This is a genomic window from Brevundimonas sp. EYE_349 (genome assembly GCF_023147505.1).
GTDB lineage: Bacteria > Pseudomonadota > Alphaproteobacteria > Caulobacterales > Caulobacteraceae > Brevundimonas.
The window spans coordinates 1-55292 of record NZ_JAHXPB010000003.1 but is presented as its reverse complement, the minus strand read 5'-3'; the positions used below and the strand labels follow the sequence as shown (position 1 = coordinate 55292).

57 protein-coding genes and 5 pseudogenes (1 of these 62 running past the window's edge) are annotated in these 55292 nt (G+C 64.9%); 32 read left to right on the top strand and 30 right to left on the bottom strand.

Annotated features, from left to right (window positions below; genetic code table 11):
* The 4 genes from KZX42_RS06510 to KZX42_RS06495 form a co-directional block, all read right to left on the bottom strand.
* Positions 1-402: the start of an ATP-binding protein gene (locus KZX42_RS06510; RefSeq protein WP_248118178.1), read on the bottom strand. It extends 1977 nt beyond the left edge of the window; only the first 402 of its 2379 coding nucleotides appear in the window; it begins with the start codon at positions 400-402; its stop codon lies off the left edge, out of view.
* Positions 403-492: 90 nt separating this feature from the next.
* A complete protein-coding gene (locus tag KZX42_RS06505) occupies positions 493-1062 on the bottom strand; it encodes a hypothetical protein (protein WP_248118176.1) in 570 nt (189 codons plus the stop codon).
* A 75-nt stretch (positions 1063-1137) separates the two neighbouring features.
* Complete coding sequence (locus KZX42_RS06500) at positions 1138-1545, bottom strand: CBS domain-containing protein (protein WP_248118175.1); 408 nt, start codon at positions 1543-1545, stop codon at positions 1138-1140.
* A gap of 59 nt (positions 1546-1604) precedes the next feature.
* Complete coding sequence (locus KZX42_RS06495; RefSeq protein ID WP_248118173.1) at positions 1605-3443, bottom strand: von Willebrand factor type A domain-containing protein; 1839 nt, start codon at positions 3441-3443, stop codon at positions 1605-1607.
* Positions 3444-3609: 166 nt separating this feature from the next.
* On the opposite strand from KZX42_RS06495, the gene KZX42_RS06490 reads away from it, so the two are divergent.
* The 4 genes from KZX42_RS06490 to KZX42_RS06475 all read left to right on the top strand — a co-directional run bounded on the left by KZX42_RS06490 (position 3610) and on the right by KZX42_RS06475 (position 7931).
* Positions 3610-5463 (top strand): monovalent cation:proton antiporter-2 (CPA2) family protein, encoded by a 1854-nt coding sequence (locus KZX42_RS06490; protein ID WP_248118171.1) that lies wholly within the window; start codon positions 3610-3612, stop codon positions 5461-5463.
* 66 nt (positions 5464-5529) lie between these two features.
* The gene (locus KZX42_RS06485; RefSeq protein WP_248118169.1) at positions 5530-6549 is read left to right on the top strand and encodes a S1/P1 Nuclease; all 1020 of its coding nucleotides are present in this window, start codon (positions 5530-5532) and stop codon (positions 6547-6549) included.
* Positions 6550-6659: 110 nt separating this feature from the next.
* The gene (locus tag KZX42_RS06480) at positions 6660-7442 is read left to right on the top strand and encodes an RNA methyltransferase (protein WP_248118166.1); all 783 of its coding nucleotides are present in this window, start codon (positions 6660-6662) and stop codon (positions 7440-7442) included.
* Between the two features lie 162 nt (positions 7443-7604).
* On the top strand, positions 7605-7931 hold the full coding sequence (locus KZX42_RS06475) for a YnfA family protein (protein WP_248118164.1): 327 nt from the start codon (positions 7605-7607) through the stop codon (positions 7929-7931).
* Here the strand turns inward: KZX42_RS06475 and KZX42_RS06470 are convergent.
* Positions 7928-8779, bottom strand: a complete 852-nt coding sequence (locus KZX42_RS06470) for a hypothetical protein (RefSeq protein ID WP_248118163.1) — start codon at positions 8777-8779, stop codon at positions 7928-7930. The two genes, KZX42_RS06475 and KZX42_RS06470, sit on opposite strands and share 4 nt — an antisense overlap.
* A gap of 375 nt (positions 8780-9154) precedes the next feature.
* Here KZX42_RS06470 and KZX42_RS06465 point away from each other — a divergent pair, with 375 nt between their 5' ends.
* Positions 9155-9706: an OmpA family protein gene (locus KZX42_RS06465; protein WP_248118162.1), complete on the top strand. Its 552-nt coding sequence runs from the start codon at positions 9155-9157 to the stop codon at positions 9704-9706.
* 60 nt (positions 9707-9766) lie between these two features.
* On the opposite strand, the gene KZX42_RS06460 is transcribed toward KZX42_RS06465, so the two are convergent.
* Complete coding sequence (locus tag KZX42_RS06460; RefSeq protein WP_248118161.1) at positions 9767-10468, bottom strand: NAD-dependent deacylase; 702 nt, start codon at positions 10466-10468, stop codon at positions 9767-9769.
* A gap of 69 nt (positions 10469-10537) precedes the next feature.
* On the opposite strand from KZX42_RS06460, the gene KZX42_RS06455 reads away from it, so the two are divergent.
* The gene (locus KZX42_RS06455) at positions 10538-11992 is read left to right on the top strand and encodes an amidohydrolase family protein (RefSeq protein ID WP_248118160.1); all 1455 of its coding nucleotides are present in this window, start codon (positions 10538-10540) and stop codon (positions 11990-11992) included.
* A 4-nt stretch (positions 11993-11996) separates the two neighbouring features.
* On the opposite strand, the gene KZX42_RS06450 is transcribed toward KZX42_RS06455, so the two are convergent.
* Entirely contained in the window at positions 11997-12878 is an 882-nt protein-coding gene (locus KZX42_RS06450) for a LysR family transcriptional regulator (RefSeq protein WP_248118159.1), read from the bottom strand.
* Positions 12879-13034: 156 nt separating this feature from the next.
* Between KZX42_RS06450 and KZX42_RS06445 the strand changes: the two genes are divergently transcribed.
* The 10 genes from KZX42_RS06445 (at position 13035) to KZX42_RS06400 (ending at position 19770) form a co-directional block, all read left to right on the top strand.
* On the top strand, positions 13035-14141 hold the full coding sequence (locus KZX42_RS06445; protein ID WP_248118158.1) for an S-(hydroxymethyl)glutathione dehydrogenase/class III alcohol dehydrogenase: 1107 nt from the start codon (positions 13035-13037) through the stop codon (positions 14139-14141).
* A 2-nt stretch (positions 14142-14143) separates the two neighbouring features.
* Positions 14144-14836: an SDR family NAD(P)-dependent oxidoreductase gene (locus tag KZX42_RS06440; RefSeq protein WP_248118157.1), complete on the top strand. Its 693-nt coding sequence runs from the start codon at positions 14144-14146 to the stop codon at positions 14834-14836.
* Between the two features lie 67 nt (positions 14837-14903).
* On the top strand, positions 14904-15287 hold the full coding sequence (locus KZX42_RS06435) for a VOC family protein (RefSeq protein WP_248118156.1): 384 nt from the start codon (positions 14904-14906) through the stop codon (positions 15285-15287).
* A 55-nt stretch (positions 15288-15342) separates the two neighbouring features.
* Entirely contained in the window at positions 15343-15555 is a 213-nt protein-coding gene (locus KZX42_RS06430; RefSeq protein WP_248118154.1) for a hypothetical protein, read from the top strand.
* Positions 15552-15974 (top strand): type II toxin-antitoxin system VapC family toxin, encoded by a 423-nt coding sequence (locus tag KZX42_RS06425; protein ID WP_248118152.1) that lies wholly within the window; start codon positions 15552-15554, stop codon positions 15972-15974. Before KZX42_RS06430 ends, KZX42_RS06425 begins: the two co-directional genes overlap by 4 nt.
* The gene (gene fghA / locus KZX42_RS06420) at positions 15971-16810 is read left to right on the top strand and encodes an S-formylglutathione hydrolase (protein ID WP_248118150.1); all 840 of its coding nucleotides are present in this window, start codon (positions 15971-15973) and stop codon (positions 16808-16810) included. The genes KZX42_RS06425 and fghA overlap by 4 nt, the downstream gene beginning before the upstream one ends.
* Positions 16811-16813: 3 nt before the next feature.
* Complete coding sequence (locus KZX42_RS06415) at positions 16814-17776, top strand: DUF4350 domain-containing protein (protein ID WP_248118148.1); 963 nt, start codon at positions 16814-16816, stop codon at positions 17774-17776.
* Positions 17777-17791: 15 nt separating this feature from the next.
* The gene (locus KZX42_RS06410; protein WP_248118146.1) at positions 17792-18016 is read left to right on the top strand and encodes a hypothetical protein; all 225 of its coding nucleotides are present in this window, start codon (positions 17792-17794) and stop codon (positions 18014-18016) included.
* 106 nt (positions 18017-18122) lie between these two features.
* Complete coding sequence (locus KZX42_RS06405) at positions 18123-18734, top strand: superoxide dismutase (RefSeq protein ID WP_248118144.1); 612 nt, start codon at positions 18123-18125, stop codon at positions 18732-18734.
* An 88-nt stretch (positions 18735-18822) separates the two neighbouring features.
* Positions 18823-19770 carry an MBL fold metallo-hydrolase gene (locus tag KZX42_RS06400; RefSeq protein WP_248118142.1) on the top strand — a complete coding sequence of 316 codons (948 nt, stop codon included), beginning with the start codon at positions 18823-18825 and terminating at the stop codon, positions 19768-19770.
* Positions 19771-19773: 3 nt separating this feature from the next.
* Here the strand turns inward: KZX42_RS06400 and KZX42_RS06395 are convergent, their stop codons facing one another.
* Entirely contained in the window at positions 19774-19995 is a 222-nt protein-coding gene (locus KZX42_RS06395) for a hypothetical protein (RefSeq protein WP_248118141.1), read from the bottom strand.
* A gap of 255 nt (positions 19996-20250) precedes the next feature.
* Between KZX42_RS06395 and rpsD the strand changes: the two genes are divergently transcribed.
* The 3 genes from rpsD (at position 20251) to KZX42_RS06380 (ending at position 23848) form a co-directional block, all read left to right on the top strand.
* Positions 20251-20868: a 30S ribosomal protein S4 gene (rpsD, locus tag KZX42_RS06390; RefSeq protein ID WP_017504690.1), complete on the top strand. Its 618-nt coding sequence runs from the start codon at positions 20251-20253 to the stop codon at positions 20866-20868.
* 132 nt (positions 20869-21000) lie between these two features.
* Positions 21001-21384 (top strand): hypothetical protein, encoded by a 384-nt coding sequence (locus KZX42_RS06385; protein WP_248118139.1) that lies wholly within the window; start codon positions 21001-21003, stop codon positions 21382-21384.
* A gap of 100 nt (positions 21385-21484) precedes the next feature.
* Positions 21485-23848 (top strand): bifunctional diguanylate cyclase/phosphodiesterase, encoded by a 2364-nt coding sequence (locus tag KZX42_RS06380; protein ID WP_248118138.1) that lies wholly within the window; start codon positions 21485-21487, stop codon positions 23846-23848.
* Positions 23849-23864: 16 nt separating this feature from the next.
* Here KZX42_RS06380 and KZX42_RS06375 read toward each other — a convergent pair whose 3' ends face one another.
* Positions 23865-24968, bottom strand: a complete 1104-nt coding sequence (locus tag KZX42_RS06375; RefSeq protein ID WP_248118136.1) for an oxidoreductase — start codon at positions 24966-24968, stop codon at positions 23865-23867.
* A 276-nt stretch (positions 24969-25244) separates the two neighbouring features.
* Here KZX42_RS06375 and KZX42_RS06370 point away from each other — a divergent pair, with 276 nt between their 5' ends.
* Positions 25245-25625: a hypothetical protein gene (locus KZX42_RS06370; protein WP_248118133.1), complete on the top strand. Its 381-nt coding sequence runs from the start codon at positions 25245-25247 to the stop codon at positions 25623-25625.
* A gap of 247 nt (positions 25626-25872) precedes the next feature.
* On the opposite strand, the gene KZX42_RS06365 is transcribed toward KZX42_RS06370, so the two are convergent.
* The 8 genes and pseudogenes from KZX42_RS06365 to KZX42_RS06330 form a co-directional block, all read right to left on the bottom strand.
* A complete protein-coding gene (locus KZX42_RS06365) occupies positions 25873-26307 on the bottom strand; it encodes a thioesterase family protein (RefSeq protein ID WP_248118131.1) in 435 nt (144 codons plus the stop codon).
* On the bottom strand, positions 26307-26660 hold the full coding sequence (gene grxD, locus KZX42_RS06360) for a Grx4 family monothiol glutaredoxin (protein WP_248118129.1): 354 nt from the start codon (positions 26658-26660) through the stop codon (positions 26307-26309). Before grxD ends, KZX42_RS06365 begins: the two co-directional genes overlap by 1 nt.
* 81 nt (positions 26661-26741) lie before the next feature.
* Complete coding sequence (locus tag KZX42_RS06355) at positions 26742-27647, bottom strand: oxidoreductase (protein ID WP_248118128.1); 906 nt, start codon at positions 27645-27647, stop codon at positions 26742-26744.
* Between the two features lie 4 nt (positions 27648-27651).
* On the bottom strand, positions 27652-27894 hold the full coding sequence (locus KZX42_RS06350; protein WP_248118125.1) for a BolA family transcriptional regulator: 243 nt from the start codon (positions 27892-27894) through the stop codon (positions 27652-27654).
* A 45-nt stretch (positions 27895-27939) separates the two neighbouring features.
* Positions 27940-28470 (bottom strand): GNAT family N-acetyltransferase, encoded by a 531-nt coding sequence (locus KZX42_RS06345; protein ID WP_248118123.1) that lies wholly within the window; start codon positions 28468-28470, stop codon positions 27940-27942.
* Positions 28467-28631: pseudogene (locus KZX42_RS06340) on the bottom strand (JAB domain-containing protein); the annotation flags it as partial. The pseudogene KZX42_RS06340 and the gene KZX42_RS06345, both read right to left, overlap by 4 nt.
* Before the next feature lie 103 nt (positions 28632-28734).
* Positions 28735-29022, bottom strand: coding sequence for a helix-turn-helix domain-containing protein (locus KZX42_RS06335; RefSeq protein WP_248118122.1), 288 nt, complete (start codon positions 29020-29022; stop codon positions 28735-28737).
* A 473-nt stretch (positions 29023-29495) separates the two neighbouring features.
* Complete coding sequence (locus tag KZX42_RS06330) at positions 29496-30188, bottom strand: WYL domain-containing protein (RefSeq protein WP_248118120.1); 693 nt, start codon at positions 30186-30188, stop codon at positions 29496-29498.
* An 86-nt stretch (positions 30189-30274) separates the two neighbouring features.
* Here KZX42_RS06330 and KZX42_RS06325 point away from each other — a divergent pair, with 86 nt between their 5' ends.
* The 3 genes from KZX42_RS06325 (at position 30275) to KZX42_RS06315 (ending at position 34532) form a co-directional block, all read left to right on the top strand.
* Complete coding sequence (locus KZX42_RS06325; protein ID WP_248118118.1) at positions 30275-31027, top strand: SDR family oxidoreductase; 753 nt, start codon at positions 30275-30277, stop codon at positions 31025-31027.
* A gap of 38 nt (positions 31028-31065) precedes the next feature.
* Complete coding sequence (locus tag KZX42_RS06320; protein ID WP_248118116.1) at positions 31066-33360, top strand: excinuclease ABC subunit UvrA; 2295 nt, start codon at positions 31066-31068, stop codon at positions 33358-33360.
* A gap of 242 nt (positions 33361-33602) precedes the next feature.
* On the top strand, positions 33603-34532 hold the full coding sequence (locus tag KZX42_RS06315) for a LysR family transcriptional regulator (RefSeq protein ID WP_248118114.1): 930 nt from the start codon (positions 33603-33605) through the stop codon (positions 34530-34532).
* Positions 34533-34572: 40 nt separating this feature from the next.
* On the opposite strand, the gene KZX42_RS06310 is transcribed toward KZX42_RS06315, so the two are convergent.
* The 11 genes and pseudogenes from KZX42_RS06310 to KZX42_RS06260 form a co-directional block, all read right to left on the bottom strand.
* Complete coding sequence (locus KZX42_RS06310; RefSeq protein ID WP_248118111.1) at positions 34573-34803, bottom strand: DUF2274 domain-containing protein; 231 nt, start codon at positions 34801-34803, stop codon at positions 34573-34575.
* A gap of 2 nt (positions 34804-34805) precedes the next feature.
* A complete protein-coding gene (locus KZX42_RS06305; RefSeq protein ID WP_248118109.1) occupies positions 34806-36029 on the bottom strand; it encodes a TrbI/VirB10 family protein in 1224 nt (407 codons plus the stop codon).
* A complete protein-coding gene (trbG, locus tag KZX42_RS06300) occupies positions 36026-37075 on the bottom strand; it encodes a P-type conjugative transfer protein TrbG (protein ID WP_248118108.1) in 1050 nt (349 codons plus the stop codon). The genes KZX42_RS06305 and trbG overlap by 4 nt, the downstream gene beginning before the upstream one ends.
* Positions 37072-37755: a conjugal transfer protein TrbF gene (gene trbF / locus KZX42_RS06295; protein WP_248118106.1), complete on the bottom strand. Its 684-nt coding sequence runs from the start codon at positions 37753-37755 to the stop codon at positions 37072-37074. Before trbF ends, trbG begins: the two co-directional genes overlap by 4 nt.
* Positions 37755-39119 (bottom strand): P-type conjugative transfer protein TrbL, encoded by a 1365-nt coding sequence (trbL, locus tag KZX42_RS06290; RefSeq protein ID WP_248118104.1) that lies wholly within the window; start codon positions 39117-39119, stop codon positions 37755-37757. The genes trbF and trbL overlap by 1 nt, the downstream gene beginning before the upstream one ends.
* A 4-nt stretch (positions 39120-39123) precedes the next feature.
* On the bottom strand, positions 39124-39513 hold the full coding sequence (gene trbK-alt / locus KZX42_RS06285; RefSeq protein ID WP_248118102.1) for a putative entry exclusion protein TrbK-alt: 390 nt from the start codon (positions 39511-39513) through the stop codon (positions 39124-39126).
* Between the two features lie 10 nt (positions 39514-39523).
* Positions 39524-40246 carry a P-type conjugative transfer protein TrbJ gene (trbJ, locus tag KZX42_RS06280; protein ID WP_282438852.1) on the bottom strand — a complete coding sequence of 241 codons (723 nt, stop codon included), beginning with the start codon at positions 40244-40246 and terminating at the stop codon, positions 39524-39526.
* Positions 40247-40314: 68 nt separating this feature from the next.
* Positions 40315-41322 (bottom strand): annotated as a pseudogene (locus KZX42_RS06275) (conjugal transfer protein TrbE); the annotation flags it as partial.
* An 84-nt stretch (positions 41323-41406) separates the two neighbouring features.
* A pseudogene (locus tag KZX42_RS06270) lies at positions 41407-41889 on the bottom strand (ATPase, T2SS/T4P/T4SS family); the annotation flags it as partial.
* 217 nt (positions 41890-42106) lie between these two features.
* Complete coding sequence (locus KZX42_RS06265) at positions 42107-42541, bottom strand: CopG family transcriptional regulator (RefSeq protein WP_248118101.1); 435 nt, start codon at positions 42539-42541, stop codon at positions 42107-42109.
* A gap of 8 nt (positions 42542-42549) precedes the next feature.
* Positions 42550-44358, bottom strand: coding sequence for a type IV secretory system conjugative DNA transfer family protein (locus KZX42_RS06260; protein WP_248118100.1), 1809 nt, complete (start codon positions 44356-44358; stop codon positions 42550-42552).
* Positions 44359-44801: 443 nt separating this feature from the next.
* Between KZX42_RS06260 and KZX42_RS06255 the strand changes: the two genes are divergently transcribed.
* The 7 genes from KZX42_RS06255 (at position 44802) to KZX42_RS06225 (ending at position 52913) form a co-directional block, all read left to right on the top strand.
* Complete coding sequence (locus KZX42_RS06255) at positions 44802-45638, top strand: DUF5694 domain-containing protein (RefSeq protein WP_248118099.1); 837 nt, start codon at positions 44802-44804, stop codon at positions 45636-45638.
* Positions 45639-45832: 194 nt separating this feature from the next.
* The gene (locus KZX42_RS06250) at positions 45833-46528 is read left to right on the top strand and encodes a hypothetical protein (protein ID WP_248118098.1); all 696 of its coding nucleotides are present in this window, start codon (positions 45833-45835) and stop codon (positions 46526-46528) included.
* Between the two features lie 161 nt (positions 46529-46689).
* Positions 46690-47388, top strand: a complete 699-nt coding sequence (locus tag KZX42_RS06245; protein ID WP_248118097.1) for an IS6 family transposase — start codon at positions 46690-46692, stop codon at positions 47386-47388.
* A 295-nt stretch (positions 47389-47683) separates the two neighbouring features.
* On the top strand, positions 47684-50221 hold the full coding sequence (locus tag KZX42_RS06240) for a TonB-dependent receptor (protein WP_248118096.1): 2538 nt from the start codon (positions 47684-47686) through the stop codon (positions 50219-50221).
* Between the two features lie 75 nt (positions 50222-50296).
* The gene (locus KZX42_RS06235) at positions 50297-51193 is read left to right on the top strand and encodes a phosphodiester glycosidase family protein (RefSeq protein WP_248118094.1); all 897 of its coding nucleotides are present in this window, start codon (positions 50297-50299) and stop codon (positions 51191-51193) included.
* Positions 51190-52089 (top strand): glycerophosphodiester phosphodiesterase family protein, encoded by a 900-nt coding sequence (locus KZX42_RS06230; RefSeq protein ID WP_248118092.1) that lies wholly within the window; start codon positions 51190-51192, stop codon positions 52087-52089. The genes KZX42_RS06235 and KZX42_RS06230 overlap by 4 nt, the downstream gene beginning before the upstream one ends.
* Positions 52086-52913 carry a rhamnogalacturonan acetylesterase gene (locus KZX42_RS06225; RefSeq protein ID WP_248118090.1) on the top strand — a complete coding sequence of 276 codons (828 nt, stop codon included), beginning with the start codon at positions 52086-52088 and terminating at the stop codon, positions 52911-52913. The genes KZX42_RS06230 and KZX42_RS06225 overlap by 4 nt, the downstream gene beginning before the upstream one ends.
* Positions 52914-52945: 32 nt before the next feature.
* On the opposite strand, the pseudogene KZX42_RS06220 reads toward KZX42_RS06225, so the two are convergent.
* Positions 52946-53524, bottom strand: a pseudogene (locus KZX42_RS06220) (IS6 family transposase); the annotation flags it as partial.
* Positions 53525-53589: 65 nt separating this feature from the next.
* On the opposite strand from KZX42_RS06220, the gene KZX42_RS06215 reads away from it, so the two are divergent.
* A protein-coding gene (locus KZX42_RS06215; RefSeq protein ID WP_248118088.1) for an IS3 family transposase occupies positions 53590-54779 on the top strand; the annotation gives its coding sequence in 2 pieces (ribosomal slippage) (positions 53590-53842 and positions 53842-54779; 1191 coding nt in all).
* Between the two features lie 3 nt (positions 54780-54782).
* Positions 54783-55208 (top strand): hypothetical protein, encoded by a 426-nt coding sequence (locus KZX42_RS06210; protein ID WP_248118086.1) that lies wholly within the window; start codon positions 54783-54785, stop codon positions 55206-55208.
* On the opposite strand, the pseudogene KZX42_RS06205 reads toward KZX42_RS06210, so the two are convergent.
* A pseudogene (locus tag KZX42_RS06205) lies at positions 55167-55292 on the bottom strand (IS5/IS1182 family transposase); the annotation flags it as partial. The gene KZX42_RS06210 and the pseudogene KZX42_RS06205 overlap by 42 nt on opposite strands.

The window sequence follows — 55292 nt, the reverse complement described above, 5'->3', positions numbered from 1 at the left end:
CGAGGCGGCGGGCAGGGCGCCGTCGCCCGCCTGGGCTAGCACCGTTTCGTCCGGCCCGATCAGGGTGAAGCCGACATCCGGCGCCGCGCGACGTGCGGCATCGATCATTTCCACGGCGGGGCGGCCTGCGGCGGCGGCGGCTGCGGTCAGGCCCGCGTCGGCCGCGCGCGTCAGGACCTCGATGCGGCTGGCGGCCAGGCCGGCGTTCAGCATCAGGTTCTCGGCCGTCAGTCGATCCGCCTCGCGCGCTGGCCGACTGATTTCACGAGACGCCAGAAGCCCAAAGCCCGTGGACAGAAGGGCGGCGACCAGCACGCCGATGCGCAGCCAGGCGGGCGCGCCAGGGGCGCGGTCGGACGCGCGCCGCCCTCGCCCATGTTCCCGCCGCTCCGCGTCGCGCAAGCCACCCCTCCCGACCAATACCGGCTGAGACGGGAATCTAGGCTGCGTCGCGGATTCGTGTCGACCCTTCGCGGGGTCTTTTCGGCCGATTTAGGCCAGGACGGCCGGGGCTGGCAGGCGCTCGGGCGCGGCTTCCAGCACCCGGTTCACGCCCTGCAGCAGGCCGCGGGCCTGCCGCGCCAGGCCCAGTACGGCGGGCGGGGCGTCGTCGGGGTTTTCCGACACCAGGTCCACCAGACCCTGCGCCACCTGCATCAGTTGGGGCGCGCACGCGATCAGACGCGCCTGACGCTCGATCTGCTGGGGGTCGCGGTCGTATTCGGCGCCCGGCACGCGCCAGCCGCCCCAGTCGGCGCGGTCCGTCACGACCACCGGATAGGTGCCGGGCTGGGGGTGATGCAGGCAATCCTCAGGCTGTTGCCACTTGTTGCGGGCGCGCAGCACGCGCCAGTCGCCGCCGCCCTGGTCCGCGCCGGGATCGTCGGCGGCCAGCATCAGTTCGTTGGCCGTGAACTCGCGCCCCAGACCGACGTCGTAGGTGACGCGCACGGGCTCGTCGAACCCCTTGGCCCAGACAGGCTGAACCTGTTCGACGAACGCCCAGGCGCCGACGCACTCGACCCAGACCTTTTGACCCTTCTGGAACTGCGCGCGCGCCATGCCATTCTCCGAAACCAACGGCCAGGATGGATGACGATCGTTGACGCGCGGTGTCAGGGCGCGGTTACGCAGACCTTAACGCGAGATGCTTTCCAGCGTCTCGCCGGCGTATTTCTCCTTCACCCGCGTCGACAGGTCGCCGAGCGACACCACGCCTACCACGCGGCCGTGCTTGTCCACCACGGGCGCACGGCGGATCTGCTTCGATCCCATCAGATCCAGCACGACCTTCAGGTCGTCGGTGTCCAGCACGGTCTGGGCGTCGCGGGTGATGAACTCCACCACCGTCGCCGACGGCGCGGCGCCGGTCGCCAGGGCGCGCACCACGATGTCGCGGTCGGTGATCGTGCCGATCAACTGATCGCCGTCCGCCACGGGCACGAAGCCGAAGCCGCCCTTGGCCATGCGGCTGGCGACGTCCTGAAGGGTGTCGCCGGGGCGGGCCAGGTGAACGTCCTTGGTCATCACGTCGCGAATTTTCATGGCGGGTTTCCTGAGCTGAAGGTTGCGCTGAAAACCCGCCGCGAGCGTGGCGGTTCCGATCAGGGCGTTCGCCGCGGGGGCAGGGTCTCGGCCGCCCGCACCAGTTGGACGAATTCGGCACGGTCGCCATAGGGATCGTCGCCCCTGGCCCCTTGCGCCTGATCCAATATCCGGTCCCAGCCATAATCGCCGGCCATCCACGGATCGCCCCGCAGCTTCTGCCCGAAGGCGGCGACGGCCAGCGCCCACCGCGTGGCCTCGGGCGGCTGGGCGCTGACGGGGCCGGTCGTGCGATTGGTCAGGGGCTGCTGGATCAAGTCCGACCGGCTCTGGCCCGGCTGTTTGTAACGCACCTGGATGAAGCCGATCTCGCCGTTCGGATCGCCGCCGCCCACGCCGATCCGATTGTCGGGATAGCGGCGCTCGCCGATCTGGGCCGGCCCGCCGACCGGGGTGATCTCGTACAGGGCCGTGACGCTGGCGCCCGATCCGACCTCGCCTGCGTCGACCTGGTCGTTGTTGAAGTCCTGCTCGTTCAGCAGCCGGGTCTCATAGCCGATCAGACGCCATTCGGCGACGCGGGCGGGGTTGAACTCGACCTGTATCTTGACGTCGTCGGCGATGGGGAAGGCGCCCTTGTCGAACGCCGGGCCGAACAGGCGACGCGCATCCCTCAGGTCCCCGACATAGGCCGCGACCCCATTGCCGGCCTGGGCGATGGCCTGCATCCGCGCATCCTGATAGTTGCCGCGTCCGAAGCCATAGACCGACAGATAGACGCCGGTCCCGCGCTTGTCGGCGACATAGTCCTCCAGCCGCTTGTCGTCGGTGACGCCGACGTTGAAGTCGCCGTCGGTGAACATCAGGATGCGGTTGACCTTGTCGCGGGCGAAGCTGGCCTGGGCCTGGTCATAGGCGTTGGTCATGCCGGTCGCCCCGGCCGTGCCGCCGGATGCGCGCAGGCTGGCCACCGCGCAGCGCATCTTCAGCTTCTGGTCGCCGGGCGTCGGCTGCAGCGTCGTGCCCGCCCCCTCGGCGTAGTAGGTGACGGCCAGGGTGTCCTGGGGCCGCAGCCGGTCGATGGCCAGGTTCATCGCCTTCTTGGCCAGGTCCAGCTTGTCGGGCGACCGCATCGACCCCGACACATCGACCAGGAAGGTCAGGTTCAGCGGCCGCTGCTGGTCCGTCGGCAGTTCATATCCTTGAAGGCCGATGTGCACGATCTGCCGGCCCGTCGCCCAGGGCGAGGCCGCGACGGCCGTCGTGACGGCGAACGGCTGGCTCTGCGACGTGGGCCGGGCGTAGTCGTAGTCGAAGGCGTTGATCAGCTCCTCGACCCGCACCGCGTCCTTGGGCGGCGTCCGGCCTTCGCTGATGAAGCGGCGCACATTGGAATAGGACGCGGTGTCCACGTCGATGGAGAAGGTCGAGACCGGCTGGTCGCTGGTCCGTTTCACCGGATTGGGCGTGGCGTCGGGATAGCGTTCGGTGTCGGCCGGCGGCGGCGTCATGCCCGGCGACGCCATGACCCGAGAACCGGATACGACGATGTCGTTCACCGCGCCTGACCCTGACGATGAACCTTGAATGACGTTCGGCCGCATAGGCGCCGGCGGCGGAGGCGGAGGCGGCGGAGGCGGTGCGCCGTAGGGAACGCGGTCCTCCCTGCGGGTCGGCGCAATGTTCATGGGCGGTGTCGGCGGCCCGACCCGCCGCACCACCGGAGGGGCAACCACGGGCGCAGGCTGTCCCAGGTCGAAGCCCAGCGGGCCGCAGGCCGCCGGCGTCGCCTCCCCATCCAGGGGTTTGGCCAAAGCCACGGAGGGCAGGGCGACCGGCGGTGCGGCGAACGAGATGCTGAGCAGCGACAGGGCGGCGATCCTGGCCAGACGGGGCATGACGTCCTCCGGTTGTTGATTGAACAACACTGATCTTCGGTCCTGGGGCGAAACTGTGGCGCCCGCGACGCGCGCCGACATCGGATCGCGCGCCGTGTCTTTCGCGTCCTCTCGCAATCGCGCGCGGCCTTCCCCACAATAGACGCCAAGCTTGATGGGACACGCGATGGCCGAAGCGACGGCGGGACTGGATCTGGGCGCGGCGGCGGCCCTGCTGGCGGCAGGCGTGCTCGCCGTGCCGGTGTTCAAACGCATCGGCCTGGGGTCGGTGCTGGGCTATCTGGCGGCGGGCCTCGCCATCGGCCCCTTCGGCCTGAAACTGTTCCGCGAGCCCCAGACCATCCTGCATGTCGCCGAGTTCGGCGTGGTCATCTTCCTGTTCATCATTGGGCTGGAGATGCGGCCCAAACGGCTGTGGGGGCTGCGGAAGGAGATTTTCGGCCTGGGCGCGGCGCAGGTCCTGTTCTGCGGTCTGATCCTGACGGGCACGGCCATGCTGGCCGGCTTTTCGCCCTCGGTCGCCTTCGTGGGGGCCATGGGCTTCGTCCTGTCCTCCACGGCCGTCATCATGCAGATGTTGGAGGAGCGGGGCGAGATCGCTGGCGGGCCGGGCCAGCGCGCGGTGTCCATCCTGCTGCTGGAAGACCTGGCCATCGTGCCCTTGCTGGCCATCGTCGCCGTCCTGGCCTCGCTGACCGGCCGCGCCGCCGAACACGCACCGCCCCTGTGGCAGACCATCGGCTTCGCCCTCGCGGCGGTCGGCGGGGTGCTGCTGGCGGGCCGGTATGCGGTCAATCCGATCTTCCGCCTTCTGGCGCGGTACGGCGGACGCGAGGTGATGACGGCCGCCGCCCTGCTGGTGGTGGTGGGCGCCGCCTGGGCCATGTCGCTGGGCGGCCTGTCCATGGCGATGGGCGCCTTCCTGGCCGGGGTGCTGCTCTCGGAATCCACCTTCCGCCATCAGCTGGAAGCGGATGTGGAGCCGTTCCGCGCCATCCTTCTGGGGTTGTTCTTCCTGTCGGTCGGCATGTCGCTGGACGTGTCGGTGGTGGTCGCCGACTGGCGGCTGGTGATCGGCGGCGTCGTGGCCTTCATGCTGGTCAAGGGCGTGGGCATCTATGCGATCGCGCGCCTGTTCAGAGCCCCGCATCATGAGGCGGTCGAGCGTGCCGGCCTGTTCGCGCAAGGCGGCGAGTTCGCCTTCGTCCTTTACGGCGCCGCCGTCGCCGCCGGCCTGTTCGACGCCCGGATCGGGGCGATGATGTCGGCGGTGGTCATCCTGTCGATGGCCCTGACGCCCCTGACCTCGCTCTTGATCGCACGGCTGTCGCCCCATCCGGTCCAGGACGCCGAAAGCGCCGAGGGCGTCGATTTCGCCAAGGACCTGCGCGGCCAGGTGCTGATCATTGGCTTCGGCCGTTTCGCCCAGGTGGTGTCCCAACCTCTGCTGGCCCGCGACGTGGACGTCTCCATCATCGAAAACGACGTGGAGATGATCCAGGCCGCCTCTCAGTTCGGGTTCAAGGTCTATTATGGCGACGGCACCCAGCTTCACACTCTACGGGCGTCCGGCGCGGAAGAGGCCGAGATCGTCCTGGTCTGCGTCGACAAGCCCGAGGCCGCCGACCGCATCGTCGAATTGGTCAAGTCCGAGTTCCCGACCACCAGGATCATGGCTCGCGCCTTCGACCGGGGCCATTCGATACGGCTGATCCAGGCGGGGGTTGATTACCAGATTCGCGAGACCTTCGAATCCGCCCTGAAGTTCGGCGAACGCGCCCTGGTCGAACTGGGCCTGGACGAGCGTGAGGCGGCCGAGACTATCGGCGACGTGCGCCGCCGCGACGACGCCCGTCTGGACTTGCAGCTGACCGGCGGCGTCACCGCCGGTCGCCAACTGATGCGCGGCAATATGCCGACGCCTCAGCCCGCGCCCTACATCAAGCCCCGCCGCGAAGGCCGTCTGCTTAACGAGGACGAGGCCGGGCCCCCTGCGCCTGTAAAAACCGCCGACGCCTGACGCGGCTGGAGGCGCGCGTGACGATGCGCTAGAGCGAGCCGTTCCCGTCTTTCGAGGTCGCTCCCCATGAAACGTCTCGCCATCGCCGCCGTGGCCATGCTCGCCGTAGTCGCGCCCGCCATCACCGTCACCGCCTGGGGCAACACCGGCCACCGTCTGATCGGGGTGGCGGCGATGCGGGCCCTGCCGGACGATCTGCCCGCCTTCCTGCGCACGCCGTCCGCCATCGCCGACGTGGGCGAGCTGGCGCGCGAGCCCGATCGCTGGAAGGGCGCCGGCCAGCCCCACGACCGCGAGCGCGACACCGCCCACTTCATCGACCTGGACGACCAGGGCCGCGTCTTTGACCAGCGCGGCATGAGCATCGACGACCTGCCGCGCCTCAAATCCGAATACGACACCGCGCTGACCAAGGCTGGCCTGAGCGTCAATGACGCCGGATATCTGCCTTACGCCATGATCGACGGCTGGCAGCAGCTGGGCCGCGACTTCGCCTATTGGCGCGTGCTGAACGCCGCCGAGAAGCGCGAGACGAACATGGAGCGCCAGGCCTGGTACCGCGCCGACCGCCTGCGTCGCGAGGCCCTGATCCTGCGCGACATCGGCGTCATGGGGCACTACGTCGGCGACGGCTCTCAGCCGCACCACACCAGCATTCACTTCAACGGCTGGGGCGATTTCCCGAACCCGGAAGGTTTCACCAACTCGCGTCAGACCCATGCCTTGTTCGAGGGCGAGTTCACCGCCCGCGTCGCGCGCCTGGACGCCATCGAGGCCGCCATGCCGGCCGCCCGGCTTGACAGCTTTGATCCCAAGACGCGCACCGTCGCCTATCTGAAGACCACCCTGGGCACGGTGATCCCCTTCTACCGCCTGGAGAAGGCGGGCGGGTTCAAGGATCAGGACCCGCGCGGCGCGGCCTTCGTCAACGAACGCCTGGCGGCGGGCGCGGGCGAATTGCGCGACTTCATCGTCTCCGCCTGGACCGCGTCCGGCAGCGCCTCCATAGGCTGGCCCGCCGTCAAGGTCGCCGAGGTCGAGGCCGGAACCGCCGACCCCTGGATCGCCATGGTGGGCGAGGACTGAGCCCCCTTACTTTCATCATCCCCCCGGTCTGCGCCGCTGCGCGGCTTGCCGGAGGATGACGAAAAAGAGGGGTGCTTTGCGAGCGTGGCCCGAGGCGTTAAGCAGCGCCCATGTCCGACTTCACACCCCCCGCCGTCATCCTCGACAAGTCGCAGATGGCCGAGAACATCGGCGCCGTGGCGCGGGTCATGGCCAACTTCGGCTTGACGGACCTGCGCCTGGTCAGCCCTCGCGACGGCTGGCCCCAAGAACGGGCCTGGGCCACGGCCTCGGGCGCCGACTGGGTGCTGGATGGGGTGCGGGTGTTCTCGACCGTCGCCGAAGCCATCGCCGACCTGAACACCGTCTTCGCCACCACCGCCCGCCCGCGCGAAACACGCCAGCCCGTCCGCACGCCGCGCGAAGCTGGCCGGGTTCTCTATGACGACACCGCCTCGGGCCTGAAGACGGGCCTCCTGTTCGGCGGCGAGCGCGCCGGTCTGGAGACGACCGACATCGCCCTGTGCGCCGGCATCGTCACCATTCCGATTGATCCCAAACATCACTCGCTGAATCTGGCCCAGGCCGTGGCGATCAACGCCTATGAATGGCGCACCCTGATCCTGGACGCCCCGCCGCCCCGCTTCCGCGACAGCGAACCGCCGGCGTCTAACGCCCTGCTGGTCGGCATGTACGAGCATCTGGAGGAAGAGCTTGAAAACGGCGGCTTCTTCTATCCGCCCGAGAAGAAACGCTCGATGAGCCAGAACCTGCGCGTCATGCTGGGCCGCGCCGCCTTCACCGAACAGGAAGTCGCCACCATGCGCGGCGCCATCCACGCCCTGTCGCGCGGTCGCGGCCGGGTGCTGGCCAAGCTGGCGGCCGAGCGGGCGGCGAAGGAAAAGACGGACTAATAGGGGATCGCCCCTCCTCTTCCTCCGTCATCCTCGGGCTTGACCCGAGGATCGGGTGTGACAGGCGTCGGTTATCCCACCGGCGATTTGCGTGCGGACAATCCGATCCTCGGGTCAAGCCCGAGGATGACGGAGGGGGAAAAGACGGCGTAGGAAAAGCCCATGACGCCGATCCTCATCTATCCCCTTGCGGCCTTGGCGGAGATCGGCGGCTGTTTCGCCTTCTGGGCGTGGCTGAAGCTGGAGCGTTCGCCGCTGTGGCTGGCGCCGGGCGTCGTCTGTTTGATCGCGTTCGCCTGGCTGCTGACCCTGATCCCCACCGACGCGGCGGGGCGGGCCTTTGCGGCCTATGGCGGCGTCTATATCTGCGCCTCGCTGATCTGGATGGCGGTGATCGAAAAGACGCCGCCTGATCGGTGGGACGTGCTGGGCGGGCTGGTCTGCCTGGTCGGCGCGGGGATCATCCTGGTCGGGCCGCGCGCGGTCTAACCCGCCCCCAACAGGTCCGACCAGCGCCAGTTGCCCTTGCCCAAAGCCAGTTGCGCGCCGCCGGGGCGGTCTTCCAGCTTCAACACCGCCAGGCCGGTCATGCGCTGGGCCTTGCATTCGGCCGGGGCGAAGGCGACCTCCAGGGCGATGGCCTGGCGCACCCCGGCCAGGCCCTTGCCCGACTGGTTTCGGCTCTGCAGCCAGTCGCCGTTCCACACCAGGATGGCGCGACCGGAGGCGTTCATCTGCTGCGCGGCGTCGATGACGGCGCGGCGCACGTCCTGGTCGTCCCGCACCGCATCCTGGACCCAGCGCACCATGTCGCATGATCCGCCGCCGCGCCCTGTTCCGGCGCCGCCCGGCCCGGCGCCTACGCCCGCGCCGACGCCCTGACCGCCGCCGCCTCCCGGCCCCGCGCCCACGGTCAGGGCCCCCGCGATCTCGGCCGGACCCAGCAGGGGCAGGGGCGGCCCCGGCGGGGCGGGGGCGACGTGCAGCGGTTCGACGTCGGGCGGGCGCTTGACCATGACCGGGCGCGGCCGGGCCGCCGCCACGGCCGGCGGGCGACGCTGCGGCGCGGGTCTGGGCGGTGCGGCGGACGCGGCGGCGGCTGGCGCGTCCGGCTTGGGCGACGGTTGGGGCGCGATCACGCGAGCGGGCGGCGGCGGCGGCGGCAGGGGCGGCAGGGGCGGCAGGGGCGGATCGACCAGCTCCACCATCACCAACGGCGGCTCCGAAAGCTCGGGCGTGGTCGGGGGCTGCCCGGTCATCAACAGACCCAGGCCCAGGTGCGCCGCCAGAATCGGCGTCGCCGCCAGCGCCCATCGCCGTGTCCGCGCCGGTCTCAATCGCCGATCCGTGATGAGGCCGACAGCCTTGGTCGCATGGTCATCGCAACGAAACGCCTGTAAAAAATCACGACGCCCCGTTGAAAACATTCGGGCGCGTCAGGAAAGAGGCGCAGGCCCAATACAACCGGGCGACGTTTCAGGTTTCGTCGAGATTAGTCGGCCCGCCCTCCGGCATGGCCGTTGGCGGACCAACGTCGCATCTCGCCCGCCGGTTCCATGATCTGGCGAAAATCGCTGAAATGCGCCCGTTCGCTTATGGTCAAGCTGACATCTTCCTGCCCAACGCACGTCATTACTCCGCCTTTCAGCCTACGCCATTTTCATCTGGCGCATGAACTGGGCGTGGCGCCCCCGGCAAGAAGGAGACAGAACTTGAGCAGATCGAAACTCAGGACGGCGGTCGTCGGCGGCGCCCTCATCGCCCTCGGCTTTGCGGCCAGCGGCTGCGCCAGCCATCGTTTCGTGCGTGATCAGGTCGAAGTCGTCGACAACCGCGTGACCACGGTCGAAGGCACGGCGGGCCAGGCGCTTCAGCGCGCCAACGACGCCCACAAGCTGGCCGAGGGCAAGTTCCTCTATCAGGTGGTGCTGTCCGACGACTCCGTGAAATTCCCCACCGACGCGGCGGCCCTGTCGCCCGAAGCCGAGCAACGTCTGGCCCAGTTCGCCCAGCGCCTGCAAAGCGAGAACCGCAACGTCTATCTGGAAATCCAGGGCTATACCGACGCGACCGGCACGCCCCAGCATAACGATCAACTGGGCGAACAGCGCGCCGAGGCCGTGCGTCGCTTCCTGAACCGTCAGGGCGTGGCCCTGAACCGTATGGCGACCATCTCCTATGGTCAGGAACAGCCGGTGGCCTCCAACGATACGCCCGAAGGCCGGTCGCAGAACCGCCGCGTGACCATCGTCGTCCTGGCCTGATCCGCTTCGGCGCCGAACATTGGAACGGCGGCCGCTTCGCAGCGGCCGCCGTCTTCGTGTCTACAGACCGTCGAAGAAGCCAGGCACGGCGACAGTCGCCGGCCCATAGACGCCCTCGTCGAACAGGCGCGCCCCGGCGGTCGGCTCCAGATTGATCTCCACCGTCCGGGCCCCGGCGTGGCGCGCCGCCTGCACGAACCCCGCCGCCGGATAGACCGCCCCAGACGTGCCGATCGACACGAACAGGTCGCACGCCGCCAGCGCCGCCTCGATCCGATCCATGTGCAGCGGCGTTTCCCCGAACCAGACGATGTGCGGCCGCATGCGGCCTTGCGGGTGATCCGGCGAAGGTTCGTCCGCCGCCATGTCGCCGGGCCAGTCGCTGACCACGCCCGACCGGGTGCAGCGCCCCTTCAGCAGTTCGCCATGCATGTGGATCAGTTCGAATCCCGGCGCGGGGGGCGCCGCCTCGTGCGCGCGGTCGTGCAGGTCGTCGACGTTCTGGGTCACCAGCATGAAATCCCCCTCCCAGCGCGCCGCCAGATCGGCCAGGGCGCGATGGGCGGCGTTGGGTTCAACCTCGGCCAATTGGCGACGGCGCTGGTTGTAGAAGTCCTGAACCAGGGCCGGGTCGGCGGCGTAACCTTCCGGCGTCGCGACGTCCTCGACCCTGTGTCCGCACCACAGCCCGTCCGATGCGCGAAAGGTCGGCACGCCGCTCTCGGCCGAGATGCCGGCGCCGGTGAGGATGACGAGGTTCATGCAGGTTTCCGGCTGGGGACGACGACGGCTTCGCCTTGGCGAGGCTGAAGACCGATTCTATAGCCAATCATGCGCCAGATTCTGACCTTCATGTCCGCTCTCGCCGCCAGCGCCGTTGTGGCATGCGGCCTGCCGTCGCCTGCTGTTGCAGCGCCTCAGACCGTCGATCTGATGATACGGTCGGCCAATGTCATTGATGTGAAGACCGGACAGGTCACGCCCGGCCAGACGGTCCTGGTGAGGGGCCATGACATCTTCGCCGTGACGCCGGACGCCGAGGCGGCGCAGAATTTCACCGCCGCCCGCACCTATGAGGCGGCGGGCCGTTATGTGATGCCCGGACTGTGGGACAACCATGTCCATTTCGGCGGCGCGGGTCTGGAGGACGAAAACGCCGACCTCTTGCCCCTCTATGTCGCCAACGGCGTGGTCGCCGTGCGGGATGCGGCGGGCGACCTGGCTCAGACGGTGCTGGACTGGCGGGCGGCGCCGCCGCGCCCGATCGGGCCGCGCCTGTTCACCTCCGGTCCAAAGATCGAGGGGATCGCGCCGGTCTGGAAAGGCGTGATCGAGGTCGGCGGCGAGGCTGATGTCGACGCGGCCCTGGACCGTCTGCAGGGTCTGAAGGTGGATTTCGTCAAGATCACCGACAGCACCCTTAAGCCCGAATTATTCCTCTACGCCGTGCGTCAGGCCAAGGCGCGGGGCATGAAGACCTCGGGCCATATTCCTATGGGAATCACGGTGCTGGACGCCGCAGAGGCCGGCCTGTCGACCATCGAACACCTCAGCTATCTGATGAAGGCGGGATCGCGCGACGAGGCGGCGATTTCGGCGGATTATCTGGCCGGGCGCCACACCTATGCCGAGGCCATGGCCCGCTATGCCGCGACCTTCGATCCCGCCACGGCGCGCCGCGTCTATAGCCGCCTGGCCGAACTGGGCGTCATGGCCTCGCCCACCCAGCATGGATCGTCGACCCTGGCCTGGCTGGACCGCGACGACCACAGCCGCGACCCCGAACTGGCCTATATTGGTCCGGGCATTCGCGGCACCTATGGATGGCGGGTTGAGCGCGCGGCCCGCGCGACGCCCGAACAGGTCCAGGCGCGCCATCAGGTCGAGGCGACGACCCTGAAGACCCTGCCCCTGCTGCGTGAGGCCGGGGTGCGGATCTTGGCGGGGACGGACGCGGGCTTCCTGAATTCATTCAACTATCCCGGCTTTTCGCTGCACGACGAACTGGCCCTCTACGTCGCCAACGGTCTGACCCCGCGTGAGGCGCTGGAGGCGTCGGTGATCAACGGCCCGGCCCTGATGGGCGTCAGCGACCGTTACGGCGCGGTCGCGCCCGGAAAGGCGGCGGACCTGATCGTGCTGGACGCCGACCCGCTGACCGACATCGCCGCCACGCGCCGGATCAATGCGGTGGTGCGGGACGGACGCCTGCTGGATCGGGCTGAACTGGATGGGGTGCTGGCCGACATCCGGTCGCGCGTGCAGGCGCACGAGGCCGCGCAATAGGCGCTCAGGCCCGGACCGACAGGCTGGCGCGCAGCCAGTCGATCATCAGCCGCACCTTGGGCGGCACGTGGCGCGGATGGGGATGCACGGCCCAGACGCCTTCGTCGGGCGGTCGATGGTCGGGCAGGACAGGCATGAGGGCGCCCGACGCCAGGGCCTCGGCCACATAGAAGTCCGGCAGTTGGCACAAGCCCAGACCCTGCAGCGCCGCATCCAGCACGGCGGCGCCCGAGTTGCAGCGCCAGCGGCCGGTCGGGCGCAGGGTCACCTCGCGCCCGCCCTCGGTGAAACGCCAGTGTTCGGATGAGCCCAGCAGTCCGTCATGGCTGGCGATCTCGGACAGATCGCGCGGCGCCCCTCGCCGCGCCAGATAGTCGGGACTGGCGCACAGGATCAGCCGCCGCGACGCCAGCCTGCGGGCGATCAGGCGCGAATCGGTCAGATGGCCGAACCGGATCGCCAAATCATAGCCGTCGCCGACCAGGTCGCGCAGACGGTTGTCCAGGTCCAGTTCGATGGACAGTTCGGGATGGGCGCGGGCGAAGCGGTTGACCGCCGGGGCCACGAACCGTTCGCCATAGGAGACCGAACAGGTCATCCGCAACAGACCGCGCGGGGCGCTGTCGTCGGGCTGGACGGCGGCCAGGGCCTCGTCACGCTCGTCGATCAGGCGGCGGCAGCGGGCCAGGAAGTCGCGTCCCGCATCGGTCAGTTCGACCCGGCGCGTCGTGCGGTTCAGCAGCCGCGTCTGCAGCCGATCCTCCAGGCGCGCGATCTCGCGGCTTACGGCGGATGTGGACAGGCCCAGCCGTCTGGCGGCGGCGGAGAAGCTGGCCTGCTCCGCCACGGCGGTGAACTCGTCGATCCCGTCCCAGCGGCTGCTCATGCGGATGATCGTGCACGATTATCCCCGTTCAGCAATAATGTTTTGCGTTTGTCGCCGTTTCGACCGCGCTCTAACGGGCGTAGTAACGCACCAAATCCCCCTCAAGCAGCGAGCCGCCGCGCGGCGAGCGATGGGGGCTCCAGAGGACCTGAGATCATGAAAACCCGCGCCGCCGTTGCGTTCGAAGCCAAACGTCCCCTCGAAATCGTCGAGGTCGATCTGGAAGGGCCGCGCGCGGGCGAGGTGCTGGTCGAGATCAAGGCCACCGGCATCTGCCACACCGACGCCTATACGCTGGACGGTCTGGACTCGGAGGGCATCTTCCCGAGCATCCTGGGCCACGAAGGCGCGGGCGTGGTGGTTGAGGTGGGGCCGGGCGTGACCTCGGTCGAGGTTGGGGATCACGTCATCCCGCTGTACACGCCCGAATGCCGCCAGTGTAAGTCGTGCCTGTCGCGCAAGACCAACCTGTGCACCTCGATCCGTGGCACACAAGGCAAGGGCCTGATGCCCGACGGCACCAGCCGCTTCTCCTACAAGGGCCAGGCCATCGCCCACTATATGGGTTGCTCGACCTTCTCGAACTACACGGTTCTTCCCGAGATCGCCCTGGCCAAGATCCGCAAGGACGCGCCGTTCGACAAGGCCTGCTACGTCGGTTGCGGCGTGACCACCGGCGTCGGCGCCGTGGTCAATACGGCCAAGGTCGAGCCGGGCGCCAACGCCGTGGTCTTCGGCCTGGGCGGCATCGGCCTGAACGTCATCCAGGGGCTGAAGATGGTCGGCGCCGACATGATCGTGGGCGTGGACATCAATGGCGACAAGGAGGAGTGGGGCCGTCGCTTCGGCATGACCCATTTCGTCAATCCCAAGGATGTGCCTGACGTCGTGGCCCATCTGGTCGAACTGACCGGCGGCGGCGCGGACTACACCTTCGACTGCACCGGCAACACCGTCGTCATGCGCCAGGCGCTTGAGGCCTGCCACCGCGGCTGGGGCGAGAGCGTGGTCATCGGCGTGGCGGAATCCGGCAAGGAGATCGCCACCCGTCCGTTCCAACTGGTGACCGGCCGCGTCTGGCGCGGTTCGGCCTTCGGCGGCGCGCGCGGCCGTACCGACACGCCCAGGATCGTCGACTGGTACATGGACGGCAAGATCGAGATCGACCCGATGATCACCCACACCTTCGGGCTGGAAGACATCAACAAGGCCTTCGACCTGATGCACGAGGGCAAGAGCATCCGCAGCGTCGTGGTGTTCTGACCATGGCAGGGGCGACGAGGGGCTCCATCCTGCTGATCGGGGCGTCGCGGGGGCTGGGCCTGGCCCTGGCCGAGGCCTTCCTGGGGCTGGGCTGGTCCGTCGTCGCCACCGTCCGGTCCTCTGCAACGCCCCTGCACGCCCTGGCGGCCGACCATCCGGCGCTAGAAATCGAGGCGTTGGACATCGCGGACGGCGCCCAAGTCAGGGCGCTTTCGGACCGGCTCTCGGATCGAAGGTTCGACTGTCTGTTCGTCAATGCGGGCGTGGCCGATGCGCCCGATTCCATCGCCGCCACCTCGCTTGATGACTTCACTCGCCTGATGGCCATCAACGCCTGGGCGCCGCTACAGGTGGTCGAGGCGCTGGGCGGCCAGGTCGCGGAGGACGGGGTGATCGGCGTCATGTCCTCGGGGCAGGGCAGCCTCGCCAGCAACAAGGGCGGCGGGCTGGACGCCTATCGCGCTTCGAAAGCGGCCCTGAACATGCTGATGCGCAGCTATGCCGCGCGACACGCCGACGACCCCCGCGCCCTGCTGTTGCTGGCGCCCGGCTGGATAAAGACCGATCTCGGCGGCCCCGATGCGCCCTATACGATCGAGGACAGCATTCCCAAACTGGTCGAGGTGATCCTGGGCCAGAGAGGGCGTCCGGGCCTGCGCTATCTGGACCGCGAGGGTCAGCCCGTTCCCTGGTGATGGGGCTCGTTGTCAAAAGAAACGGTCATGGCTATCGTTAGCCGGCCACAGATCAGGAGGGCTCGCCATGTTCACACACGTCACCGTCGGCGCCAACGACATCGAAGCGTCGCGTCGGTTCTACGATGCTGCGCTTGGCGCGCTTGGCGTCGGGCCGGGGCAGGGGCCTGACCCGAAGGGGCGCTACTGGTGGCGGACGCGGCTGGGCGCCTTCGCGGTTGGGGCGCCCATCGATGGCGAGCCCGCCTGCCACGCCAATGGCGGCACCATCGGCTTCTTCGCCAAGGACGCCGAGGCGGTTCAGGCGTTCCACGACGCGGGCGTCGCCGCCGGCGGCCGCGCCATCGAAGACCCGCCGGGCGAACGCAACGGACCCTACGGCCCGATGGTTCTGGCCTATCTGCGCGATCCTTCGGGCAACAAGATTTGCGCCATGCACCGCGAGGGGTGACGAGCTTGCCTCTATGCTAGCGCTACGCTATCATAAGCGTATGGCTCAGGTTCTCGTGCGTGATCTGGATGATCGTATCGTCGCCCGCCTCAAGGTGATGGCGAAGGCGCAGAACATATCCCTGGAGCAGAAGTTCAGGGATATGGCGGCGCGCGAAGCCATGGATGTCGAGGCCCGCTTCGAGGAAGCGTCCCGTCGATCTCGTGAGCAGACGAGGGGCTCGTCGCTCGACTCCACGGCCCTGATCCGCGAAGATCGTGATCGGTGAGCGCGGTCTTCGACGCCAGCGTCATCGTCAAATGGTTCGTGGATGATCCCTTGGCTGACGCGGCGATTCAGGCGCGTAGGACCTACGCTTCCACAGTTGCGCCTGATCTGATGCTGATCGAAGTGGCGAACGTCTTCCGCCGATATGTCGTCCGTGGCGAGTTGCAGTCGTCGTCGGCGGCAGAGAACCTGGCCCTTATCCCGCAGGTGGTCGACCTGGTCGATCACCGAGGCCTGATCCCTGAGGCCTTCGCCATGGCCTGCGACCTGAACCATTCCATGACTGACTGCCTCTATGCCGTGATGGCGCGGCGGCGCGGTGTGCCGCTCGTCACAGCCGACCTCAAGTTGGCTCGAAAGCTGGGCGTGGTTGAGGGGATGGATGTTCGCTTGTTGAATTTTCCGGAATCGATCGCATGACCTTTGAAACCACCAAGACGCACATCGTCCACGGCGGAACCCTTCGCTATTTGAAGCACGACAGCGAGACGACCGGCACGCCCATGACCCTGTCGGTCTTCGTTCCGGGCGGAGAGGGGCCGTTTCCTGTCCTGATCTGGCTGTCGGGCCTGACCTGCACCGAGGACAACTTCACCACCAAGGCCGGGGCTTATCGCGCCGCCGCCGAGCATGGGGTCATCATCGTGGCCCCCGACACCAGCCCGCGTGGTGAAGGGGTCGCCGACGATCCGGCCTATGATCTGGGGCAGGGCGCGGGCTTCTACATCGATGCGACCGAGGCGCCGTGGGCGCCGAACTTCCGCATGGAATCCTATGTCGCCGGCGAACTGATCCGCCTGATCGACGCCGAGTTCCCGACGACGGGCGTACGCGCGATCTCGGGCCATTCGATGGGCGGGCATGGCGCCCTGACCCTGGCGCTGAAATATCCCGACCTGTTTCGCTCTGTCTCGGCCTTCGCGCCCATCGTGTCGCCGTCGGTCGTGCCGTGGGGCGAGAAGGCCTTCACGGCCTATCTGGGGGACGATCGCGCCGTATGGGATCGGCATGACGCCGCCAAACTGATGGCGTCCGGCGCGGGGAAGGACGTGTACGACGACATCCTGATCGACCAGGGCGACGCCGACAGCTTCCTGACCGACCAGCTGAAGCCCGAACTGCTGCAGGCCGCCGCCGACGCGACAGGCCAGAAGATCACCATCCGGATGCAGCCGGGCTATGACCACTCCTATTTCTTCATGGCCAGCTTCATCGCCGACCATGTGGCCTTCCATGCGCGGCGTCTGAAGGGCTGATCGGTGCAGCGGCGCAGCCTTCTTGTCGGGTTCGCCGCCTTGGCGGCCTGGCCGCGGAATGTCGCGGCGCAGGAACAGGCGCCTGATCTCGACTGGCGGCCAGAGCTGTCGTCGCCTGGCTACGCCCCCGCTTCAGGGCCTGTTATTCTGATCGACGAGGCGCATGACACCCTCCAGACCGTGGCGGGCCGATATGCGGGTTTCGCCACGCTGGCGCGCGCTGACGGCTATAGGGTGGAAGCCTTGCGCCAAGGTTTCGACGCTCCAGGCGCCCTTCACGGCGCCGACATTCTGGTCATTTCCAATCCTCGTCTTTCGTCGTCCCAGCGGATGGGGTCGGCGTTCTCAGAGGAGGAAATTCAGGCGGTCGCGGCTTGGGTCGAACAGGGCGGTGCGCTGCTTCTTGCGGTCGATCACGCGCCTTACGGCGCTGCGGCGGAAGCGCTGGGCCGCCGTTTCGGCGTGAGCATGGGCAAGGGGTACGCCTTTCAACTCGCCGGGGCGGACCTGACGACCAATCTCGTTTTTCCTTCGCCGGCCTTGGGCGATCATCCGATCATGCGCGGGCGCACGCCTTCCGAAGCTATAGGCTTGGTGCGGACCTTCACGGGGCAGTCTATTAGCGGACCACGATCAGCCACAGTCCTTCTGGCCATGAGCGACGATGCGTTGGAAGCGCCTGATCTGACCACGCTGCAGGCGATCCGTGACCGTCTGCGCGCCGGTGAGAATGCAGGACTTGTCACGATGGAAATGGCGCGTCCCGCCTTGTCGGCGCAGGGACTGGCGTTCGCTTTCGGGGCTGGGCGCGTTGTGGTCCTGGGCGAGGCGGGCATGTTGACGGCGCAGATGCTGCGTTTCTCGGACGGGCGGGCGCCGCGCCTCATGGGATTGAACACGTCCGGTCATGATGACCAGCAGTTCGCCCTGAACCTGCTGCACTGGCTGTCACGGCTTCTTCCCTGATGCTAGAGGGGCGGCATGAACGCTCTCGACGCCTACGAACCGATGTTTTCCGCCCTGTGCCGCGAGGTGGGCTTCTGCCTGCACGAAAAGGGTCAGAAGCGTGTGATCGAGGCTTTGCCCAAGGGTCTGGACGCCGCCGTGCGCGCGGTCTTCGCGGCCGAGGGCGTGGATGAACCCAATGCGCCGGGCGATCTGAAGCGGGCCGTGCGCGACTGTCTGAAGGCGAACTTGCCAGCTTGACCTTTACGGACCGATAAGTCGGAACGAATCCGGGCTTTGTCGCTTGGGTTTCACGAACGGGCGCCTATGTGTCGCCCATCAAGACTGTCGGAAAAAGGAGCTCTCCATGGCCTTCACCCTGCCCCCGCTGCCCTACGCCTATGACGCGCTGGAGCCGGCCATCGACAAGGAGACGATGACCTTCCACCACGACAAGCACCACCAGACCTATGTCGACAATCTGAACAAGGCCGTCGACGCCGACGCCAGCCTGCAGGGCAAGTCGCTGGAGGAAATCTTCACCAGCATCTCCACCGCGCCCAAGGCCGTTCGCAACAACGGCGGCGGCCACTGGAACCACAGCCTGTTCTGGGAACTGCTGGCCCCCGCCGATCAGGCTGGCGAACCGTCGGCTGACCTCGCCGCCGCCATCGACGCCGATCTGGGCGGGATGGACAAGTTCAAGGAAGACTTCAACGCCGCCGGCGCCGCCCAATTCGGCTCCGGCTGGGCCTGGCTGATCGTTCAGGACGGCAAGCTGAAGATCACCTCGACCCCGAACCAGGACAACCCGCTGATGGACGTCGTGGACGAACGCGGCGAGGTCATCCTGGGCGCGGACGTCTGGGAACACGCCTACTATCTGAAATATCAGAACCGCCGCGCAGACTATCTGAAGTCGTTCTGGACGGTGGTGAACTGGAACAAGGTCAACGAACTGTACGCCGCCGCCAAGTAAAGCCGGCCCCAGATCGAGACATGACGACGCCTGCCGGAACCTCCGGCGGGCGTTTTCGATTCATCTCATTCCAACGGAGACGAATGCGATGCGGATGATGATGACGGGGGCGGCCCTGGCCTGCCTGACCCTGGCGGCCTGCCAGCAGCCGGCCGGCGAGCAGAAGGCCGGCGATCCCGCCCCGCCCAACCCGACCCAGACGGTCGCGGCCCCGGCGGAGAAGCCGGTCTATCGCTTCAAGATCGGGGGGCTGGACGCCATCGCCCTGTTCGACGGCCAGAACCCCGTGCCGAACGACAACAAGGTGTTCGGCGTCGGCCTGACGCCCCAGGCGGTGGCCGCCCCCTTGACCGCCGCCGGCCAGCCGGCCGATCCCATCACGCTCGAAATCCATCCGCTGCTGGTCAGAAACGGCGCCCGGACGATGCTGTTCGACACCGGCCTGGGTCAGGGCAAGGGCCAGTTGATGCAGAGCCTGCGCACCGCTGGCGTCGATCCGTCCGCCATCACCGATGTCCTGATCTCGCATGGTCACCCTGACCACGTCGGCGGTCTGGTCGCGAACGGCGCCCTGGCCTTCCCCAACGCCGCCATTCGGATGTCGCAGGCGGAATGGGCCTCTCTGCGCGCCAATACCGAGATGGCCGATCTTGTGCGGATCATCACGCCCAAGGTCCAGGCTTTCAACCCCGGCGGGGAGGTGGCGCCCGGCGTCACGGCCCAGGACACGGCCGGCCACACGCCGGGCCATGTCGCCTATCTGATCGCCGATGCTCAGAACCAACTGCTCTATACCGGCGACCTGATGCATCACTGGATTCTGTCGGTGGAACATCCCGATTGGAAGGTCGGCTATGACGACGATCAGGCGGCGGGCGAGAAGGCGCGGCTGGACGAGGTGACGGCGTTGCGCAACTCCGGCGCCCACATCTACGCCTATCACTTCCCGTTCCCGGGCCTGGGCAAGATCGCCACGCGCGAGGGCCGGGCCATGTTTATCTCGGAAGCCCAATCGACCCAGTCGGCTTCCAAATAGGCCTCAGACCAGCAGGTCCACGCCGGGCGGCATCAGATCCTGCATCCGCTCGGCGTGGTGGCGGCGCACCATGCGGCGCTGGCGCAGCATCTCATGGATGCCGTCGGCCAGCTCCAGCAGCTGACCATCCGACAGCGGTTCGACCAGGTCGACCAGTTGTCGTTTCAGCGCCTCGACCGCCTGTTCGGAGAGGCCGGTCTGGAAGCTCTTGTCTTCGCGATGCATTCGACTCCTCCTTGTTCGGGTGCAGGGCTCGGTTGCGTCATCAGACAGAAGGCGGAGGATCGCGCCTTCGTTCCCGTCCATCGTGCTTAACGGCCCGCGCGCCTTGACTCTGTGGGCGCGTCTGGCCATAAGCGCCGCCTTCCACGTCCGATGGTTCGCCGCCGGGCGCGGTCATGACGGAAGATGCGTGGACCGCCGTTGAGATCGCATTCCCAATCCAGGGATGCCGGGCCGCATCGTCGAAAAGAGAATAGAATGTCCAAGCGCCACAGCGCCAAGTACAAGATCGACCGGGCCATGGGTGAAAACCTGTGGGGCCGCTCCAAGTCGCCGGTCAACAAGCGTTCCTACGGCCCCGGTCAGCACGGTCAGCGTCGCAAATCCAAGGTTTCCGACTTCGGCCTGCAACTGAAGGCCAAGCAGAAGCTGAAGGGCTACTACGGCAACATCACCGAGAAGCAGTTCGCCAAGACCTATGACGAGGCCGCTCGCCGCAAGGGCAACACCTCGGAAAACCTGATCGGCCTGCTGGAATCGCGCCTGGACGCCATCGTCTATCGCGCCAAGTTCGTGCCCACCGTCTGGGCCGCCCGTCAGTTCGTCAGCCACGGCCACGTCCTGGTCAATGGCAAGAAGGTCGATATCGCCTCCTACCGCGTGAAGCCGGAAGACGTCGTCACCGTGAAGGAAAAGTCGCGCAACATGGCGCTGGTGCTGGAAGCCCAGCAGTCGTCGGAACGTGACGTGCCGGACTATCTGGAACTGTCGGATCGTTCGTTCTCGGTCCGTTACGTTCGCGTGCCGGAACTGTCGGACGTGCCTTACGCCGTGAAGATGGAACCGAACCTGGTCGTCGAATACTACGCCTCGTAAGTCGCGTTTCGACCGTTTGAGTTGGAAGGGCCCCGGATTCGTCCGGGGCCCTTCGTCTTTCGCCCTGTTCCCTTCACGGGCGAACAGGCGCACTCTACGCCATCGGGCCTGGAGATCTGGGGAGGTCGTCGGTTGAGCGGCTCCATCATCGCACGCATCGTCCTATGCGCCGTCGCCGCCAGCGCTGCGGTCCTGTCCGGCTGCGCCACGACCGAACCCACCGTCTCGACGCGCGGCATGCCAGGCGAACTGGAGCCGATCCACGCCGCGACCTTCACCAAGGACGAAGCCATCTTCTGGGTCAGCTCCAACGGCTGCACCAAGAAGGACGATCTGATCCCCATCGTCAGTCTGCAGGGCGGACAGGCGGTCATCACCCTGCGTCGCATCGACGAGGACAAATGCCGCCAGGACTTGGTCCAGGGGGTCGAGCTGAAATGGTCGTTTCAGGAACTGGGCCTGACGCCCGGCGCGCCGGTCAGCGTCAACAACCCCTACCAGCTTCCACGCTCCTGACCGCCCCGCGCGAAGGGTTTCGTTAAGCCTGTTCGGGCGCGTCTGGTTAAAACTCGTGCGCTAATCAGCCGGGCTGTTTCCTTCCCGGTTCTTGGCTTTCATGCGTTTCCTCACCTGCCTGACCGACGACCATAACCTTTGGCTGGTCGGGCTCGCCGCCGCCCTGTGTCTGATCGGGTCGATCATCACCTTCCGTCTGTTCCGCCGTCTGCGCGCGGCCGAGAAGGGCACCCGTCTGGCCTGGAGCTTCATGGGCGCCGTGGCGACCGGGGCGACCATCTGGTGCACCCATTTCGTGGCCATGATCGCCTATGAGCCCGGCGCGACCGTCAACTACGAACCGCTGCTGACCGGCCTGTCGCTGGGCGTGGCCATGCTGGGCAGCGGCTTGGCCCTTTGGGTCGCCTCGCGCGCCATGCGCGGGTCCGCCGAACTGGGCGGCGTGCTGTTCGGCCTGACGGTGGTGGCGATGCATTATACGGGCATGGCCGGCTTCGCCACGGACGCGATCATCCACTGGTCTGCGATCTATGTCGCCGCCTCCGTCGCCGGGGCGCTGATCTTCGGCGGTTTGGCCTTCCACCTGGCCCGGCGTCCGGGCAAGGCGGCGCCGGTCGTGCTGATGGTTCTGGGCATTGTGGCCCTGCACTTCACCGGAATGGCGGCCATGACAGTGATCCCCCTGGCGCCGATCATTGACGCCTCCGCCGCCGACAACGCCAATGTGGTCCTGGCCTTCGCCGTCGCGGCCGTGGGGCTGATGATGCTGGGCACGGGCGTCGCCACCTATGCTCTGGACCTGCAGTTTCGCGTCCAGGCCAAGGCGCGTCTGGAACAGCTGCTGGAGGGCAGCGTCGACGGCATGGTGGTCGAACAGGACGGACTGATCCTCGCCGCCAACGCCGCCTTCGCCAATCTGGTCGGCGTCGATCACGACACGCTGGTCGGCGAGCCGCTGGCGCGGTGGATGACCGATCTGGCCCATCTTCAGGTCGGCTGCCTGACCCAGTCGCGTCTGGTCGGCCCGGCTGGGGCAGAAATTCCGGTGGAGATCGCCGCCCGTCGCGACGGCGGCCGCGCGGTCGAAAGCGACATCATGATCTATGCGGTGCGCGATCTCCGCACCCGCCTGGCGCAGGAGCGTCGCATCGCCCATCTGGCGCGCAACGACGGCCTGACCGGCCTGCCCAACCGCTCGTCCTTCCTGGAGTGGCTGACGCGCCAGACGTCCGACCCGATCGCCGCGACCAAGGTGGCCCTTCTGGCCATGGACATGGATCGCTTCAAGGAGGTCAACGATGTCCACGGCCACGCCGCCGGCGACCAACTGCTGATCCGGGTGGCCGAGCGGATGCGCGCCGCCCTGCGCCCCGGCGAGTTCGTGGCCCGTCTGGGCGGGGACGAGTTCGTCGCCGTCGTGCCGGTCCAGCATCGCGAGGATGCGCTGGACCTGGCCGGACGCCTGCGCGTCGCCGTCACCACGCCCGTCGTTCTCGATCACGCCGAGGTCTCCTGCGGTCTCAGCGTCGGCATCGCCGTGTGGCCCGACGACGCCGACAATACTTCGACCCTGATCAATGACGCCGACCTGGCCATGTACCGGGCCAAGGCTTCGCTGGGCACGGACGTCTGCTTCTATGAAGAGGAGATGGACGAGGCCGTCCGCATCCGCCGGCGCATGGCCCAGCAGATGCGCGAGGCCCTGGACCAAGGCCAATTCAGCCTGAACTGGCAGATTCAGGCCGCCGTCGATACCGGCGCGATCACCGGCTATGAGGTCTTGCTGCGCTGGGTCCAGCCCGACGGGACCTTCATCTCGCCGGGCGACTTCATTCCCCTGGCCGAGGAAAACGGCCTGATCCTGCCGATCGGGGAATGGGTGTTGCGCACCGCCTGCGCCGAGGCGGCGCTCTGGCCCGAACCGCACAAGATCGCCGTCAATCTGTCGCCGGTCCAACTGGGTCACGTCGATCTGCCGCGCCTGGTGCATCAGGTTCTGATCGAGACCGGCCTTTCGCCGTCGCGGCTGGAGCTGGAGATCACCGAAACGGCCATGATCACCGACATGGAGCGCACGACCCACGTTCTGCGCCAGCTGAAGCTGCTGGGCGTCTCCATCGCCATGGACGATTTCGGCACCGGCTATTCGTCGCTGTCGACCCTGCGCGCCTTCCCGTTCGACAAGATCAAGCTGGATCGCTCCTTCATGTCCGAACTGGACGGCGGGCCGGAATCCGCCGCCATCATCCGCGCCGTCCTGGCCCTGGGCGAAAGCCTGCACATCCCGGTCTTGGCCGAGGGGGTTGAGACGCTGGATCAGCTCAGCTTCCTGCGCGACCAGGGCTGTGACGAGGTGCAGGGCTATCTGTTGGGACGGCCGCAGAAGACGGCCGACGCCGAAATCCAGCCCGCCGCCCGGGTGCTGTGGGACGACAAGCCGCCGACGGTCGCTGCGGCGGCCTGACGAAGAGCAACACGCGCTAGACGCTTCGGCCGTATCCCGGCCACGTCGTGTTGCCGGCCCGCGCATACTGTTCCGGCAGCCGCTCCTCCTCGCCCAGAGCGACGGCGGCGTGGTGCGCCCAGTGCGGGTCGTCCAGCGCGGCCCGCGCAATGGCGATCAGGTCCGCCTGGCCCGACGCCACGATGTCCTCGGCCTGTTTCGGGTCGAAGATCATGCCCACCGCCATGACCGCCGCGTGGGGCGCCGCCGCCTTCACTGCCGCTGCGAAAGACAACTGATACCCCGGCTGGTCGCCGGGAATGGCCGCCCGCGCGACATTGCCGCCCGACGTCAGGTGCAGATAATCATAGCCCATGTCGTGCAGCGCCCGGCCGAAGGCCGTCACCTCGTCCAGCGCCACACCGCCCTCGACCCAGTCCGAGCCGTTGAACCGCGCGCCCAGCGCCTTTTCCGTGGGCCAGGCGTCGCGCAGGGCCTGGGCGACCCGCAGCGGAAAGCGCGCTCGGTTCGCGGCCGAGCCGCCGAAGGCGTTGGTCCGCTGGTTGGAGATCGGCGACAGAAATTCGCTCAACAGATAGCCGTGGGCGGCGTGCAATTCGACCAGGTCGAACCCGGCGCGTTCGGCCCGCCGCGCCGCCGCCACGAAGGCCGCGATCACGCGATCCATGTCCGCCTCGCTCATCTCGGTCGGCGTGTGCCAGTCGGCCTTGAACGGCAGGGCCGAGGGGCCGAACGTCTCCCAGGCGCCATCGTCCGCCGCCAGCGCCCCGCCGCCCTTCCACGGCGCGCTGGTCGAGGCCTTACGGCCCGCATGGCCCAGCTGGACGCCGATGGGCGTGTCGCTGTAGGTCCGCACGCCCGCTATGATCGCAGCGAAGGCGGCCGCCTGTTCGTCGTTCCACAGGCCGGTGTCGTCGGGCGTGATGCGGCCCGCCGCCTCCACCCCCGTCGCCTCGACGATGACCAGCCCTGCGCCGGAAATGGCCAGCCGCCCCAGGTGCTGCACGTGCCACGGCTGGGGCACGCCCTCGACGGCCGAATATTGGCACATGGGCGCGATCACCACGCGGTTCTTCAAGGTCAGCGGGCCCACGGCGTGGGGCGAAAACAGCAGGCTCATGACAAGGCGTCCGATGGGGGAGGGGAGGCTATTCAACGAGGTCCGCAGGGGACCGGTTCAACCGGCGCCTTTCGGATTGTTCATCCAGCTTGCCGATAATTCACGTGTGCCGATGCGACCCGCGCGGCACAAAGGGTCAAGCTTTCAAAGGGGAACCCAAATGCTTCGTCTCGCTCTCGCCATCGCCATCGCCGCGCCTCTGCTGTCGGGCTGCATCATCGTCTCGACTGAAAAGCCGACCACGCGCGTCATCACCGCCCCGGCTGCGGGCCAGTAATGCGGGGCGTGGTCAAGGGTCTGGCGGCGGCGCTCCTGGCCGCCCCCCTGTTGGGCGCCTGCGTCATCTATGACAGCACCGCGGGCGAGAACGTCTCGGTCAACGTCACCCGCAACGACGCCCCGCCCGCCGAAGCCATCCGCGAGGCCCGTCTCGCCGACGGCGCCCTGGTCGTGCGCGTCGATTCCAACGGCTGCACACAGGCCTCGGACTTCGAGGTGGCGGTGGCGGACAACAATCCGGTCGAGATCACCCTGCGCCGCACCAAACAGGACCTGTGCAAGGCCCTGGTCCCCGACGGTGCCGAGCTGCGCTGGACCTACGCCGACCTCGGCCTGGAGGCCGGCGCGCCCGCCCGCATCCTCAATCCGTTGAAGTAACGGCCGGAGCCAATCGGCATTCAGTGGGCCGAAATCTTTGATCGTCATTCCGGGTTCGTCCTACGGACGCCCCGGAATAACGGCGTGGAGCTGAAGGTCGCTTGAGCCTAGAGCCCATCCAGCCTCGTCATCCTCGCCCGTGTGGCGAGGATCCTTACTCCTGGTATGTCCAGGGCGTGCGCTGACGTCGGACAGCGCGATTATCGATCCCAGGCGCAGGGCCTAGGATGACGCATCATTGGCGAGGTCAGCCTGCCGCCGCCTCGAACACGCTCAGCATCTCTGGCGGAATGCGCTGGGGCCTCAGGGTCCTGGCGTCCACCAGAACCCATTCGGTCACGCCCTGGGCGCAGACGCGGCCCTGGTCGTCCTCGATACGGACATAGCGGTTGAAGCGCGGCCCTTGCGGCTCTCCGACCCAGGTGCGGGCCACGACGCCGATCGCGCCTGGCTCGATGCCGCGCAGATAGTCGATCTCGTGCCGGGTCGCGACCCACGACCATTTCGCCCGCGTCGTCTCATCGAACCGCGCATTCCAGTGGGCCGTGCCCGCGTCCTGCAGCCAGCCGACATAGACCACGTTGTTGACATGGCCGTTGGCGTCGATGTGCTCGGGCCGCACGTCCAGAGGCACGACGAAGACCTCCCGGTCCCCGCGCGGGGTCAGGGTCTTTTTGGCCATCAGGCCTCGCCGAGCGGAACGCCCTTCTCGACCATCAGGGCCTGAAGTTCGCCGGCTTGGAACATCTCGCGGATGATGTCCGATCCGCCCACGAACTCGCCCTTCACATACAGCTGGGGGATGGTGGGCCAGTCGGTGAAGCTCTTGATGCCCTCGCGCAGGGCCTCGTCCTGCAGGACGTCCACGCCGACGAAGGCGGCGCCGACATGATCCAGGATCTGCACAGCCAGGGACGAGAAGCCGCAGCGCGGCTGGTCGGGCGTGCCCTTCATGAACAGCACCACGTCGTGCTGGGCGACGGTGTCGCCGATGAAGGCGTGGACGGGATCGGCGGCTTGAACGGTGTCGGTCACGGGGTGGGCCTTTCGTGAAGCCCGTCAGCTAGGGAGCGCGAGGGGCGCGGTCAAGGCGTGCGCGACGATCCGTCGTGTCTATCAGGCGGCGTTCGCCACGACGCGCGCCATTTCGATCTGGGCGGCCAGGCCCGGCGGCATGTCGCGCTCGGGCGCGGCGGCCAGCACCGCCAGCCGGTCCGTGTCGGTCGGCCCCACGACCACGCTGGACACCGACGGATCGGTCAGGACGTAGGACAGGCAGATGGCCTCGGCCGTCCAATTCGGGGTCCGGTACAGAAAACCGAAGGCGTCCTTCTTGGGCGTGTCCGCGGGTCGTTTGCCGCCGCCCAGGCCGAACAGCCCCTTCTTGAACACCGGGGCGTCCGGTTCGCGGGTCCGCCGGTCGATGTAGAAGTCGTAGGCGAAGACGGCCATGTCCTGTTCGCGCGCCGAGCGGATGCGGTTGCGGATCGGCCAGCCGGCGTTGATGTCGAACGGCGTCAGCAGGGCGTCGAATGCGCCGGTCGAGACATAGGCGTCCATCACCGGCCCACCCCCGGCGATCCCCAACAGGCGGATGCGCCCGGTCTTGCGCAGCGCCTTCAGCGCCGCCAGCGACGACTGCGCCAGCTCCGTCTCGCCGGGCTCGTGCAGCACGGCCATGTCGATCCAGCCCAGGCCCGAGAAGTGCAGCACCCGGTCTATGGCGCCGGTCATCCCCTCGGCCGAGAAGTCGCGAGCGCCCGCATCGCCCGGTCCCTCGCCGGCGCCCAAGGTCACGCTGACATAGACCAGCTTGCGGTCCACGTGCGACAGGGCCTGGCCCAGCACCTCGGCCGCCACCGGGTCTGCCGTCTCCAGCCGATAGCTGTTGATCCCCGCCTCCAGCGCCGAATACAGCAGGTCCAGCCCGGCCTCGCGCCCGCGCGCCAGCGCCGCCGCCCCGAAGCTGAGCGTCAGGTTCGAGATGGCGGAGCCGGAAACGCCGAACGGGCGATAGCGCATGACCCTACCCCTCCTGGACCGGGGCAGAGGTCTCCAGCGCCAGGGCGTGCAGTTCGCCGCCCATCTGACCCTTCAGCGCCGCATAGACCAGCTGGTGCTGACGCACGCGCGGCACGCCGGAAAAGGCGCTGGACACGATGCGGGCGCGGTAATGGTCGCCGTCGCCGGCCAGATCCTCGATGGCGATCTCGGCGTCGGGAAAGGCCTCGACCAGATGCTGGCGCAGCGTTTCGACGGACATGGGCATGGGCGAGACTCTCGGAGCTTTCCCCGCCAGCGTGACCGATAAACCTTAATGGCTGACTACGGGGCGGCGGCGTTCGAACAGCCGCACGGCATGGTCGCTGTAGGTCGTCTCGGCATAGGGCCGATAGCCGAGACGGGCGGCCAGTTTCAACGAGGCCAGGTTGTCCGGCGATATCATGCAGACGGTGCGCTGGACGCCCAGAACATTTTCCGCCCAGTCCAAGGCGGCGCCCAGAGCCTCGGCGGCATAGCCACGGCCCTGAAACGCCGGGTCCAGCCCCCAGCCCAGCTCCGGCGCATCCAAGGCGGGCGTCATCTGGCGGCGATAGTTCAGCACCCCAATGCTGCCCAGATAGGCGCCGCCATCCTTCAACCGGATCGACCAGTTGCCGTGACCCAGGGCGGACCAATGCCCGATGTCGCGCAGCAGCCGGAACCAGACCTCTTCATCCGAAAGGGCGCGGCCCATGAGAAAGCGGGTGAAGTCCAGGTTCTTCCACAGGGCGGCGATGTCGGTGAAGTCATCCGGCCCGGCGGGGGTCAGGACCAGGCGTTCCGTCGTCAGCGTCGTCGTCACATCAACCCCAGTTGCTTCAAACTGGCCACCCCGTCGCGGCCGACGACCAGATGGTCGTGCACCTCGACGTTAAGGGCGCGGCCGGCCTGCACAACCTGTTTCGTCATTTCCACGTCGGCGCGGCTGGGGGTCGGATCGCCCGACGGATGATTGTGGATCATGCCTGTCAGTTTTCTAAGTCATTGACTTGTAAGCAATAAAAAGCAGGTTAACGAGGAATGGTGCTTGGGACTGGGATCGGTTGATCATGCCCGAACGTGACGATCACGCCTGATCACCCCGGTGCTCACCAAGACCCCTTGATGCACGGCACTGGACCTTATTCTTTTCATCCCACGCATCAAGTTCCTCGAGGGGGTAGAGCACGGCCTTGCCAATTTTGACGAAGGAAGGCCCGAGACGCATCGCGCGCCAATTTCGAAGGGTTCCAACCGAAATACCGCCCCGGTAGCGTTCAGCCACCTCGTCAGGCGTAAGGAATTTGCTATCTGGCACTATCGCCTCCTTCGGCAGCACGACCAAGGCGTGTCGCCGGGTATTTGAGTTGATCATCGCGGTAGTCTGTCGAGGCTCGCTTCGGATTTATGTTTCAAACGCCCGGGACCGATGCCTCACGCTTCCGCACGGACATACATGCTGCGCCATTCACCGCCGCGAAAGACGTAAGAGGCAGGTGTCGAACAAGCGGATACCATAGAGGCCACATAGGCGGAGTTGATTGCGCCGCCTTCGATCGACGGCGCTAGTTGCCGGGCAGGTGCTGCAACACGGGCCCGTGACCGATCTCTGTTGCAAAGCTTTGGGGGGCGTGCGGACGCGGAAAGACACGACAGACTTCAAAATCCGGTTCCGCAAGGAGTGTCGGGTCGACTTCGACCACCCGCACCAAGCCTCATTGAACTCAAGCGAGAGCCAACTCCAAGCGATGAACTTGGCGCTCGCGCCATCCTCCATACGCACAGGATGTCGGACGCCCATCCATGCGGAGTGCGGCGCTTTAGCACATCTTGCGTTTGGCCTGCGTCTCAGTGGCGATGCATTGACAGATCACGACGACGCTTCGCATACGTATCGATGTTGTGGCCTGGGACACTGTCAAAGGTATCTGTGGTCATTCTCAGCTTTTCAATCCGGTCGAGCCGGAAATTCCGCAGCGCCTGCCGCGTCTCGCACCATCCGCTGACGGTCCAACAATCTGTAAACGCCGTCAGAGTCATCGGTCGCAACCGCCGTTGAGCCGGTTGGGATTGTTCGCTCTGATAGTCAAATTCGACGATGGTGCGCGTGCGCAAAGCGCGACGCAGCACTGCAGCATGTGCCGGAGCGCGTCCCGACGCCCGGCGGGATGCGACAATAGGCGAACCGGATAGTCCCGGCTTGGATGCCTGAGGCAACACCGTGTCGATCTTTGCTTGCGCGGCTGCAGCGCTCTGCGCCAGTTCCTTATCGCCGGCCGCCATCACGAAACTCAGCCCCAGGGCCAACGCCTCTATCTGATCCAGGGAGAAGTTCAGAGGGGGAAGCTGGAGATTGTCGTCGGCGACGTAGCCTATTCCACCTACTCCCTCGATGCCAACGCCCGATGCCTGGAGGTGCGCGAGGTCGCGATAGATTGTGCGTTCGCAGACCTCCAGCGCCGCCGACAGGTCGGCAGCCGTAAGCACTTTCTTGTCTCGAAACATCCCGACAATGCGGAATAGCCGCTCAGCACGACGCATGAACTTCTCCGTCGCCCCCTGACAGAATGATGTCAGTGGCAGCGTGCTAGTGTCAACTCCAACCTGACCAGCATCTCGGATTAATCATGAGCGAACCTATGCGTAATGCCATCGTGACGGGCGGAGGACGAGGGATCGGTAAAGCCATCGTGGATCGCCTCGCCGAGGATGGTTTTGCAGTCATCTTCACTTATGAAGAAGATGACGACGCAGCCCGTGCAGTTGAAATCTCCCTCAAAGATGCTGGTCACAAGGTGAAAGCGGTTAAGGCCGACCAAGCTGACATTGGGGCGGTCGCCTCATTATTCAAAGATGCATCGGCTTGGTTCGGAGGAGGCGACAGTCCGTTTCTGGACACTCTCGTTTGCTCAGCGGGCATAATCGAGCACGCGCCGATTGAGACCGTCACCCCAGAGATGTTCGACCGGGTGATGGCGGTCAACGCGCGAGGAACATTCTTCACCTTGCAGCAGGCAGGCCGCATCATGCGCGACAATGGCCGGATCGTCTGTATCTCGACGATAGGCACGGCGTGGCCATCGCCTGGAGAAGCCGTTTATGCCGCCAGCAAGGCGGCAATCGAGCAATTCGCCCGCATTGCATCCCGAGAATGGGGGGCGAGGGGAATAACGGTAAACGTCATATCCCCTGGTCCGACCGATACTGATTTGCTGCGACGGGATGCAGATGCCTCGACGCTGGACAGTCTCAGTCACATGACCGCGCTGCAACGTTTGGGCCGGCCATCGGACATTGCCGCAATCGTCGGGTCGCTCGTCAGTTCGCAACAGGGGTGGGTCACGGGGCAAAACATTCGGGCGGATGGGGGGCTGGTATGACGGGCGACGCACCAAGTTCTCACCGAGGCGTCGCCAGAGTGATCGGCGTCAGAGGCGCGAGGGAAAACAACCTCAAAAATGTCGATCTCGATATTCCGCGCAATTGCATCGTGGCGTTCACAGGCGTCTCAGGCTCTGGCAAGTCGTCGATGGTGTTCGACACTGTCGGGGCAGAGGCTCAACGCCAACTCAATGACACGTTCACTGCTTTTCAGCGCAATCGCTTGCCGCACTACGGAAGGCCGGATGTCGATTCCATCAGCAATCTTTCCACCCCTGTAATTATCTCGCAGAAGCGAATTGGCGGAAATGCGCGTTCGACGGTGGGCACTTACACCGACGCCTATGCCCTGCTTCGCTTGCTGTTCTCGCGCGTCGGCGAACCCTATGCAGGCTATTCCAACGCCTTTTCGTTTAATGATCCCGAAGGCATGTGCCCCGCCTGCGAAGGCATCGGCACAGCGCGGACGCTCGACGAGAAGGAATTTGTTGATCTAGAAAAGTCCTTGAACGAAGGACCATTCCGGCATGGTCCGTTCGGCAAGGACGGCTGGTACATCAAGGTTTACACGCAGTCGGGCCGCTTCGATAACGACAAGAAGCTGAAAGACTACACAAAGGACGAGTGGGACGACCTCCTTTACGGGTCGGGATACAAGGTCCGGGTCGGCTCGGGAGCAACGGCGCGCAACGCTCCCTACGAAGGCGTCATCGACAAGTTCACTCGGCTCTACATCCGGCGCGACACATCCGATTTGTCGGAGGCTACACGATCCGGCGCAGCCAGATTCATAATCTCAAGCCCGTGCCGAGCCTGCGGTGGGACAAGACTCAATCAGCGGGCGCTTGGGTGTCGGATCAACGGCTACAATATCGCCGAGATGACTGCCCTGGAATGTCAGGATTTGGTCGAAGTGCTTCGGAAGGTCTCCGGCAGCGTCGGCGCACAGCTTGCGGCCGACGTGATCGAACGCCTGGAGCAACTCATCGGCATCGGCCTCGGCTATCTGAGCCTGGATCGCGAGACCGGCTCTCTTTCCGGCGGCGAGTCCCAGCGCATCAAAATGGTCAGGCACCTTGGCTCCAGTCTCGTCGAGGTGATTTACGTTCTGGACGAGCCGAGCATTGGTCTGCATCCCCGCGATGTTGATCGCCTCAATCGGATGCTCAAGCGGCTTCGCGACAAGGGCAACACGGTGCTCGTCGTGGAGCATGATCCTGACGTTATCGCCATCGCGGATCATGTCATCGACATCGGCCCCGAAGCTGGCCGCGACGGCGGGAAAGTCATGTTTGAAGGGTCGGTTCATGATCTTCTCATGGCTGACACTCCCACCGGCCGGGCATTGAGAACCCCGTTCGCCGTTAAAGAAGAAGTCCGCTCGGCCAAAGGCGTGTTCCCGCTGAGGATGGCTACCGGGAACAACCTGAAAAACGTCGATGTAGATATTCCCAAGGGGATCATGACTGTCGTGACAGGCGTCGCAGGGTCTGGAAAAAGCTCGCTGGTCAGCGGAGCTTTTGTCGCCGCCTTCCCCGAGGCCGTGCTTATCGACCAGTCAGCTATCGGCGTTTCCTCCCGCTCGACACCGGCAACCTATACCGGGATGATGGACACCATCAGGGAGGCGTTCGCAACAGCTACGCGTTCGAGCGCTTCCCTGTTCAGCTTCAATTCCCGCGGCGCATGTCCAGACTGCCAAGGACTCGGCATTGCCTATACCGACCTCGCTTTTCTCGATCCGATAAAAACGATTTGTGAGACGTGCCGAGGCAAGAGGTTCAAGGAAAGCGTTCTCAAGAAGCGCCTTCGCGGGCAATCAATCAGTGACGTTCTAGAAATGTCGCTTTCGGATGCTCAAAAGTTCTTCGACGACCCCGAAATTGCATTGACCCTTGATGCTCTGGTTGAGGTTGGCCTTGGATACTTGAGCCTCGGGCAGCCGCTTTCCTCGCTTTCGGGCGGCGAACTCCAGCGCCTTAAGCTGGCAATGAAGCTGGGCGACGGGCAAGGCACATACATCCTCGATGAGCCCACCACCGGACTTCATATGTCCGATGTCAGTCGGCTGTTCAAAATCCTGGATCGGCTGGTCGATGACGGCAGCACCGTGATTGTTATCGAGCATAACCTTGATGTGATTGCTAGGGCGGACTGGATAATCGATTTGGGGCCAGAGGCGGGTCGAAATGGCGGCGAGATTGTATTCCAAGGGACCCCGCTGACACTTGCTCAAGAGGCAAAGACCCTAACTGGCAAGTATCTGGCGATGAAGGCTTTCGACAATAATTTGCCCATCACCTCTATTACTCCTGCTGAGACTGCGAGGTGAGATGATCTGGTCCATCCTTGATGCCAATCTCATCACCGTTCCGACAATGTGGAGTCTTCCCCACTCTGCTGAAGCATTTGGGCGGATCAACGAGCTGGCTCGGCCGCTAGATCGGTTAAATGTGTGATTCAGCAATCTAGAAAGGTTACTGCCGTTGAACAGCCTCTCTCATGTAGTCAAAAGCTTCTTTCCGCGCTTCCGCCGTGCCGCACGCAGTCCGACAGAGCTGGTAGGGTTGCAACATGAGGCTCGCCCTTCGGCAGATTCATTACCTCACCGTTGCTGCCCAAGTGGGCAGCTTCAGGCGCACTGCGGAGATGTGCCAGGTAGATCAGTCGAACGTCAGCCGCACTGTGAAGCAGCTTGAGGACCATCTCGGCATATTGCTATTTGAGCGGACTCGGAATGGTGTTCGGCTGACCACGGCGGGGCAGCGATTTCTCGCCGAGGCTTTGCCGGCCTACGAACAGCTCGAGTCGGCAAAGCGTACTGCTCGGGCTGCGCGCAGCGGCGCATGCGGTTTGGTCCGCATCGGGATATTGACCTCGCTAGCGGGGGGATTTCTGCGGAAGCTTGTCCAAAGCCACACTGAAAGACATCCGCGAGTAACCATCGACGTTCGTGACGGTGGCCGGAGGAAGCATCTTGCGGCCGTCAGAGCCAGACGATTGGACGCTGCAATCATCACGGGCTCGGAACCTGTGCCGGGGTGCGAGACTCGAGAATTATGGCGCGAGCGCGTCTACGTTGCTCTGGCCGAAAGCCACAGGCTTGCCGCCAGACCCAAGCTCGACTGGCCAGATCTCAAGGCGGAGCGCTACATCGTAAGTCGGGAGGAACCTGGTCCCGAGGTCTACGACTACATCGTTCGTCGTTCCGCCGACTACAGCTCCTATCCCGAGATCGAAGAGAAGGAAGCGCTGCAGGACACGCTCATGAACCTCGTCAGCCTCGGTCAAGGAATTACCTTGGTTTCGGCCGCCTGGACCTCTGTCAGAGTCCCTGGGCTTGTGCTTCGGCCATTGACCGCCGAACCTGACATCGTGCCGTTTAGCGTCGTCTGGTCCTCGGAGAATAAAAACCCAGCGTTCCTGCGATTTCTGCACACGGCTCAAATGCTCGCAAGTCGCGGGCTCGGTGTGCCAATGCACGATACCAAGCTGGTGTTATGAGGTGATATCCAGTGCGTAGCGCCTATGCATTCAATGAATTCTATTGCGGATTACCGTTCATCTTCCGCATCTTATTGAATGCGCGATCATTGATCATGAAGCGTGCAATCATTGGCGCGATTAGCTTCAGCGGGTCGCTAATCTCCTGCTGGCTCTCACGAGCGAGGACTTCCGCGTAGGCCACCAAGTCGCCATGAATTGCTGCCGGCAGTTCGATCGTTACCTTCACCGGCTTGTCATCAGAAATACGGCTGAGTTTGAGCTTGGTCATGATCACCTTCCATACGGGTCTAGGATGAGATCGCGCGTGACGATTACCCGCACCGGGAAGCCGGGCCGGATAGAGAGCGTCGGCGCGATGCTGAGCTGGCGGCGGACGATCTGCTGACCGGCGTCGTTGATCGTGTCTTGCCCGCCGTTGCGAATTGCTTGGATAAGGCGGTCGTCGTCATTTGTGGCGAGCTCCGCCCCAAGGCTAAGCAGGGTCGATAGACCCGCTGCCTTCGCAAGATCCCACCAACGATAGTCGACGCCGTCTCGAAGGCCTGCATAGCCCTCGGCGTCGGCCCCCGGCTGACGCTCAAGTACGATGGAGTGGCCATTCGGCAGGATCAGCCGGTTCCAAACCAACAACACGCGACTTTGCCCAAACTGCACATTGTTATCGTATTGGCCGATCACGCGTGAGCCTTGGGGCACGAGAAGAATCCGGCCGGTCGGACTGTCGTAGATGTTCTCGGTCACTTGGGCGGTGATCTGGCCGGGGAGGTCCGATCTAATCCCCGTAATAAGTGCGGCGGAAATTACAGCACCTGCCTGAAGGATGTTTGGAGACACCGCCGCGGCGATGCGATCTGGCGCGACCGTGCGCCGATCGGCGGCGGCGTTGAGGAAGGCGTTCTGGCGGTCCTGAGCTGTGGGAGTCGCGGGGGGCGGAGCCAGACCAAGGCTGGTGAGATCGGGCGTCGGTTGCGCGCCGGGCGTAGTCTGGGTCGACGTCGCGCCGCCCGTACGGGTTTCAGTGTTCGCGAACAGCTGGGCCGTGCGTGACGCCTCGAGTTCCTGAATGCGGCGTTGCTCTTCCGGGCTGAGACCGGGGTTCGCGGCAGTCATGCCGGGTGTGGGCATAGGCTGGCCACGACTTTGCGCGTCGAGGATCGGTCGGCCCAAGTCCCCGGGAAGCGGGGGGCCGAGCTGAGGCGCGCCGCTATAATCTCGCGGCAGACCGGCAATGCCATCGGCCGTCGTGCGGTTTTCGGTCGAGTAGAGCTCGTCGGTCGGCTGACCGGCATCGCTGGTCTGAAGCGCATAGATGAGCGCACCGCCGATCCCGACGCTGGCGACTAGGCCGAGACCTGCGAGAACCTTGCGCGACAGGCGGGTAACGCGCGGCGGCTCCGCGCGCAGCCGCATCGGCGCAGGCCCGGCGGCCTCGCCGGTCAGCGGCTGGGCCTCCTTGTCTGGCCCATCCTCTTTCCGGTGCTCGCTCTCGCTCACGATGCAGGCCTCCCATCGGTACGCACGATGCGGACGCGCTTCTGGTTATCGCCGGAGCCGAAACGAAGTTCGGCGGCGGCAAAGAGCCGATCGACGATCATATGATGGCCGCGCACCCGGTAGTTCACCAGCTCCGAGGTGTTGCCCTCCGGGCCGACAACGAACAGCGGCGGCATCTCGCCCTGTCCAATACCGCTTGGAAATTCGATGAAGACCTGGCGGCCGTCGTCGAAGGCGCGCAGCGGCCGCCACGGCGCGCGGTCGCCGTCAATGGCGTAGCGAAAGTTGACGTTGGCGAGATCGACGCCGGATGCGACCGGTTGTGCTGCTTCGGCCTGTTGGTTCTGGCGACGCAGAGCGATGAGTTGATCCTGCGGATACTGCCACGAGACGGAGGCCATGTAGGTCCGCTCGGTCGAGCGCAACTCCATATGGTAGGTGCGCAGGTTGGTGTTGATGACGAGATTGGTCATCAGGTCCGGCCGGGTGGGCTTCACCAGGATGTGGACCTGCAAGGTTTGCCCGGCGCCGCTCTGCGTATCGCCGATGATCCAGCGTACGGTGTCGCCGGCCGCGACCGGTCCGGAGCCGACGAGCTGCTCGCCCGGCTGCAACGCGATGTCGGTGATCTGCCCGACGGCGGTATAGACCTGATAAAGCGCGCCGCCCATGTAGGGATAGACCTGCATGGCGTTGATGAAGCCGTTGCGCACAGGCTGGATGCGCGCAGCGGCGTTGGCTTGGTTGACTCGCGCCGTCGGATCGGTCGGCTCCGGCGTCGCTCGGGACGGTTCGACGCGCTGCAACTGTCCAGGCAGCGGAAGCGGTCGCGGGATCTCGACGACGGTGACCGGTGCCGGCGGATCGACGGTCTGCACGGCCGGAGCAGCGGCGTCGTAGGAAATTTCCGGCGGCGGAGTGCTGGTGGCGCAGCCGGCGAGCGCGGTTGTCGCCAGCAGGACTATGGGGAATGCGGCTCTGCGGAAAGCCGAGACTACGGATGTGTGTAAAGCCGGGTTTCCGGCTTTACGGAAATACAGCTTCATTGACCAAGCTCCCGTGACCAGTTGATGGCGTTGACGTAGATGCCGAGCGGGTTCGCCCTGAGCCGGTCGGCGTTGCGTGGAATCTGGACGACGATCGTCAGGATCGCGGTCCAGCGGGTAGTCTCGGCAAGCTGGCCGTTCTCATAACGGCGTTCGACCCAGGCGACGCGGAAGCTGTCGGGCGATGCTCGAATGACGCTGGAGACGTCGACGGCGACCTGCTGGCGGCCAACCTTCGTGAACGGGTCATTGGAGCGGGCATAGTCGTTGAGCGCCATGGCGCCGCGATCGGTCGTGAAGTCATAGGCGCGCAGCCAGTTTTGCCGGACGATGATGGCGTCGGCGGGGATCGAGCGGACCTGCTCGATGAAGCGCGCCAGGTGAAACGCGATCTGCGGATCGGTCGCGCGATAGTCGGCGACGGCGGGCGCCACGGCTTGCGCCTGACCCAGACGGTCGACCTGGACCACCCAGGGTACGATCGTGCCACGTGCCGACTGCCAAACCAGCGCGGCGGCGAAGCCGGCCGAGAGGATCAGCGAGCCGAAGGCCATCAACCGCCAGTTCTTCGCCTGGACGCGCGAGGCGCCGATCCGTTCGTCCCAGACTTGTGCGGCGCGCTGATAGGGCGTCTCGGGTTCGGGGGCTTTGCCATAATGGGTAGAAGGTCGTTTGAACATCAGCGGTCGCTTTCGGAGAGATTGACGGAGGAGCCGCCGCCATGGGCGTCGCCGGAGCGCACGGCGTGGGCGGTCGCCTGGACGGCGTGGGTCATGCGTTGGGAGCGGCGCATGCGTTGCGCCCAAGCGGGCGGCCCGCCCGCGGCTGCCGGAGCGGCCGAGCCGCCGCCGTCGCCGGTTGCGTCTCCACCGACCGACCCCATCGTCGAGGAGCCACCGGTGGCTTCGAACGCGGCCTTCCCGCCGGCATTGAAGCTCGAGCGCATGGTAGCGGCGGCGCGTGAGGCGGTACGCTGCAGCGGCGAGACCGCTGCGCTGCCGCCAGCGCGGGCGACGCCGCCAAGGCCGGATGCAACGCCAGCAGCGCCAGATTGCCCGGCCGAGCCGAGGCTATAGGCGGTCGAGGCGCCACCCGCCACGGCGGCTCCACCGCGCGCCGCAGCCGCGGCGCCACCGGCCAGCGCCGCGCCACCGGAAGCGACCGCACCGACCGCGCCGACACCGGCGGCGACCATGCCGCCTGCCGCCATACCCGTTCCGACCGCGGCGCCGGCGCTGAGTTGCGGACCGCCGGAGACGATGCCACTGGCGATACCAGGGCCGAAAATGCCGAGGCCGAGGAGCGACAGGGCGGCGAGCACGATCGCCATCGCCTCGTCTATCGTCGGCGTGGCACCGCCGAACCCCGATGTGAATTCTGAAAAAAGCGTCGAGCCGATGCCGATGATGACGGCGAGCACCAGGACCTTGATGCCGGACGAGATGACGTTGCCAAGCACTCGTTCGGCCATGAAGGCGGACTTGCCGAACAAGCCGAACGGGATCAGCACGAAGCCGGCGAGCGTCGTCAGCTTGAATTCGATGAGCGTGACGAAGAGCTGGATGGCGAGGATGAAGAAGGCGAGCAGGACCAGCGCCCAGGCGAGGAACATGCAGGCGATCTGGATGAAGTTCTCGAAGAACGACCAATAGCCCATCAGGCCGGAGATCGATTCCAGAAGCGGCCGCCCCGCATCGAGGCCGGTCTGCGCGACCTTGCCGGGGCGCAAGAGATCGGCCGTGGTGAAGCTGGTGCCGCTGGCTTTTAAGCCCAGGCCGGCGAAGCTCTCGAAGACGATGCGTGCCAGGTTGTTCCAGTTGCCGATGATGTAGGCGAAGACGCCGACGAACAGCGTCTTCTTCACCAGGCGAGCCATGATGTCGTCGTCGGCGCCCCAGCTCCAAAAGAGTGCAGCCAGCGTCACGTCGATGACGATCAGGGTGGTGGCGATGAAGGCGACTTCGCCGCTGAGAAGCCCAAAGCCGCTATCGATATAACGGGTGAAGACCTCGAGGAAATGGTCGATGACGCCGGTGCCGCCCATGATGTTATCTCGCTTCGTCGAGCTGCGGCGGCGCGATCGGCGCGGCGGGCTCCAAGGCCGGCTGATCGGTGCGACCCGGTTGGAGAGTGGCGTCGTTTCGCGGCGCTGGCGGCGTGTCCGGCAGTCGCTCGGCAGGCCGCGCGCCGGGAGCGAGGAAGCGGTTGCGGTTCTCGGCCCAGGCGCGCAGGCAGGCGGTGTCGCGGGGACCGGCTTCGCCGAGCCCCTGACAGCGGACCAGTTCATTGCGGAGCGGATCGGCCTGCGTCTGGATGGCCCGGCCGGACGCCCACGGCTCGGGCGCTTCCTCTTTCCGGTTCATCTCGATCGCGGTCGCGGTGATCGCAACCGCGACGAAGATGACGGCGCCGAGCCGGGCGAACAGCTTTCCGTCCATGGCCAGGCCCTCAGTTGCCGTTCGGGAACATGCGGGCGTTACCGGGCTGATAGCCCGTACCCGGCGTCAGGAAGCGGCGACGCTGTTCGCGCCCCTGTTCGGCGGCCGCGGCTCGCTCGGCTTCGGAGAGCGCCTGCGCCCGCCCATTCGCCGCGACGACGGCGGTCAGGTCGGCGAGTTGCTGCGCCTGCAGCGCGAGAAGCTGGTTGCCGGCCTGCGTCGCCTGTAGCGCGCCCGTCGCCCCTTGGCTGCGGCCGATCAGCGAGGACATCTCGGTGCGGTTGGTATCGATGTTGCCGACGACGCCAGCCTGTACCCGCATGGCGTCCTGAAGCCCGCCGACCGTGTTCTGCCAGCGCTCGCGGGCGCCCGCCACGAGTTGCTGATCGGACGCCGACATGGAAGCATTGCCGTAGGTCGTCTTGAACGCCTGATCGATGTTCTGGACATCATAGGCGATGCGCTGTGCCTGGGTGAGAAGCTGCTGCGTGCGCTGGACGGACTGCTGGATCTGCTGGAGCGAGGAATAGGGCAGGCTCGCGAGATTGCGGGCCTGGTTGATCAGCATCGTCGCCTCGTTCTGAAGCGAGCTGATCTGGTTGTTGATCTGCTCCAGCGACCTGGCCGCCTGCAGAACATTCTGCACGTAGTTCGTGGGATCCTTCACGATCAACTGTGCTGACGCCGGAGGAGCCCACAGTACCGGCGACAGCGCGATCGGCGTGGCCAGCAGAACGGCGGCGATGCGTACGATGGATGAAGCGACACGCTGTCGTCTGAGCCTTCGGTGAGGCCGCCGCCGAGATCGTGCCAGTCGCCACGCATGGCTAGCGCGGCCGCCCGGATCGAGCCGCCGAAGTCAAAGGCGAAGACCTGAGATTGCGGATAGCGCCGGAACTGCAATGCCATCAGCGCCAGCAGCACCGACTTGCCGGCGCCGGTCGGACCGACGATCAGCGTATGGCCGACATCGCCGACATGGATGGAAAGCCGGAACGGGGTCGAGCCCTCGGTCTTGCCGAACAGCAGGGGGGGTGCTGCGAAGTGCTCGTCCCGTTCCGGTCCCGCCCACACCGCCGACAGCGGGATCATGTGGGCGAGATTCAATGTGTTGATCGGGGGCTGGCGGACATTGGCGTAGACATGGCCGGGCAGCGAGCCGAGCCAGGCGTCCACCGCATTGATCGTCTCGGGCATCGCGGTGAAGTCGCGGCCCTGGATGACTTTCTCGACCATCCGCAGCTTCTCGGCGGCGATGCGCGGATCATCGTCCCAGACAGTGATCGTCGCGGTCACATAGGCCTGGCCGGCATAGTCCGCGCCCAACTCTTGCAACGCCATGTCGGCATCGGCCGCCTTGTTGGACGCATCGGTGTCCACGAGCGCGGAGGCCTCATTCGTCATCACCTCCTTCAGGATGGCGGCGATCGATTTGCGCTTGGCGAACCATTGCCGCCGGATCTTGGTTAGCAGCTTGGTCGCGTCGGTCTTGTCGAGCAGCACGGCCCGCGTCGACCAGCGATAGGGAAATGCCAAGCGGTTCAGCTCGTCCAGGATGCCGGGCGTGGTCGCGGTCGGGAAGCCGACAATGGTGAGGATGCGGACATGCGCATCGCCCAGGCGCGGCTCCAACCCGCCGGTCAGCGGCTGATCGGCGAGCAGCGCGTCAAGATACATCGGCGTTTCGGGGACGCGGACGCGATGCCGCTTTGTCGAGACAGTCGAATGTAAATAGGTCAGCGTCTCGCCGTCATCGAGCCAGGCGCATTCCGGCATGAAGGCGTCGATGAGCTGGAGGATCCGATCGGTGCGGTCGGCAAAGCCGCGCAGGATCTCGTGCGTATCGACGCCGGCGTGATCGCGGCCCTCATAGAGCCAGGTCTCAGCGCGGGCCGACGTCTTCGAGACCTCGGCGAGCAGCGCATTGGTGAGTGTGGTCTTGCCGGTGGATGTGCCGCCGGCGACGAGGATGTTGCGGCGGTCGGCGACGGCCTGACGCAGCGTCTCGGCCTGATCCGCCGCCATGATCCCCGCGGCGACATAATCGTCGAGTGTGAACACGGCCACGGCTGGCTTGCGGATCGCGAAGGCCGGCGCGGACACGACCGGCGGCAACAGTCCTTCGAACCGCTCCCCCGTCTCGGGCAGCTCGGCCGAGACACGCGGGGCGCCGGGATGAACCTCGGCGCCGACATGATGGGCGACCAGACGGATGATCCGCTCGCCGTCCGAGGGCGACAGCAGCTCACCCGTATCGGAAAGTCCTTCGGAAAGCCGGTCGACCCAGAGCCGCCCATCGGGGTTGAGCATCACCTCGACGATCGCGGGGTCTTCCAGAAACTGGGCGATCGCCGGCCCAAGGGCTGTGCGCAGCATGCGAGCGCCGCGAAGGATCGCCTCCGATTTCTGGTGAGTTGCCGCCACGTCGTCCCCGTTCTCTTGCGGGTCCGCGAGGTGCGGCCCTGGATCGGGGATGAGTAGAGGAGGCAGAAATCATGGCCTGACAACAACCATCATGTGGGTGTCGTACTGTGGCGTACAAAGACAGGAAAACGGCGGAACGTTGGAATACTTGTGGCGGACGCGGAGGTGATTAGTCCGCTTCGTGCGCGGGCGCGATGTCCTCCGAAATTTCTTGCCGAAGCTTCGGCCCGTGAGCGAGTCGCCGGCCGAGCGCGGTGACGAACGCCTCGTAGCGCTCGCCAGCCTTGGCCCGCGCCGCTGCCTGGGCTGGCTCCGGTAGCGGTGGGTTCGTTGTCAGCCAGAAGCGGATGAACACCGCCAGAGTTTCGACGGCGATGCCGAGGTCGCGCTCCATACGCGCCATTCGCCGGTCGAGCTGATCGAGCCGCTTGGTCGTCGCCGCCTCCTGCCGTTCGGCAGCGTCAGGCGAGAGGAAAGAGGCGATGCCCGCTTCAGCGATCAGCGAGAGGGATTGATCGCGGCGGGCGGCATGCGCGGCGAGTGCCTTCATGACGTCCGGTTCGAGGTACACGGATAGCCGCTGCTTTTTGGGAGGCTTTGCCATGATGCCTCCTAAAGCTCGATGCCGTCGCCGGGATCGAGCGACGCCTGGCGTGCCACCTGGCGCATCGCCTGGCTCATGCGCGAGAGACGTGCGGCGTCCTCATCGGCGTTGTCGCGAGGATCGATCTCGAACTCGTTTTCGATGGGTTGCTTAGGCTCGACGGGTTTTGAGCGGCTCAGTTCCGGCTGGTGCCGACGCTCGGAGTCGGTCGTGTCCTCATCTTCCGATCCGCCGCCGCCAGTAGCCGTGGCCACCGCCACCGCCGGCGTCACCGGAAGGGGCATTGTGCTCCAGTCGTCCGGCCGAGCCGTGGTCGACTTAGCGAGGTTCGGCGGCGGCAAGATGCGCTCCTGAAACCGGCGATCCTCATAATATCGCGCCTTCTTCGCGCGGATCGGCGGAGTGCCGGCGACCATGACGATTTCGTCGGATGGCGGAAGCTGCATTATCTCGCCGGGCGTCATCAGTTGCCGGGCTGTTTCCGAGCGCGAAACCATCATGTGGCCGAGCCAGGGCGACAGGCGATGACCGGCATAGTTCTTCATGGCGCGCATCTCGGTCGCGGTGCCGAGCGCGTCCGACACGCGTTTGGCGGTCCGTTCGTCATTGGTCGCGAAGCTGACGCGGACATGGCAGTTATCGAGGATCGAATTGTTCGGCCCATAGGCCTTTTCGATCTGGTTCAGCGACTGCGCGATGAGGAAGGCTTTGAGGCCGTAACCCGCCATGAAGGCGAGCGCGCTCTCGAAGAAGTCGAGGCGGCCGAGGGCCGGAAACTCGTCGAGCATGAGCAGCAGCCGGTGACGGCTGCCCTTTGCCTTCAGATCCTCCGTGAGCCGCCGGCCGATCTGATTAAGGATCAGGCGGATCAGCGGCTTGGTCCGGTTGATGTCCGACGGCGGCACCACGAGGTAGAGGGTCGTCGGATGCTTGCCGCCGACGATATCAACGATGCGCCAGTCGCAGCGACGCGTAACCTCGGCGACGACAGGATCGCGATAGAGACCGAGGAACGACAGGCGATCGAGCAGGGCGACGTCTTCCACCCAGCCGCCGTCGTCGCTCTGGAACAGGTCGCGCATGACGACGCCGCCGGCCTCGGCATAGGCGTCGACGCCCACGAATTGCACGCGCTTGTCGGACACCCGCACCGTGGTTTCGGTCAACATGCGGCGGATCTGATAGGGCTCCTGGTTATAGCCGCGCTGGACGGCCTCCCAGACCTGGTCCTGCCGGGCATGGTCGCCGGTCACCGTGAAGGCGATGATCTGTTCCAGCGTGATGCCGTCCTCGGCGTAGAGGTCGAGCAGCTTTTCCGAGACGGCGGCCAGGCGCAGGCGCTGTTTGACGACGTTGACCGTGGTGAAGAAGGCCGACGCGATCTCCTCCTCCGACATGCCCTTGTCGCGCATGGCCAGGAAGGCGCGGAACTGATCAAGGGGATGCAAGGGGGCGCGCTGGACGTTCTCGGCCAGCGAGTCGTCTTCGGCCAGGATCGTGGTGGCCGGGTCGCGCACCACGCAGGGGACGGGCGTGGTCTTGGTCAGGCGCTTGGCTTTGACCAGGAGGTCGAGGGCGCGATAGCGCCGACCGCCGGCCGGGATCTCGAACATGCCGGTCTCGGCGCCCTCGGCGTCGAGCACGGGTCGGACGTTGAGGCTCTGAAGCAGACAGCCGCGCCGGGCGATGTCCTCGGCCAGTTCCTCGATTGAGACACCGGCTTTGACGCGTCGGACGTTGGACTGGCTCAGGACCAGCTTGTTGAAGGGGATGTCGCGCGAGGACGACAGAGTGATTTTCTGGACGGCAGTGGTCATCGGATAGTCTCCGCGACGGGCGCCGAGAGCCTCTCTCTCGATCCTTACCCGTCACGAAAACCCGGCACTCCTCTCACTCTCACCCGGCCGGCAGGGCCGGTCACCGCCGTGCCCCGGTGCCCGCCGGGCCGAGTCGACCCTTCGTCACGGCCAGGCTGGACGAATGTCGACCGCAAGTTTTCGAGCCGTGCCACGACCGAGTAAGTCGACCATCTTGGACTCACGCGAACAGAATTAGGACAGCGCCACGGGCGTTGAACTATATTCTATGTTCGTCAGTCGAATGACCGAGAATTCACTATTCTATCGGGATCAGGACGCCCATCACGCTTCCATGAACACTGCGCGATCGCGGTTTTTCGACGACCATTGCTTGGTGCTCCAGGCGGTGGCCTTTGACTGACCGTCGGCTGGCGGTACTGAACCACTCACCGGAGCCAACCATGCTGAAGCTTCTCGCCCTGACCGCCGCGCTGCTGGTCCCGTCCGTGGCCCTCGCCCAATCGCCGCCGCCTCCGCAGCCGATCCAGGTCATGGTCGTCGGCACCTTCCATTTCGACAATCCGGGCCAGGACCTGAACAACGTCGCCGTCGATCCCGTGACGACGCCGGCGAAACAGGCGGAATTGGCGGCGGTGGCCGAGGGCCTTCGGCGTTTTCATCCTACCGCCATAGCGCTGGAGCGTGAGGCGACGGACACGACGACCCTGCTGGACCAGATGTACCCGGCCTTCACGACCGCCGCGTTGGCGAGCGATCCCGATGAGCGGATCCAGATCGCCTATCGGCTCGCCAATCTTGAAAAGATTGATCGCGTCTATGCGATCGACGAACAGCCGGGCGAGGGCGAGCGCGACTATTTCCCGTTCGGCCCTGTCGGGGCCTGGATCGAGACCCATCACCGCGAGGCGGACGTCGAGGCGCTGAACGCCACGGTCGCCGCCTCATCGGCCGATCTGGCCGCCCGCCAGCGCACCGAGACCCTCGGCGCGTTGCTGGCCGACACCAACCGGCGCGACCACCCGGTTCATGGCGGCCAGTCGCTGTATTACGGCTTGCTTGGGTTTGGTGACGCGGTCTCTCAGCACGGCGCCGAACTGAACGCGGGCTGGTACGAGCGCAACGCCAAGATCTTCGCCAAGCTGATGATGGTGGCCAAGCCCGGCGACCGCATCGTCATCGTCTATGGCGCGGGTCACGCCTACTGGCTGCGCCATTTCATCGAGAACACGCCAGGCTTCCAGTTGGTCGATCCCGCGCCGTATCTGGCCGGGACCTGATCTGCCGGCTCCAAACGTCGCTGGGGCGTTGCGGGGCCTCCCGCAGAAGGGGTCGACCGAGACCGCCGGGCTCGGGCGCAGGGGAAGGCCTTCCCCTTCCGGTATGTCTATGCGGAGATCACTGAAGTGGGCATGCATCAGTCGTAGGGCTGTATGGACGGAGGGCGACGGATGAGGATGTTCGGAGGCGAGATTTGAACGCCGCACAATCGGATATCGTCGCTTTGCTGGCGCGGTTCACGGGGCCGGACGTGACCGCAACCCTCTCGCGTCTTGAAGCGGCGATTCAAGGCGTGAGCGTTGACGAGTGTGCAAGCTTCCTCGAAGGGGCCAGCGCCGGCCGGGACGTTCTCGGGGCGGCGGCGGAACTGAAACGCCAGGCGGGTCAGATCAACGTCACCATCCATGCCCTGGGCATCCTGCTATGCCTGCCGCATTTGCTCGAACCCGGCGAGCGCGTGGAATATGTGTCGCTGGGGGCGGGGAATACGGGACGCGCCTTCGACCTGGAGACCAATCTGCGGGTCGCAGAGTTCAAGTTCATTCACTGGCGTGGCGGCGCTGAGTCGATCCGGCAGAATTCCGTCTTCAAGGACTATCTGCAACTCGCGTTGGATCCGACACCGAAGCGCAAGCATCTGTACCTGCTCGGGACGGATCATGCCCTGAAGTTCCTGCGCGGCGGTCGGGCGTTGGCCAGCGTGCTCAGCCGGAATAACAAGCTCCAGCGCACATTCTCCGACCACTACGGCGATGCCTATCGAACCGTGGGTGACTACTACGCCGACCATGCGGATGCGGTGCGCATCGAGGATGTGTCGCACTGGCTGTCTGAACTGGCGGGGGTGTTGATCGCCGAACCGGATCTGATGGCTGAAGACTCTCAATGATAAATCGGTTCTGTTGACACCGATCCTTCGGGCCTCCATATAATCGGTTCCAACAAGACCGATTCTGGAGCCGCTATGTCCCATCCCACCGTAACCACAGCGCGGGTGCTGACAGGCTAACGCTAAAAAGTCTCCACTTGGGTTGAAGGGTGGGGGTTTTCATGTCTGGCTTATCGTTCAAGCGTCACCGGTTTCCAGGATCGGTCATTTGTCAGGCGGTGCGTTGGTATTTTCGGTTCACACTGAGCATTCGCGACGTTGAAGAATTGATGGCGGAACGCGGGATAGACGTTAGCCGCGAAGCTATCCGGTGTTGGGTGAATAAGTTTGGGCCAATGATTGCTGCGAACATTCGCCGAATTCGTAATCGTCCGACGGGCCGTTGGCATTTGGACGAAGCGGTTGTTAGGATCCGCGGTCGCCGAATGTATCTATGGCGTGCGGTCGATGATGAGGGCGAAGTGCTTGATGTACTGGTTCAAAAGCGACGCAACAAGCACGCGGCTTTGAAGTTGCTGCGGCGTTTGCTCCGCAACACAGGCGTTCATCCGGAAGCTATCGTGACGGATAAACTTGCGTCTTATCGCGCGGCGATGAAAGTCCTGAATCTTCAAGGGCGTCATCATCCAGGCGGGATGCGCGAGAACAATCGCGCCGAGAATTCTCACCTCGTTATTCGCCGACGAGAGCGAAAGCAGCAGAGGTTTAAATCGCAGAGTTCAGCCCAGCGATTTCTCTCCAGCCACGGCCCGATTTACAACGTCTTCAATCTTCAACCGCACCTGATTTCCCGATCTGGCCTTCGCGTGCTGCGAGGTCAGGCCGAAACCGCTTGGTCGGCAGCAACGCAAGGGGCCTGAAATCGGCAAGGGGAGGGCTGCTTTTGGCTCAATCCAGTTAACTTGTCAGCACCAAGAAGGGTGCTTACCACGACTGCCGGATAGCGTCGGTATTGTGATGTTCCAGCTTCACTATTGCGGCAGTATTTTCGCAAAAATATTAAACTTTCCGGCGGTTATCTCGTGCCTTGTGGTGGTATTCAAACATTCATCAAGTTGACGCAAAACTGTAAACCGCCAAGCTTAACGGGTCACCCAAGTTTGTATTTTGGGGGTGAGCATGTTGCTCCGTCGTTTTGCTTTGGCTTCTGTATCTATGCGCACCGTGCTGCTCGGGGGAGCCGCGCTGGGTGCGATTGCTTCCACGCCGGCTCTGGCGCAAGTTTCTAACAATCAGGACGTCGCCAGCGTCGATGAAATCGTCGTCACCGGCTATCAGCGCCAGAACGAACTGGCTGTCGCCCAGAAGCGCAACGCCGACATCGAGGCCGAGTATCTGACGACCGACGAAACCGGTCAGGTGCCGGACTTCAACATCGCGGACGCCCTGCGCCGTGTGCCGGGCGTGGACACGATCTTCGACGAGGATGAAGGTCGCTACGTCACCATCCGTGGCATGGACCCGGACTACACCAGCGGCATGATGGACGGCGCTATGCTGGGCTCGTCAGAGCGCAACAACCGCCGTCTGAACATGGAAGCGGTGCCGTCGACCGCTATCAAGACCACCGAAGTCCGTAAGTCGCGCACGCCGGATATGGAAGGTAACGCCATCGGCGGATCGGTGAACATGATCACCCGTTCGGCCTTTGACACGCGCCGGCCCTTCTTTGTGGCCAACGTCTTTGCCGGCACCTATGACTCGACCAATGCGCCGGGCTCGGACGGTCTGTCGTATCGCATGGCCACTACCTATGCGACCAAGTTTGGTAACAACGACCAGTTCGGTATCGTAGGTGCCCTGAACTTCCTGCGCCGCAAGCGCGACCAAGAGCGCACCAACCCGACCTATACCCGCTCGAACGGTGCCTATATTCCCAACTCGTTCCAGTCGCACACCTATCCGCTGACCTCGGACAGATACGGCGGCTTCCTGAAGTTCGAATATCGTCCGACGCATAATTTCCGTTCTGCGATCACGGCCTCGCTGTTCCAGCAGGACGAGCAGGAACTGCGCCTGACTAACCACTTCTACATCCAGACCCCGCTGGTCATGGAAAACGGTGTGGCCCACTCCAGCCGTGGTCGCGCTAACGCCCGCTACAACGACTTCCCGATCGAAAAGCCGATGAAGACCTTCAACGGTACGGCCGAGTGGGACATCAACGAGAACTCGACGCTCGACGTGCGCGCCTCGTGGTCGCAAGCTGCCTTCGTGGAGACTTCGAACGAGCTGCGCTTCCTGACACCTACGAACCGTAACGAGCTGGCTTCGACCACCGATTTCAACGGCAAATTCCCGGTCTTCACGGTCAATGATCCGACCTATGTCCAGACCGCCAGCAACTATCTGTTCGACTACTACAAACCCTACATCGATGACTCGGTCGATACGGTTTCGGAGATCGAAGCCAACTACGGCTATAATGTCGCCAGCGGCTCGCGCGGCTGGGGCTTCAAGACCGGCGTCAAGATGCGTCGCACCGACCGTGAAATGGATCGCACGGAGTCCAACTGGAAGCTCGCTTCCGGCAACCGCCTGACCATGGATGGCTTCACCGACGGCTATTACCAGCCGATCGACGCCACCGACGCTGTGCTGGTCGTCGATTTCGACCCGTTCTGGGACTATTTCACCGCCAACCAGTCCAAGTTCGTCGAGACGCCGAACAACCTTCTGGGCGATTACCGCATGAAGGAGGACGTCAGCGCGGCCTATCTGTCGGCGACCTACGCCTCCGACCTGTTCAAGGTTGTCGGTGGTCTGCGTTACGAAGAAACCTCGACGCTCGTCCACCGTCCGCAGAGCGGTCTGGGCGAGGTCACCTTTGTCGAGCACGAGGCCAGCTACGGCAACTGGCTGCCGTCGGTTGTCGGCTATTGGAACCTGACCGACCAGATGCGTCTGCGCGCATCGTACTATAAAGCTGTAGGCCGTCCGAACCCGAGCGACCTGGCTCTGGGTGAAGTGTTCAGCACCAATGCCGATGGCGAGATCAGCATCAGCCGCGGTAACCCGGAACTGCAGGCCCGCGAAGCTGACAACTACAGCATGGGTCTGGAATACTACTTCCCTGAAAATCAGGGCATCCTGTCGGTTGGCGTCTACCGCAAGGAGATCAAGAACGAGATCTTCACCGGCCGCACCACGGGCATGTATGAAGGCGAGGAAGTCACCTTCCGCCAGTCGATGAACATGGCCGGTGCCGAGGTGAACGGTATCGAGTTCAACGCCGTACGCAACCGTCTCGACTTCCTGCCGGGCCGTCTGGGCAATCTGGGTGTCTCGACGAACCTGACCCTGCAACGCGGCGAAGCCGAGATCCTGATGGACAGCGGGGCCTCGCGCACGCTGGAATACATGCGCGAACAACCGCGTAAACTGTTCAACGCGTCGCTCTTCTATCGGGAAGGGCCCCTTCAGTTCCGTGCCACCTACGCCGCCAAGTCGGAGTATCTGAGCACCATCAACCTGAACAACAATGCCGCTCTGGAGGACCGCTACGAGACTCCTTACGAGCAGGTCGATCTGCAAGCGCGTTGGGATGTCACCGACAAGGTGCAACTGACCGTAGAGGCCAAGAACCTGTTGGACGAAGTGCGCGTCAACATCCAGAATCTGGATGAGCCGCTCATGCGTGACCACAACTACACCGGCCGGTCCTTCTGGGTGGGTGTTTCCTACAAGATGTAATCCCGCAGGGGATTAAGACGGGCGGCGCTTCTCGCGAGGTGCCGCCCGAACCTTGTTTAGTGCAGAGAGGGTTCGATGATCATGCTCCAGAAGCTTTCCTCCACCGCGTCTATCGGCGCACTCGTAGCGGCCGCGCTGTCACTGGCCGCATGCGCAACAGTCCAGCCCGCGCCACAGCCCCATTATGAGGACTCTTACCGTCACCATGTGGTCGAGCGCACGGCAGAGGCTTCTACGCGGGCGCATGTCATCACTGTGGACCTGACCCAGCCGGGCGTTCGCTTTGGCGTTACCCCTGCCGACAACAGTCAGGGCATGGAGCACACCGCTCGCCTGACCAGCGGCTATCTGGAAGAGACAGGGGCCAAGGTGGCCATCAACGCCAGCTATTTCCTGCCCTTCAAGGGCGGTAGCGAAGCGGGCCATGACTATTATCCCCACGTCGGCCAGCCGGTCAGCGTATCGGGCGCGGCGATCAGCGGGGGGCAACAGGTCTCTCTGCCGGAAACCCATCTGGACGATCGCGTGGACTCGATCATCTGTTTCGATCAGGCGCGTGTAACTATTGAGAATGGCCAACTGTGCCCGCAAGGCTTTACAGACGGTGTAGCCGCAGGCCCGCGTCTTATCGAAGCCGGCCAGCCGCGTGCCTTCAGCGGTAGCTATTCTGTCGGTCGCCACCCCCGCACTGCCATGGGGATTTCAGAAGACGGCAAGACGGCGTGGATCGTGGTGGTTGATGGCCGCCAAAGCCACAGCGAGGGGGCCAATCTTCAGGAACTGACCGATTTGTTCGTCGAGCTGGGGGCCAGCAGTGCCATCAATCTGGACGGCGGTGGTTCCTCGACCCTTGCCGTGGCGGCGCAGGATGGCCGCGCAGTGATCGTCAACTCACCGATCCATACCCGTGTGCCGGGGCGCGAGCGTCCGGTCGCCAACCATGTGGTTCTATTTGCAGGGGATAGCCAATGAGACTGACGACAGTCGTATCTCTGACCGCACTATCTCTGGCATGTGTGACCGCTCCGGCGGCGGCGGACACCCGCGCGATTACCGAAAAGATGACCAGCAGTTCCGAGGTGATGGTGGTTGCCCACCGTGCTTGCTGGAACAATGCGCCAGAGAACTCTATCGCCGCCATCGAGGCCTGTGTGCGTCTGGGCGTCGATATGATCGAGCTTGATGTGCGTAATACGGCTGATGGTGCGTTGGTGCTATTGCATGATGTTACGCTGGACCGGACGACCACGGCCACCGGCCCTCTCTCGGCGCTGACGCTGGAGCAGGTCCGGAGCTTGCGCCTGAAAGACGGTGCAGGCGGTGCCGACGCAGCCCTGACTGAACAGACCATTCCCACCCTCGAAGAGGCGCTGTTGGCGGCGCGCGGCAAGGTCATGGTCAATCTCGATCTCAAGGTCGAGAACGAGGGTGAGGTCATGGCCCTGCTGGAACGTCTGGGCATGGCCGATCAAGTCTTGATGAAGCTGGCGGCCCGTCCCGATGATGCGCGCATGGTGAATGCTCCCTTCCTCGGGCGCACCCATTTCATGCCCATTCTGGGCGAGTGCAAGGATGGCGGTCGCCCGCCATGCCCGCGCGTTCTGCAGGCCCCTTTGTCGGCCTATGATCGCTATCAGCCGGTCGCCTACGAGATTTCCTTCCTGGGTGACCGGCAGTTCCTACAAGGCGTCATCGCCTCGCCTCGCCTGCCCGGCACGCGCATCTGGGTGAATATTCTGGGCGAGGACGACCGTCTTGGCCTGAGCGATCCTGACGGCGTGTGGGGCGCTCTGATCCGTGACGGCGTCACCATGCTGCAAACCGACGAGCCCGAGGCTGTCATGCGTTATCTGGGGCGTCACCCATGAGCCTAACGGCCTTGACCCTCGCCTTGTTGCTGGGCGGTACCACGCAACAGACCGAGACCCCGCGTCGCCCGATCAGGGTGGATGCCCCTGTTCTGGTGCAGGACAAAATCATTCTGGCGGGGGACTCCATTATGGCCCCGCACAGCGGCTGGGGCGGTGCCTTTTGCGCGCACAGGGTCCATGCGGCTGTGGTCTGCGTGAATATGGGCAGGGGCGGGCGCTCGACCCGCAGCTACCGTGCCGAAGGCTCGTGGGATCGTATGATCGCCGAGGCGTCTGTCGAGGGCTATCGCGAGGTCTATGTGATCCTCGGATTTGGCCATAACGACGCCAATCCTATGGCTGACCGCTGGACCGACCTCGATACCGAATTCGCCGACAACCTGCGCCGACAGGTGGCCGAGGTCCGAGCCGTCGGGGCAGTGCCTGTGCTGTCCACGCCCCTTGCCCGTCGGGTATTCAATGCGGATGGCACGCTCGTTAACGCCATCGAGCCGTACGCCGGAGTGATCCGGCAAGTGGCTGCCGAAACCGGCACTCCGCTGATTGATCTGAACGCCATCAGCAAGAACCTGATCGAGCAGAACGGCAAGGACTGGGCCGATAGCCACGCCCAGCTTTTACCCGGTCAAACGGCTGAAGAGCCCGCGGAAACAGAGCTTCCTGCCCACGCGCCCACCTATCGACCCGGCCTCAAATACGACAATGTCCATCTTGGGCGCGACGGGGCGGACTATTACGCCAACATCATCGCCCAAGAACTCTCGCGCCTATACCCGACCCTGCGATCCAGACTGGTTCGTTGGTGCTGTCAGCTTAACTAAGCGAAGTCGAAAGACTCCTACCCCACGCGTTATCAGACGACAGCCGCCGTCCAAGCAGTATCTGCATCGGCACGAAAGCGACGAAGCGTGGACCTGCTGATCAGATGACGTTGGATGTTGAAGGTGTTGTAGATCGCCGCGTGGGTTGTGAGAAATCTTTGCGCTGAGGCTTGAGATTTGAACCTCTGCTGCTGTCGTTCCCGTCGTCGGATCGGCAGATGCGAGTTCTCAACGCGGTTATTGTCTCGTAGCCGGCCAGGGCGATGAAGGTGCCGCAGTTCCAACTGATCAAGCGCCGCACCGTACGATGCCAGCCCATCCGTTGTGATGGTTTCCGGCTCGATAGGTTGGTTGCGTAAAAGACGTTTGATCAGCTTCAAAGCCGCCTCTGTGTCCCGCCGGCGCTGGACAACGACGTCTAAAACCTCGCCTTCGTCGTCGACTGCGCGCCACAGATACATGCGCCGTCCTCCGATCTTGCAGACCATTTCCTCGAGATGCCAACGGCCAGTCGGAGGCACTCTCCGTTTCATCAGCCGCCGTGCAATCAGAGGCCCGAACTTGATCGTCCAGCACCGGATCGTTTCGTAGCTGACGTCAATTCCGCGTTGCGTGACGTGACCCCCTGAAACTCCTCCAGGAATAGCTAGAGTCCGCCCAACGAAGGACGGACAGAATGAAGCGATCAAGGTTCACGGAAGAGCAAATCATCGGGATCTTGCGGGAGCAGGAGGCCGGTGTGGCGACGGCAGAGGTGTGCCGGCGACACGGTGTCAGCTCGGCGACCTTCTACAAGTGGAAGGCCAAGTTCGGAGGCATGGACGTGTCGGAGGCCCGGCGGCTGAAGGCGCTGGAGGACGAGAACACCAAGCTGAAGCGGATGCTGGCGGACGCGATGCTGGACAACGTCGCGCTGAAGGATCTGCTGGGAAAAAAGTGGTGACGCCCGCCGGCTATCGCGAGGCGGCTAGCCATCTGCAGGCCGCCTACGAGATGAGCGAACGGCGGGCGTGCCGTGTGCTGGGCGTCGATCGGACGAGCGTGCGCTATCAGGCGACGCGCCCGGACGACGGCGCGCTGCGCGACCGGCTGAAGGCTCTGGCCCAGGAGCGTCGCCGGTTCGGCTATCGCCGCCTGCACGTGCTGCTGCGGCGCGAAGGCCATGCGGTCAACAGGAAGCGGATCCAGCGGATCTATCGCGAGGAGCGACTGACGGTCCGTCGACGCGGCGGTCGGAAGCGCGCCATCGGCACCCGAAGACCGCTGGAGTTGCCACTGGTGGCGAACCAGCGCTGGTCGCTGGACTTCGTGGCCGACCAGATGACTGACGGGCGGCGCTTCCGCATCCTGACGGTGATCGACAACTGCACGCGTGAATGCCTGGCGCTGGTGGCCGACACCTCGCTGTCGGGCGCGCGGGTCGTGCGGGAGTTGGACGCCGTCATCCGGCAGCGGGGCCGGCCCGACACCATCGTCAGCGACAACGGGACGGAATACACCTCGAACGCGGTCCTGGCCTGGGCCGACAGCACCGGCGTCGGCTGGCATTACATCGCGCCCGGCAAGCCCCAGCAGAACGGCTTCAACGAGAGCTTCAACGGACGCCTGCGCGACGAGCTGCTGAACGAGACGCTGTTCCGATCCCTGCCGCACGCCCGCGCAGTGCTCGAAGCTTGGCGGCGCGATTACAACGAACGGCGTCCGCACTCGAAGCTCGGGTGGCTGACGCCGCAGGCCTATGCAGAAGCGCTCACCGGACAGATCGGCCGGTCCGCTGCGCTGGTTGGGGGCTGCGCTGACCGGCCTCTTGCCAACCCCGACAACCCCAGCTCAGATCACCAAAGGACTCTCGTTATGGCTGGATGAGAAATGGGGGTCACGTCAGCATCTTGCTACTACTCCAACATCACCTTTGGGGACACCAAGGGTAAATTCCGAAAATATGGTGCGATCGGGATCGAGCCCATCTCGGTGGACAGCACCACCTCCGGCACCTTGAAAGGCGCAGCATGGGGCCTGATACTCGCCGGTCCTATCGGCCTCGCCATCGGCTCCATGGTTGGCGGCGGCATGAAGGTCGCTTTTGAGCTTCATACGTTGGAAGGCGAGACCCTCAGAGGCATAGCGACCAAGGGCAACTACCTGGACATCAAGAAGCAGGTGGAAACTCGCCCTGCGAAACCGAAGCTGCCCCGGAAGGAGCGGGCACGGCGTGAAGGCCCTCGTACAGTTGGCCCAGGCCTTCTTATCGGGCTAGGTGGTGTGGACAAAGTGCCTGACCCACAGGCGGATTGAAGCGACGAGGACGAAACCGAGGAAGCTGTCGGCGGTCTTGTCGTATCGGGTCGCCAGTCGGCGGCTGTGTTTGAGCCTTGAGAA

Excerpts from the sequence above, each read along its gene's own strand:
- KZX42_RS06505 (WP_248118176.1), bottom strand. The coding sequence starts at position 1,062 with ATGGCGCGCGCGCAGTTCCAGAAGGGTCAAAAGGTCTGGGTCGAGTGC.
- KZX42_RS06500 (WP_248118175.1), bottom strand. The coding sequence starts at position 1,545 with ATGAAAATTCGCGACGTGATGACCAAGGACGTTCACCTGGCCCGCCCC.
- KZX42_RS06495 (WP_248118173.1), bottom strand. The coding sequence starts at position 3,443 with ATGCCCCGTCTGGCCAGGATCGCCGCCCTGTCGCTGCTCAGCATCTCG.
- KZX42_RS06490 (WP_248118171.1), top strand. The coding sequence starts at position 3,610 with ATGGCCGAAGCGACGGCGGGACTGGATCTGGGCGCGGCGGCGGCCCTG.
- KZX42_RS06485 (WP_248118169.1), top strand. The coding sequence starts at position 5,530 with ATGAAACGTCTCGCCATCGCCGCCGTGGCCATGCTCGCCGTAGTCGCG.
- KZX42_RS06480 (WP_248118166.1), top strand. The coding sequence starts at position 6,660 with ATGTCCGACTTCACACCCCCCGCCGTCATCCTCGACAAGTCGCAGATG.
- KZX42_RS06475 (WP_248118164.1), top strand. The coding sequence starts at position 7,605 with ATGACGCCGATCCTCATCTATCCCCTTGCGGCCTTGGCGGAGATCGGC.
- KZX42_RS06460 (WP_248118161.1), bottom strand. The coding sequence starts at position 10,468 with ATGAACCTCGTCATCCTCACCGGCGCCGGCATCTCGGCCGAGAGCGGC.
- KZX42_RS06455 (WP_248118160.1), top strand. The coding sequence starts at position 10,538 with ATGCGCCAGATTCTGACCTTCATGTCCGCTCTCGCCGCCAGCGCCGTT.
- KZX42_RS06450 (WP_248118159.1), bottom strand. The coding sequence starts at position 12,878 with ATGAGCAGCCGCTGGGACGGGATCGACGAGTTCACCGCCGTGGCGGAG.
- KZX42_RS06445 (WP_248118158.1), top strand. The coding sequence starts at position 13,035 with ATGAAAACCCGCGCCGCCGTTGCGTTCGAAGCCAAACGTCCCCTCGAA.
- KZX42_RS06440 (WP_248118157.1), top strand. The coding sequence starts at position 14,144 with ATGGCAGGGGCGACGAGGGGCTCCATCCTGCTGATCGGGGCGTCGCGG.
- KZX42_RS06435 (WP_248118156.1), top strand. The coding sequence starts at position 14,904 with ATGTTCACACACGTCACCGTCGGCGCCAACGACATCGAAGCGTCGCGT.
- fghA (WP_248118150.1), top strand. The coding sequence starts at position 15,971 with ATGACCTTTGAAACCACCAAGACGCACATCGTCCACGGCGGAACCCTT.
- KZX42_RS06410 (WP_248118146.1), top strand. The coding sequence starts at position 17,792 with ATGAACGCTCTCGACGCCTACGAACCGATGTTTTCCGCCCTGTGCCGC.
- KZX42_RS06405 (WP_248118144.1), top strand. The coding sequence starts at position 18,123 with ATGGCCTTCACCCTGCCCCCGCTGCCCTACGCCTATGACGCGCTGGAG.
- KZX42_RS06400 (WP_248118142.1), top strand. The coding sequence starts at position 18,823 with ATGCGGATGATGATGACGGGGGCGGCCCTGGCCTGCCTGACCCTGGCG.
- KZX42_RS06395 (WP_248118141.1), bottom strand. The coding sequence starts at position 19,995 with ATGCATCGCGAAGACAAGAGCTTCCAGACCGGCCTCTCCGAACAGGCG.
- rpsD (WP_017504690.1), top strand. The coding sequence starts at position 20,251 with ATGTCCAAGCGCCACAGCGCCAAGTACAAGATCGACCGGGCCATGGGT.
- KZX42_RS06380 (WP_248118138.1), top strand. The coding sequence starts at position 21,485 with ATGCGTTTCCTCACCTGCCTGACCGACGACCATAACCTTTGGCTGGTC.
- KZX42_RS06375 (WP_248118136.1), bottom strand. The coding sequence starts at position 24,968 with ATGAGCCTGCTGTTTTCGCCCCACGCCGTGGGCCCGCTGACCTTGAAG.
- KZX42_RS06370 (WP_248118133.1), top strand. The coding sequence starts at position 25,245 with ATGCGGGGCGTGGTCAAGGGTCTGGCGGCGGCGCTCCTGGCCGCCCCC.
- KZX42_RS06365 (WP_248118131.1), bottom strand. The coding sequence starts at position 26,307 with ATGGCCAAAAAGACCCTGACCCCGCGCGGGGACCGGGAGGTCTTCGTC.
- KZX42_RS06355 (WP_248118128.1), bottom strand. The coding sequence starts at position 27,647 with ATGCGCTATCGCCCGTTCGGCGTTTCCGGCTCCGCCATCTCGAACCTG.
- KZX42_RS06350 (WP_248118125.1), bottom strand. The coding sequence starts at position 27,894 with ATGCCCATGTCCGTCGAAACGCTGCGCCAGCATCTGGTCGAGGCCTTT.
- KZX42_RS06335 (WP_248118122.1), bottom strand. The coding sequence starts at position 29,022 with ATGATCAACTCAAATACCCGGCGACACGCCTTGGTCGTGCTGCCGAAG.
- KZX42_RS06330 (WP_248118120.1), bottom strand. The coding sequence starts at position 30,188 with ATGCGTCGTGCTGAGCGGCTATTCCGCATTGTCGGGATGTTTCGAGAC.
- KZX42_RS06325 (WP_248118118.1), top strand. The coding sequence starts at position 30,275 with ATGAGCGAACCTATGCGTAATGCCATCGTGACGGGCGGAGGACGAGGG.
- KZX42_RS06315 (WP_248118114.1), top strand. The coding sequence starts at position 33,603 with ATGAGGCTCGCCCTTCGGCAGATTCATTACCTCACCGTTGCTGCCCAA.
- KZX42_RS06310 (WP_248118111.1), bottom strand. The coding sequence starts at position 34,803 with ATGACCAAGCTCAAACTCAGCCGTATTTCTGATGACAAGCCGGTGAAG.
- trbG (WP_248118108.1), bottom strand. The coding sequence starts at position 37,075 with ATGAAGCTGTATTTCCGTAAAGCCGGAAACCCGGCTTTACACACATCC.
- trbF (WP_248118106.1), bottom strand. The coding sequence starts at position 37,755 with ATGTTCAAACGACCTTCTACCCATTATGGCAAAGCCCCCGAACCCGAG.
- trbL (WP_248118104.1), bottom strand. The coding sequence starts at position 39,119 with ATGGGCGGCACCGGCGTCATCGACCATTTCCTCGAGGTCTTCACCCGT.
- trbK-alt (WP_248118102.1), bottom strand. The coding sequence starts at position 39,513 with ATGGACGGAAAGCTGTTCGCCCGGCTCGGCGCCGTCATCTTCGTCGCG.
- KZX42_RS06265 (WP_248118101.1), bottom strand. The coding sequence starts at position 42,541 with ATGGCAAAGCCTCCCAAAAAGCAGCGGCTATCCGTGTACCTCGAACCG.
- KZX42_RS06260 (WP_248118100.1), bottom strand. The coding sequence starts at position 44,358 with ATGACCACTGCCGTCCAGAAAATCACTCTGTCGTCCTCGCGCGACATC.
- KZX42_RS06255 (WP_248118099.1), top strand. The coding sequence starts at position 44,802 with ATGCTGAAGCTTCTCGCCCTGACCGCCGCGCTGCTGGTCCCGTCCGTG.
- KZX42_RS06245 (WP_248118097.1), top strand. The coding sequence starts at position 46,690 with ATGTCTGGCTTATCGTTCAAGCGTCACCGGTTTCCAGGATCGGTCATT.
- KZX42_RS06240 (WP_248118096.1), top strand. The coding sequence starts at position 47,684 with ATGCGCACCGTGCTGCTCGGGGGAGCCGCGCTGGGTGCGATTGCTTCC.
- KZX42_RS06235 (WP_248118094.1), top strand. The coding sequence starts at position 50,297 with ATGATCATGCTCCAGAAGCTTTCCTCCACCGCGTCTATCGGCGCACTC.
- KZX42_RS06230 (WP_248118092.1), top strand. The coding sequence starts at position 51,190 with ATGAGACTGACGACAGTCGTATCTCTGACCGCACTATCTCTGGCATGT.
- KZX42_RS06225 (WP_248118090.1), top strand. The coding sequence starts at position 52,086 with ATGAGCCTAACGGCCTTGACCCTCGCCTTGTTGCTGGGCGGTACCACG.
- KZX42_RS06210 (WP_248118086.1), top strand. The coding sequence starts at position 54,783 with ATGGGGGTCACGTCAGCATCTTGCTACTACTCCAACATCACCTTTGGG.